Source organism: Kitasatospora sp. NBC_01560 (assembly GCF_045208415.1).
GTDB lineage: Bacteria > Actinomycetota > Actinomycetes > Streptomycetales > Streptomycetaceae > Kitasatospora.
Genome location: NZ_CP109364.1, coordinates 1777132 through 1834258, shown reverse-complemented (window position 1 = coordinate 1834258; position 57127 = coordinate 1777132). Strand labels below are relative to the sequence as shown.

Below are 57127 nucleotides of genomic sequence, written 5' to 3'. Positions count from 1 at the left end.
AGGCGGTGGCGGATCCGGAGGCGGCGGTGGCGGCGGCGCTCCGGGCGGTGCTGAAGCTGTAGCGCCGGCGGCCGCAGCCGCGGAGGAAGCGGGTGCGGCCGCCGGAACGGACGCGGGACGGGCCCGCCGGGTGAACCGGCGGGCCCGTCCCGTTGTCGTTCGGGGTCGTGCCAGGGGTGCTGCGGGGGTCAGTGACCGCCCGCGTCGACGACCTCGATGTCTTCGATGTTCCGCTCGATCGCCTCGGCCGGCAGGGCCACCCGGATCGCCCAGTAGTAGACGGCGACGGCGAACACGGCGACCGCGCCCATGTCCCACCACATCGGGATGTTGCCCCGGCCGTCGCCGAAGCCGCCCTGCCACGAGATCAGGCCGAGACCCACCAGGTAGACCGGCAGCCACTGCGCGGCCCGCCAGTCCAGACGGGGCGCGTTCGGCAGGCCCTTGCGGATCGCGTACGCGGCGTAGCTGCCGAGCAGGCCGTAGCCGAGGATGATCGCGAGGCCCAGCCGGGACAGGGTGTGCCAGCCGGACCAGTAGATGATCAGGCTCGCGACGACGAACGCGACCGGGGAGATCACGCCGCCGAGGGGCAGCCGGTAGGAGCGCTCGCGGTCGGGCAGCCGGCGGCGCAGCGCGCCGAAGGCCAGCGGGGCGCCCGCGTACATCAGCACGCTGGCGGAGGTGATGAAGCCGACCAGCTCCTGCCAGCTGGGGAAGGGCAGGAAGCAGATCACGCCGGTGACGAAGGAGAGCCCCAGGCCGAACCACGGCACGCCGCGCTTGTCGAGCTGCTCGAACTTCTGCGGCGCGTAGCCGTTCTTGCTCAGGCCGTAGGAGATGCGCGAGGTGGAGGTGGTGTAGATCAGGCCGGTGCCGCCGGGGGAGACGATGGCGTCGAAGTACAGCACGTAGGCGAGCCAGCCGAGGCCGACCAGGGTGGCCAGACCGGCGAACGGGCCCTCGATGCCGGGGAAGTCGAGCTTGTCCCAGCCGTTGAGGAAGGCGCTGCCGGGCAGGGCGCCGATGAAGACGACCTGGAGCAGGACGTAGATCAGGGTGCCGATGGCCACCGACCCGAGCACGGCGCGGGGGATGTCGCGCTTCGGGTTGCGGCTCTCGCCGGAGATCTGGATGGCCTGCTCGAAGCCGAGCAGCGCGAAGATGATGCCGCTGGAGCTGATCGCCGCGAGCACGCCCTTGATGCCGAACGGGGCGAAGCCGTGCGAGGTGAAGTTCGAGCCGTGGAAGTTGGTCAGCGCCAGCACGAAGATCGTCAGCAGCGGGATGAAGATCTTCAGCCAGGTGGCGACCGAGTTGGTGTGGGCCAGCACCCGCACACCGAGGAAGTTGACCGCGACGAAGACGCCCATCAGCAGCACGGCGACGATGAAGCCGCTGGTGGTGAGCGTGCCGTTGTCGTTGAGGAAGCTCTTCGCGAACTCCCAGTGGCCCGCGTAGCCGATCATGGCCTCGACCTCGATCGGTGCCACCGTCGCGGCCTGCAGCCAGGAGAACCAGCCGAAGGACATGCCGGCCAGGCCGCCGAAGGCGTAGTGCGGGTACCGCGCGGTGCCACCGGCGACCGGGAAGAGCCCGCCGAGCTCGGCGTGCACCAGGGCGAGGAGCACGATCGCGACGGCGCCGATGCCCCAGGAGATGAGTGCGGCCGGTCCGGCCACCATGACGGCGTTCTTGGCGCCGAACAGCCAGCCGGAGCCGATGATCGAGCCGACCGAGGCCCAGAGGAGGCCGATCAGGCCGACCTCGCGACGGAGGGAGCGGTGGGTGGTGCTACCGGTCTCGGTGCCGGAACTCGGCGGAGAGAGCTGGTTGAGGGATGCCATGCGAAATCTCTCTGTGGTGTGGGGGCCCCGGCAGCCGGAGCGCGGAGAGTTGCCACACAGTAGGCGTATTCATAGGCCTCTGCACAGATTTCATTACTGAATGTTTACCTACTTTGCGGCACATCCTCGCAGGTAGGGGGCATTCAGTTCATACGTGTGTTACATAACTGGTGAGTAGGTTCAGCATTTGAGCGGCAATTGAGCTTGGCCCCGCGGTCCGGCAATATTGACGACGCATAGGGTTATACAAATAGTGATCGCCGCATAGTGATGCCACCCCGAACGGGTGAGGCCCTCTCCCCCGGGGGTGGTTCGTCCGCTACGGTATGCGCCACACCGCGGCACAACGTCGTGTCCGCGCGCTCTTACCCCCTCGAAGGTGCGCGCAGATGAAACTCACTCCCCACGAGCAGGAGCGCCTGCTCATCCACGTGGCCGCCGACGTGGCCCGCTCCCGGCGGGCCCGGGGGCTACGGCTCAACCACCCCGAAGCGGTCGCCCTGATCACCTCGCACGTCCTCGAAGGCGCGCGGGACGGCCGGACCGTCGCCGAGCTGATGGCGTCCGGCCGCACGGTGCTCACCCGGGACGACGTCATGACGGGCATCCCCGAGATGATCCCCGACGTCCAGGTCGAGGCGACCTTCCCCGACGGCACCAAGCTGGTCACCGTCCACGGGCCGATCCGGTGAACGCCGCCGACGAGGTGACGCCGGGTCAGATCCTGCTCGGCAGCGGCCTGATCGAGCTGAACCAGGGGCTCGCCGTCACCCGGCTGACGGTGCTCAACGCCGCCGACCGGCCGGTCCAGATCGGCTCCCACTACCACTTCGCCGAGGCCAATCCCGGGCTGGAGTTCGACCGGACGGCCGCCCGCGGCCTGCGGCTCAACATCCCGGCCGGCACCGCCGTCCGCTTCGAGCCCGGCATCCCGGCGGAGGTCGAACTCGTCCCGCTCACCGGCCGCCGCGAAGTGGCGGGCCTGCGCGGGGAGACGGCGGGGGCCCTCGATGGCTGAGCCCGTCGCAGCCCCGCCGGCCGGGCGCCCCCGTGGCGGCCGGCCCGCCCTGCTGCTCACCCGGGAGCGCTACGCCGACCTGTACGGACCGACCACCGGCGACCGGATCCGCCTCGGTGACACCAACCTGCTGATCGAGATCGAGGAGGACCGCAGCCGCGGCGGCGACGAAGCCGTCTTCGGCGGCGGCAAGGTGATCCGCGAGTCCATGGGCCAGGCCCGGACCAGCCGTGCCGAGGGCGCCCCGGACACCGTCATCACCGGCGCCGTGGTGCTCGACCACTGGGGCGTCGTCAAGGCCGACATCGGCATCCGGGACGGCCGGATCACCGCCCTCGGCAAGGCCGGCAACCCCGAGACCATGGACGGTGTCCACCCCGGCCTGGTGATCGGCCCCGAGACCGAGGTGATCTCCGGCAACGGGCGGATCGTCACCGCCGGAGCCGTCGACGCGCACGTCCACTTCATCTGCCCGCAACTGGCCGACGAGGCACTGGCCTCCGGCGTCACCACCCTGGTCGGCGGCGGCACCGGGCCCGCCGAGGGCACCCGGGCCACCACGATCACCCCCGGCGCCTGGCACCTCGGCCGGATGTTCGCGGCGATGGACGACCTGCCGGTCAACGTCGGGCTGCTCGGCAAGGGCAACACCGTCAACGAGACCTCGATGCACGACCAGCTGCGGGCCGGCGCGCTCGGCTTCAAGATCCACGAGGACTGGGGCGCCACCCCGGCCGCGATCGACGCCTGCCTGCGGGTCTGCGACCGCACCGGGGCCCAACTCGCCATCCACACCGACACCCTGAACGAGGCCGGGTTCGTCGGCGACACCCTCGCCGCCATCGCCGGCCGCGGCATCCACGCCTACCACACCGAGGGCGCCGGCGGCGGCCACGCACCCGACATCATCACCGTGGTGAGCGAGGCCAACGTGCTGCCCAGCTCCACCAATCCGACCAGGCCGCACACCGTCAACACCATCGACGAGCACCTCGACATGCTGATGGTCTGTCACCACCTCAGCCCGCACGTGCCGGAGGACCTCGCCTTCGCCGAGTCCCGGATCCGGCCGTCCACCATCGCCGCCGAGGACGTCCTGCACGACCTCGGCGCGATCTCCATCATCAGCTCCGACTCCCAGGCGATGGGCCGGATCGGCGAGGTGGTGCTGCGCACCTGGCAGACCGCCCACGTGATGAAGGCCAGGCGCGGTGCACTGCCCGGCGACGGCCGCGCCGACAACCACCGGGCCCGCCGCTACGTCGCCAAGTACACCATCAACCCGGCCGTCGCCCAGGGCCTGGACGGCGAGATCGGCTCCGTCGAGCCGGGCAAGCTCGCCGACCTGGTGCTCTGGTCGCCCGCCTTCTTCGGGGTCAAGCCCGATCTGGTGGTCAAGGGCGGCCAGATCGCCCGCGCCCAGATCGGCGACGCCAACGCCTCCATCCCCACGCCCCAACCGATGCTGCCCCGGCCGATGTTCGGTGCCGTCGGGCGCTCCGCGGCGGCCAACTCGGTCAACTTCACCGCGCCGGCGGCGATCGAGCACGGCCTGCCCGAGCGGCTGGCCGAACAGCTCGGCGTGGCGAAGGAGTTCACCGCGATCCGGAACACCCGCGGCGTCAGCAAGGACCAGATGGTCAACAACAGTGCCCGCCCGGACGTCCGGGTCGATCCGGACACCTTCACCGTCACCGTCGACGGCGAGCTCATCACCCCCGCACCGGCCACCGAACTGCCGCTCGCCCAGCGGTACTTCCTCTTCTGATGTCGGTGGCGGCACTGCTGCTGCTCGCCGACGGGCGGTTCCCCGCCGGCGGGCACGCGCACTCCGGCGGGGCCGAGGCCGCCGTCCGGGCCGGCCGGGTGCACGACACCGCGAGCATGGCGGCCTTCCTCACCGGACGGCTGCACACCACCGGCCTGGTCACCGCCGCCCTGGCCGCGGCCGCCGCCGCCGGGCAGGACCACGACCTGCTCGACGCCGCCGCCGACGCCCGCACCCCCGCACCCGCCCTGCGCGTCACCAGCCGCCGGCTCGGCCGGCAGCTGCTCCGGGCCGCCCGCGCCGCCTGGCCGCACCCCGGCCTCGACCGGCTCGCCGCCGCCCACCCGCGCGGCGCGCACCAGCCCGTGGTGCTCGGCACCACCGCGCTGGCCGCCGGGCTCACCCCCGGCCAGGCCGCGGCCGCCGCCGCGTACGAGAGCGTCAACGGACCGGCCGCCGCGTGCGTCCGGCTGCTCGGACTCGACCCGTACGAGGTCACCGCCGCGCTCGCCCGCCTCGCGCCGCACCTCGACGCCGTGGCCGGCGAGGCTACCGAGGCCGCCGCCCTGGGCGACCCGGACGCGCTGCCCGCCGCCTCCGCCCCCCTGCTCGACGTCTACGCCGAGCAGCACCGCTCCTGGAAGGTCCGCCTCTTTGCATCGTGACCACGTCGACCCGCTCGACGCCCCCGCCCGCCACACCTACGCCCCGGCCGCCACCGCCACCGGGCACCGCCGCGCCCTGCGGATCGGCCTCGGCGGCCCGGTCGGCTCCGGCAAGACCGCCACCGTCGCCGCGCTCTGCCGCCTCCTCCGCGAGGAGCTCTCGCTCGCCGTCGTCACCAACGACATCTACACCACCGAGGACGCCGAGTTCCTGCTCCGCAACGCCGTCCTGCCGCCCGAGCGGATCACCGCCGTCGAGACCGGCTGCTGCCCGCACACCGCGATCCGCGACGACATCTCCGCCAACCTGGAGGCCGTCGAGGACTTGGAGGAGGCGGCCGGCCCGCTCGACCTGGTGCTGGTCGAGTCCGGCGGCGACAACCTGACCGCCACCTTCAGCCGCGGCCTGGTCGACCACCAGATCTTCGTCATCGACGTCTCCGGCGGCGACAAGATCCCGCGCAAGGGCGGCCCCGGCGTCTCCACCTCCGACCTCCTGGTGATCAACAAGACCGACCTGGCCCCGCTGGTCGGCGCCGACCTCGGCGTGATGGCCCGCGACGCCGCCGCCCAGCGCGGCGAACTGCCCACCGTGTTCTGCTCGCTGACCTCCACGGACGGCGTCGCGCCGGTCGCCGCCTGGGTCCGCGAACGGCTCACCGCCTGGCGCGCCGCCCGGTGACGACCGCCCCGACGGCGCGGGCCCGGATCCTCGCCGCGCCGGACGGGCGGGGCGCCACCGCGCTGCCCGTCCTCACCGGGGCCGGGCCGCTCGCGCCCCGCCGCACCCGGGACACCGACGGCGGCGCCCACGTCGTGCTGGTCGGCTCGATGGCCGCCCCGCTCGGCGGCGACCGGCTGGCACTCGCCGTCGAGGTCGCCGACGGCGCCGCGCTCACCGTCACCAGCGCCGCCGCCACCATCAGCCTGCCCGGCCCCGGGCCGGCCCGCTACGAGCTCGACCTGACGGTGGGGGAGGGCGCCCGGCTCGACTGGCGGCCCGAACCGGTCGTCGCCGCGAGCGGCAGCCACCTCGTCCTGCACACCCGGATCACCCTCGCCCCGGGCGCCCGGCTGCGCCACCGCGAGGAGCTGGTCCTCGGCCGCCACCACGACTGGGCCCGCGGCGCCGGCCCCGGCCGGCTCACCTCCCGCCTCACCGTCCGCCGCGGCGGCCGGCTCCTGCTCGACCAGCAGACCGACCTCGGCCCCGGCGCCCCCGGCTGGGACGGCCCCGCCGTCCTCGGCGGCCACCGCGCCGCCGGCCAGCTCCTCACCGTCGGCCACCCACCGCCCGCGCCACCCGCGGACGGTGACGCGGCCCTGCTCGCCCTGGCCGACCCGGCGGCCCTGCTGCTCACCGCCGTCGCCCCCGACGCGCTCGCCCTGCGCCGCACGCTGCTGGGCGCCGCGGGCGGGCCGGGCCGCGGGGGCGGGCGTGGCGGACCGGAGGAGCCGTGATCACCGGCCCTAGCCTGGGGCGATGACCGACCGCAAGCCCGGGCCGCCCCGCCAGGGCCGCTACCGCCCGCTCTCCCCGCTGCGCGAGCACCTGCGGGAGTCGTTCTGGTTCGCCCCGCTGCTCACCTGTGCGGCCGCCGTCGTGCTGGCCTCGGTCACCGCGTGGCTGGACGAGGCCGCCGTATCGGCCACCGTCGCCGAGACCGGCTCCGCCGACGAGCTGATGCGGTTCACCGGCGCCGCCAAGAGCGTGGTCTCGACCGTCAGTTCGGCGATGCTGACATTCATCGCGGTGGTCTTCTCGATCTCCCTGGTCGCCCTCCAGATGGCGGCCAGCCAGTTCTCCCCGCGCGTGCTGCGGCTCTACGTGCGCAGCCGGCTGACCAAGGCCACCTTCTCGGTCTGCCTGGCCACCTTCCTCTTCGCGCTGCTCGTCCAGCTCAGCTACGACGACTCCACCGACCCGGCGAAGGTCACCTCGGTGCCGGTCTTCTCCGGCCTGTTCGCCGTCCTGCTGGTGCTGCTCAGCCTGGGGCTGTTCGTGCTCTACGTGCAGTCCACGATGCGGCTGCTGCGCGTCCCGCACGTCATCGACCGGGTGGCCGGCGAGTCGGTCGCGGTGATCCTCCAGTACCGGCTGACGCCGCCCGAACCGCAGCCGCCGGCCGTCCCCGCGGACGCGCCCACCCTGCTGCACGAGGGTCGCTCCGGAGCGCTGCGCGACGTCAACATCGGCCGGCTGGTGCGGATCGCCCGCAAGCACGACGCGGTGCTCCACCTCGTGCCACGGATCGGCGACTTCGTCACCCCCGGTACCCCGATCGTCCGGGTGGCCGGGGCCCGCCCGCCGCGGCCGCGCCGGATCGCGGCCGCGTTCAACGTCGGCGTCGAGCGCACCATGCACCAGGACCTGAGCTTCGGGTTCCGACAGCTGGTCGACATCGCGATCCGCGCGCTCTCGCCGGCCGTCAACGACCCGACCACCGCCGTCCAGGCGATCGACCGGATCCACCAGCTGCTCGCGATGCTCGTCCACGAGAGCTTCGGGGACCTCTGCTTCCGCGACCGCGACGGCGCCGTCCGGCTGGTCGAGCCGGTGCCGGACTGGCAGTGCGTGGTGGACCTCGCGTTCACCGAGATCCGGCTCTGCGGCGCCGGTCACCCCCAGGTGACGCGGCGCCTGGCCGCCGCGCTGGACGACCTGCTGCGGATCTGCCCGGAGGGCCGGCGGGGTCAACTCCTGGAGCAGCGGGAGCTGCTGGACCGGGCGGTGGCCGAGCAGCTGGCCGACCCCGAGGTGCGCGCCTTCGCCCTGCTGCCGGACCGCCAGGGCATCGGCTGACGGCAGATCGGCTGACGGCAGGCCCGGACGCGCGGGGCGCCCGGGCCGCCCGGCCCGTCGGCTCAGCGCCCGGTCTCAGCGCGCCACGAGGTCCGACGGGTCGGTGTTCGCGCCGCAGAGCAGCACGGCGATCCGCTCGCCGTCCACCTGCTCCAGCGCCGCGAGCGAGGTGGCGGCCGCGTGCTCGACGGCGATCCGGCGCTCGTCCCAGAGCGCCTGCCGGGCCCGGACGATGGCGTCGTCCGGCACCAGTACGGTGTGCACGCCCTCCTGGCGGGCCGCGTGCACGGCGAGCGCCGTGGCCCGGCGGGCGCCCAGCGAGTCCGCCGCGACCGACGCCACCGCGACGTCCACCGGGGCGCCCGCCGCCACGGCCGCGTGCAGGGCCTTGCTGCCGTCCGGCTCGACGGCCACCACCCGCACACCGTGCTCGCGTGCGGCGGCCGCCACTCCCGCGAACAGCCCGCCGCCGCCCACCGACAGCACCACCGTGTCCAGCCCCGGCAGCCGGTCGCGGATCTCCTCCAGCACCGTCCCCGCCCCGGCCGCGATCAGCGGGTGGTCGTAGGCGTGCGAGGCCAGGGCGCCGCTGGCCGCGGCGAACTCCTCGCACGCGGCCAGCGCCTCGGCGTACTCGCGGCCCGCCAGCCGGACGTCGGCGCCGTAGGAGCGCAGGCGCGCGACCTTCACCGCCGGGGCCGTGTCCGGCAGGAACACCGTCGCCCGCACCCCGAGCCCGCCCGCCGCCCAGGCACAGGCCAGGCCGGCGTTCCCGCCCGAGGCGATGGTGACGCCGGCCTCCGGCAGGGTGCCCGCCCCGGCGTGCGCGAGCAGGAAGTTCTGTGCGCCCCGGGCCTTGAAGCTGCCGGTGTGCTGGAGGTACTCCAGGGCCAGCCAGACCCGCCCGCGCTCGTCCCCCGGCGCCACCACCACGGGCCGCACCCGCCCCGCGATCCGCTCCCGGGCGGCCTGCACCTCGGCGTACGTCAGGTGGTCCACGCTGCTCTCCTCCGCACCGGCGGCGAAGGACGATCTCCGCCGCGTCGCTGCCGACGGTACGTGGTCGGACGGACGAAGTGAAGATCACGACGGGGCTGCTCTGTCTGCTGCCGCTCGCCGTCGCCGAGGGCGGTGTGCTGCCCGCCGACGGCGATCCGGTGCCGACGGCGGCCGCCCTGCTGTTCCTCGGGACCGTCCCGACCCTGTTCGCCTACCGCTGGTACTTCGCGGGCCTGGCCACCGTGCCGGGGGCGACGGCCGCCGTGCTCGTCCTGCTCGAACCGGCCACGGCGGCGGTGCTCGCCACCGCCTGCTTCGGCGAGCCGCTCACCCCGGCGCTGCTGGCCGGCTCCGCCCTGCTGCTGACCGCCATCGCCGCGCTGACCCGCGAGACCGGCTGAGCAAGGCCGCCCGTACCCGCCCGTACCCGCCGCCGGGACGCGGGCGGGTGCGGGCGGCCGGCGGCGGCCTACGACACCGGCCGCAGGAGCGGTGGCCCCGGTCGGAGCGCCCGCAGCACCAGATCGACCTGGACGTGCGCGGCGCCCGCGCGGAGCAGGGCGGTGGAGATGGCGCGCAACTCCTCGGGGCCGGTGCAGGCGAGCCGGAGTTCGAGGTCGGCCCCGCCGGCCAGGGTGAGCCCGCTCTGCACCGCGGGGTGCTCGGCGGCCAGCCGGTGGAAGTCCAGCGGGACGGGGCCGAAGCCGACCCGGGCGAGGGCGTGCAGCGGCCTGGCCGGTTCGGGGCCGGGCTCGCCGGCGCCCGGGAGCAGGTGGAGGGCGGTCACCGGGGCTGGAGCTGGGCCGCCGGGGCGGGGGAGCCGGCGGTGACCGGCGGTGCGACCAGGCGCGGGTCCAGGACGAGGGTGTCCACGCCGAGCGGTGCGGTGAGTGCCCGCAGCGCGGGTTCGCCGAGCTCGGTGAACGCCTGGTCCGGCCCGAGCAGCGCGGTGAGCGCCTCGGCGGTGGCGAAGCCGACCGCGCAGCGGCGGCCGTCGCGGAGTCGGAAGAGGCGGAGTGCGGTGCTGCGTCCGGTGACGGTGACCGGGACGTGCCAGACGACGCGGGCCATGCGGGTGCTCCCGAGTGGAGGTGGGGCCTGCCGGAACTGCTCCTCCGACGCTAGGGCGGTTCCCCGCCGCCGGGCACCGTCCTGACGCGGTGTTGACCGAATGCGGTGCTGCGTTGACGAACTCCTGACGGTGTCGGGCCTGGCGCGCACCGCAAGACTCCGCAACCTTCCTCATCCTTCCGTATTCATCCCTTTCGGTGAAGTCTTCATGGTAGTTTGCGTAACGACGAAGAACTTGGCGAGAGGTGGCAGCCGGTGCCGCAGTACTACTCGGTGGAGCAGGTGGCCGAACTGCTCGGTCTGCACGTCCGGACCGTCCGCGGCTATGTCCGCGACGGCCGGCTCCCGGCGGCCAGGATCGGCAAGCAGTACCGGATCGCCGCCGCGGATCTCGCGGCCTTCACCGGAGCCCCGGCCGCTCCGGAGCCGCCCGCGGCCCCGGAACGCCACACCGAGGCCTCCACGATCGTCCAGGTCGACGGCATCGGGACGCGGGAGGCCGCCCGGCTCGCCAACACCGTGATGGCCGCGATCGCCGGCCCGCGGGAGGGCGGCGAGCCGCTCAGGGTGCAGACCGTCCACCACGAGGAGCGGTCGGTGCTCAAGGTGATCATCCTCGGCGGGCTCGCCGACACGGCCGAGCTGCTCGTCATCATCAACGCGCTGATCAGGGAGAACAGTCATGACTGAGCACGGCGAGCACACCCCCGCCGTCCTGCGCCTGCCCGCCGGCGGCCCGCCGGTGCGCGACGAGCGGGACGCCGTCCTCCTCCTCGGCGAGGCGTTCGCCCGGGACACCGCCTGGGTGCTCGCCCCGGTGGAGCGCTTCGAGGACGACTTCTTCCGGCTGCGCACCCGGGTGGCGGGCGAGATCGTGCAGAAGTTCGTCACCTACCGCGTCGGCCTGGCCGTCGTCGGCGACATCTCCCGGCACACCGCCGCCAGCGAGGCCCTGCAGGCCTTCGTCCGGGAGAGCAACCGCGGCAACCAGCTCTGGTTCCTGGCCGACGAGGCGGAGTTCGACGCCCGCCTGGCGGCCCGCCCCGCCCGGTCGTAGCGCTCCCCACTTGCCCCGGGCCCGGCCCGGGACCACGGTGGACGTGACCGCCGCGCTCCCGGGCCGGGCCCGGGCGCACGATCCGGGGCGGGGGGTGGTGGAGCGAAGGGCCGATCACGAGATATCTTGACGTCAAGACGTTGGAGACGTGAAGCGGAGTACCGATGACTGACTCGACCATCATCTATACGCACACCGACGAGGCGCCGGCCCTGGCAACGTACTCGTTCCTGCCCGTGGTCCAGGCCTACGCCTCGACGGCCGGCGTGCAGGTGGAGACGCGCGACATCTCCCTGGCCGGGCGGATCATCGCCAGCTTCCCGGAGCGTCTGGAGGAGGGCCAGCGGATCGAGGACGCCCTCGCCGAGCTCGGCGAGCTCGCCAAGACCCCGGGCGCCAACATCATCAAGCTGCCGAACATCTCGGCCTCCATCCCGCAGCTCAAGGCGGCCGTCGCCGAGCTGCAGGCGCAGGGCTACGCGCTGCCGGACTACCCGGACGACCCGCAGACCGACGAGGACAAGGACGTCCGCGCCCGGTACGACAAGGTCAAGGGCAGCGCCGTCAACCCCGTCCTGCGTGAGGGCAACTCGGACCGCCGCGCCCCCGCGTCGGTCAAGAACTACGCCAAGACGCACCCGCACCGCATGGGCGCCTGGACGGCCGACTCCAAGACCAACGTCGCCACCATGGGCCAGAACGACTTCCGTTCCACCGAGAAGTCGACCGTCGTCGCCGCCGACGGCTCGCTCCGCATCGAGCTGACCGCCGAGGACGGCAGCACCACCGTGCTGCGCGAGTCGGTACCGGTGCTGGCCGGCGAGGTCGTCGACGCCTCCGTGCTGCGCGTCGCCGCGCTGCGCGAGTTCCTGGCCGCCCAGGTGGCCCGCGCGAAGGCCGAGGGCGTGCTGTTCTCGGTGCACCTCAAGGCCACCATGATGAAGGTCTCCGACCCGATCGTCTTCGGTCACGTCGTCCGCGCCTTCTTCCCGAACACCTTCGCCAAGTACGGCGAGGTGCTCGTCGCCGCCGGCCTGAACCCGAACAACGGCCTCGGCGGCATCCTGGCCGGCCTCGACAAGCTGGAGAACGGCGCCGAGATCAAGGCCTCGTTCGAGGCCGAGCTGGCCGACGGCCCGGCGCTGGCCATGGTCGACTCCGACAAGGGCATCACCAACCTGCACGTGCCGTCCGACGTCATCGTCGACGCCTCGATGCCGGCCATGATCCGCACCTCCGGCCACATGTGGGGCCCGGACGGCAAGGAGGCCGACACCCTGGCCGTCCTGCCGGACAGCAGCTACTCCGGCGTGTACCAGGCCGTCCTCGACGACTGCCGCGCCAACGGCGCCCTCGACCCGGCCACCATCGGCTCGGTGCCGAACGTCGGCCTGATGGCGCAGGCGGCCGAGGAGTACGGCAGCCACGACAAGACCTTCGAGATCCCGGCCGCCGGCACCGTCCGCCTGGTCGACACCGAGGGCAACGTCGTCCTGGAGCAGGCCGTCCAGGCGGGCGACATCTTCCGCGCCTGCCAGACCAAGGACGTGCCGATCCGCGACTGGGTCAAGCTGGCCGTCACCCGCGCCCGCGCCACCGGCAGCCCGGCCGTCTTCTGGCTGGACGAGACCCGCGCCCACGACGCCGTCCTGATCGAGAAGGTCAAGGCGTACCTGCCGGAGCACGACACCACCGGCCTGCAGATCGAGATCAAGGCCCCGGTCGAGGCCACCGCGTTCTCGCTGGAGCGCATCCGCCGCGGCGAGGACACCATCTCGGTGACCGGCAACGTGCTGCGCGACTACCTGACCGACCTCTTCCCGATCCTGGAGCTGGGCACCAGCGCCAAGATGCTGTCGGTCGTCCCGCTGATCAACGGCGGCGGCCTGTTCGAGACCGGCGCCGGCGGCTCCGCCCCGAAGCACGTCCAGCAGCTGGTCAAGGAGAACTACCTGCGCTGGGACAGCCTGGGCGAGTTCTTCGCGCTGGCCGCCAGCTTCGAGCACCTGGCCGCCACCACCGGCAACGCCCGCGCCCAGGTGCTGGCCGACACGCTGGACCGCGCCACCGGCACCTTCCTCAACGAGGACAAGTCGCCGAGCCGCCGCCTCGGCGGGATCGACAACCGCGGCAGCCACTTCTACCTGGCCATGTACTGGGCCCAGGAGCTGGCCGGGCAGACCGCCGACGCCGAGCTCGCCCAGGCGTTCGCCGGCCTGGCCGCCTCGCTGAGCGAGCAGGAGCAGACCATCGTGGACGAGCTCATCGCCGTCCAGGGCTCGCCGGTCGACCTCGGTGGCTACTACCAGCCCGACCCGGCCAAGGCCGCGGCCGTGATGCGCCCGTCGAAGACCCTGAACGACGCGCTGGCCAACCTCGGCTGATCATGGCCGGGCCGTTTCCCCCGCCGGGCCCCCGTGGCCCGGCGGAGGGCCGGCGCGAAGAGCCCCCCGATCCCGAGTTCGCGGACCGGGGGGCTCTCGCGTGTCGGGGCCGCGGCGGCCCGGGGCCACCGGTCAGCGGTGCCAGCCGACGACGGCGCCGGCCGTCGCGAGCAGCAGGACGGCCGCGCCGTTCACCCGCGGGTAGAGCAGGGCGGTCGCGACCACCTCGCGCAGCACCGCGCTCGGCCAGTAGTAGGCGGCGGTCGGCGCGCCGACCACCTGCCCGGGCACACCGGCCCGGCGGGTGGTGATCGCGGAGCGGAGCACGTGGAAGCTGCTGGTGACCACCGTGCAGTGGTAGCCGGGGTGCTCGCGCTCCATCAGCTCGCGGCTGAACGCGAGGTTCTCGGTGGTGCTGGTGGCCTTCTCCTCCAGCAGGATCCGCTCCCGCGGGCAGCCCCGGGCGACCAGGTGGTCGGCCATCGCCGCCGCCTCGGTACAGCTCTCGTCCGGCCCCTTGCCACCCGTCACCAGGATCAGCGGGGCGCGGCCGGCGGCCTCCTCGGCCCGGTACAGGGCCAGCGCGCGGTCGAGCCGGGAGGCCAGCAGCGGCGGTACCTCGCAGCCGTTCAGCCCGGCGCCCAGCACGACCACGAAGTCGGCCCCCGGGCGCAGGGCCAGCCGTCGGTAGAGCAGCGTGTAGCCGAGGAAGCAGAGCAGCAGGAACACGCCGTAGGCGCCGAGCAGCACGCCGGCGCCGGCGGCCGCGCGCAGGGCCCGCACGCTCAGCCAGGTGGCCGACAGCAGGAGCGCCAGCAGGGCGAGCAGGGCCGCGCCGGTGAGCAGGGCGAGCAGGGTGGCCGGGCGAGTGCCCTCCCGGCGGACCATGGTGATGCCGTTGGCCACCAGCAGCGCCGCCGCGACGAGCCCGCTCGACCAGACCGCGGCGGCCACGACCGCGGTGACGGCGCTCCCGGCCGGCGCGGAGAAGTGCCCGACGGCGCTCACCGTGCCGACCGCCACGCAGACGCCGGCCAGCCCGAGCAGCACGCCGTTGCCGAAGCGTCTCGGTTCCTGGATCCGGGAGAGCAGCACCACGGCGAGCAGGGCGGCCATCAGAAGGGCTTGCATGTACCGGATGGTAAGCAGACGACGCCGCCCGCCGGGTGATGCTCCCCGGTGGGCGGCGTCGTGCGGTGGGTGTCGGGCGCGGTGCGCCGGGCGCCGGGCACCGGGCGGCGGGCCTCAGCCCTCGTGTTCCGGGCGGGCCCGCCGGGGGAGCAGGAAGGCGACCAGGAACGCGAGCGCCAGCAGGCCGGCCGTGAGGCCGAACGTCCAGCCGGCGGCGTGCCGGAACCCGTCGGAGCCGGCCCAGCCGAAGAACGCCGTGCCCAGCAGCGCGACGCCGATCGAGCCGCCCAGCTGCTGCTGGGCGTTGAGCACGCCGGAGGCCGAGCCGGTCTCCGACTCCTCCACCCCGGCCAGGGCGATGTCGAAGAACGGCGCCATGATCAGGCCGAGGCCGAAGCCGGTGAGCGCCAGGCCGGGGACGAGCGTCCAGCTGGTCAGTGCGTCGGCCCAGTGCTCCACCGAGGCCTGGAGCGCGAGCACGCCGAGGGCGGCGACGACCATGCCGGCGTGCAGGACGCGGCGGCCGTACTTGGGGCCGAGGAAGCCGCCGGAGAGGATCGCGCCGGCCACGATGCCGAGCGAGAGCGGGATCATGCTGAGGCCGGAGTGCAGCGCCGTCCAGCCGAGGCCGAGCTGGAGGTAGAGGGTGAAGGTCAGCATCAGGCCGGAGAGCGCGGCGAAGAACACCAGCCCGGTCGCGAGGGCGGAGGTGAAGGCCCGCTTGCCGAAGAGCGAGGGCTCGATCAGCGGGGTGCCGCCGCGGCGCAGCACCCGGCGCTGCTGGAGGACGAAGAGCCGGAGCACCGGCAGCGAGGCGGCCATCGCGAGGTAGGTCCAGAGCGGCCAGCCGAGCTCGCGACCCTGCACCAGCGGGTAGACCAGCAGCAGCACGGCGGCGCTGAGCAGCAGCACGCCGACCGGGTCGAGCCGGCCGGCGCCGGCGGTACGGGCGGTGCGGTCGGTGGGCAGCACCTTCAGCCCGGTGAGCACCGCGAGCAGGCCGAGCGGCAGGTTGATCAGGAAGACCATCCGCCAGCCGGTGCCGAACCAGTCGGCGTCCGTGAGGTACCCGCCCAGGGTCGGCCCGAGGACGGAGGAGAGCCCGAGCACCGGGCCGAACAGGCCGAAGGCGGCGCCGATCTCCTTCGGCGGGAACATCGACTTGATCAGGCCGAGCCCCTGCGGGATCAGCAGCGCGGCGAAGAGGCCCTGGACGGTGCGGGCGGCGATCAGGGTGCCGGAGCCGGCCGAGGCGGCGCAGAGCACCGAGGCGAGCGTGAAGCCGGCCGCGCCGGCGACGAAGAGGCGCTTGCGGCCGAGGAGGTCGCCGAGCCGGGCGCCGGTGATCAGCAGGACGGCGAAGGCGAGCGTGTACGAGGCGGAGATCCACTGGATCTGTGCGTCGGTGCCGCCGAAGTCGCTCCGGATGGCGGGGGAGGCGACGCCGACGATGGTGGTGTCGAGCAGGTCCATCACCTCGGCGGCCAGGATGACGGCGAGCGCGGCCCAGCGCAGCCGGTAGCCGGTCGGTTCGGGTGCGGTGGCGGGTGCGGTGTCGGGTCCGGCCGTGGTGGCGGTCGGCGGTGGGGCGGTCCGGTTGGTCATGGGTGGGGTCTCCGTACGGTCGGAGTGGGCGAACGGCGTTCGCCTGGACGAACACTGTTTTCTTTAACGAACAGTGTTCTCCCATGGAACGGTGTTCGTGTCAAGTAGTGTGGGTCCCGTCGCCGACCGCCGAAGGAGCCCCCATGACCAGTGCCGCCCCACGTCCGAGCTGGTCGGCGCACTGGCAGGAGAAGGAGGGCGGCGCGCCCAGGCGCCGGCCGCTGAGCCGCGAGCGGATCGTCGAGGCGGCGCTGCGGATCGTCGACGCCGAGGGCATGGACGCGCTGAGCATGCGCCGGGTCGGCCAGGAGCTCGGCACCGGCGCGGCCAGCCTCTACGCGCACGTCGGCAGCAAGGAGGAGCTGGTCGAGCTCGTCCTCGACCTGGCCTACTCCGAGATCGAGCTGGAGCAGCCCGACGAGGCCGACTGGCAGGAGCAGATCAAGCGGCTGATGCGCCGCTCCCGGGACGTCCTGCTCGGCCACCGCGACCTGGCCAGGGCCGCCGTGGTGGCGAACGTGCCGACCACCCCGCACGCCATGGACGTCGCGGAGGCCATGCTCGGCATCCTGCGGGCGGGGGGGCTCGACGAGCAGACCGCCGCGTACGGGGTCGACCTGCTCGGGCTGTACACCACGGCGACCACCTTCGAGGTGTCCACCCGCGGTGGCGGGAACTCCCAGGAGTACACCGACCGGGTACGGGACTACTTCGGTACGATCCCGGCCGACCGGTACCCGATGATCACCTCGATGGCGGGCGCGCTGACCCGCAACGTCGGGGACGAGCGCTTCGACTTCGGCCTGGACATCCTGGTGGCCGGCCTCGCCCGGCAGGTCGGCGCGGGCGGGCCGGCGGCCGCCTGAGCCTTCCAGGTCCGGTCCGGCCGGGACCGGGGTGGCCCGGCCGGCTCCGGGAACGACGGAACCCCCGCCCGGTCGGGCAGGGGCTCCGTGCTGCGGCTGTCCGGCCGCCGGGCCGGCCGGGGCTCAGCCGGCGTCGGCCGCCGGGGCCGGGGTAGGGGCAGGTGTCGGGCGCCGGCCGCGCTTGTCCAGCGAGGCCAGGTATGCGTTGTACGCCGCCAGCTCGGCGTCGCCGCTGCGCTCCTCGGCGCGGTCCCGGCGGCGGGACACCCGCTGCTCGGAGCGCATCCACTGGTAGACCAGCGCGATCAGCACGATCGCGGTCGGGATCTCGCCGAACGCCCAGGTGATGCCGCCGGCCAGTTTCTGGTCGTCCAGCAGTTTCGTCCCGGGCGGTGCCGTCTCCTCGGTGAAGGTCGTCACCAGCGGGTGGCTGGCCATCATGACCGCGACGCCGAAGAAGGCGTGGAACGGCATCCCCATGAACAGCTCGATGATCCGCATGACGTGGCCGGGCCGGTGCGGGCCCGGGTCGACGCCCATGATCGGCCAGAAGAACGCCAGCCCGGCGGCCAGGAAGTGCACCATCATGAAGATGTGGCCGAGCCGGTACTGCATGAGGAAGTCGAACAGCGAGGTGAAGTAGACCCCGTACAGGCTCGCGATGAACAGCGGGATGGTGAAGCCCGGGTGCGAGATCACCTTCACGTAGGTGCTGTGCAGCAGGGCCACCAGCAGCTCGCGCGGCCCGCGCGGGCGGCCCTTGCCGGCCGGGCGCAGCGCCCGCAGGGCCAGCGTGATCGGCGCGCCGAGCAGCAGCAGGATCGGCGAGAGCATGGAGAGCACCATGTGCTGCATCATGTGCGCACTGAACAGCACCATGCCGTAGTCGTTCAGCCCGGTGCAGGTGACCAGGATCACCGAACCGGTGCCCGCCACCCAGCCGACGGTCCGCCCGATCGGCCAGCGGTCGCCGCGCCGGTACAGCCTCACGACGCCCGCGCCGTACAGCGCGAGGGCGGCCAGGCTGCCGATCAGGAACACCCAGTCGGGGGACCAGGTCATGACGTTGGAGAGGGAGAACGGTCCCAGTTCCGTCATTCCGCCGTGGTGGTGCATGCCTGACATTCCGTCGCCCATCGGCGGGTCCTGCTTTCCCTCTGCGCGGCCCCTGGGTGGGTCCGGTTCGCCCGTTTTGCTTCGGGCAACAGCCTAGGCGGGCCTTACCCCGGCGCTTCCCCCGCCCCCTCGGCCGGGGCGTGTCCGGCCGTCGCGCCGGGTGCCGGGCGCGGTGCGGGCCCCGGCTCGTTCGCGGGCGGCCCACCGTCCGGCCGCGGTCCGACCGCGGTCCGACCGGCGATGGCCGCCGGAGGTCAGCTTTGGCGATCCCAGGCGATTCGGCTTGATGGGCATGTTATGTATCGGCTAGTATCCCGCTATCACCTATGAATCGAAGGAAGATGAGCGTCATGGCCGAGGGTACTCGGGTTGTCGTCGGAATCAGCGGATCACTGGCCAACCTGGCCGCCCTGCACCGCGCGGTCGAGGAGGCCCTCCTCCGCGACGCGGTGCTCGTCCCGGTGATCGCCTGGACCCCGGTCGGCGGTGAGCCGGCCTACCGCGCGCACCCGTGCCCCCAGCTGGCCGAGCTCTGGGCCCGGGCGGCCCACGACCGGCTCGACGCGGCGTTCGAGCAGGCCTTCGGCGGGTACCCCGCCGGCCTCCGGGTCACGCCGATGGTGCTGCGGGCCGACGCCGGACGGGCCCTGGTGGCCGTCGCCGACCGGCCGGACGACCTGCTGGTGGTGGGCGCCGGGCGGCGCGGGCGGCTGCCGCGGATCCTGCGGCCCTCGGTGACCAGGCACTGCCAGGCGCACGCCGTCTGCACGGTGGTGACCGTGCCGCCCTCCGAGCTGCTGAAGGACCTCCGGCGCGCGGACTGGAACGCCGACGCGCTGGCCCTCGTCGCGGCCTGACGACCGGCTCCCCGTTGTCCGGGGAGCCGGGGCGGTGCCCGGCGGGTGGGGCCCGGAACGGTCCGGACCCCACCCGCACGGACGGGGGCTACCGGCGCAGCGGACCCTCGCAGGTGTATTCCGCGGAGCCGGCCTTGCCGGTGGGCCAGACGTCGACCTTGCCGAACCAGCAGTTCATGTCGGCGAGGTTGTCGGCCGCGGCGCCGCCGCGGGCGAGCAGGTAGTAGTCGACGGTGCCGGCCATGTCCTTGCGCACCTGGCCGGCGTCGGCGGTGTTGGTGAGGTTGGCGGTGATCCGCCCCGTGCAGGTGAACCGCATCTTGTTGTTCCAGTCGCCGTTGTCCTTGCACACCGGGGTGTTCTGGGTCGCGGCGGCGAAGGCGGCCTGCACCTCGGTGGCCCAGGCGTAGTCCAGCGACCCGTTGGGGGTGTAGCTGGTCGCCGGGACGTAGAGCGAGTCGGCGAGCGGGATCTCCGCGTCGAGGAAGGCCGTGTACTCGCGCTGGAGGGCGGCGTCCCGGCCGAGGCGGTCGCGCCAGGCGTCGTACCCGGCCCGGTCGTCGGCGCGCAGCAGCCGGTACATCTCGGCCAGCTGGTCGGGGTGCTTCTCGCCGAGCAGGTTGAAGAACGTCGCCGCGTACGGGTAGGCGCGGAAGCCCTGGTTCTCCCAGGTGGCGTGGAGGACCTGGTCCACGGTCAGCCGGGGGGTGCCGGCCTGGTCGTCCCAGCCGACCTGGCGGACCATGTACTTGCGGGCCTTGACGCCGTCCTTGCTGGTGGAGCCGGCGAAGTACTCGGCGGTGCCCTCGTTCATGGCGAAGGTCGCGGCGCCGGGCCAACGGGTGGTGTAGCCGGACTCGGGGATCGCCCAGCGGGCGTTCAGGTAGTGGGTGTACTCGTGGCGGAACAGCTCCTCCAGGCTGAAGTAGGACTCCGCGGTGGTGCGCTGGTAGGTGTAGAAGGTGGACTGCTCCTCGATGAACATGCCGCCGTTGTTGACGTCGCCGATCCCGAAGAACAGGGACTGGAAGGCCTGGTAGTTGGCCTTGGTGTCGTACAGCTGGACGGTCAGGGTGGGGTGGGTGTCGTCGGCGAGCGGCTGGTCGGTGCCGAGGACGCGGAAGAACTGGGCCTTGACCTGCTTGGTGGCGTAGTACAGCTGGTCGGCGGTGGCCTTGTCGAGGGCGGTCCGCACGACGAGCGAGCCGTTGTCGTACGTGTAGGTGTTGGGGAAGACCTCGCGGATCAGGTCGGCCCGGCAGGCGCCGTACTGGCCACAGAGGCCGAGGTCGTTGACCGGGCCGGCGAGGTTGGCCCACGGGCGGCTCATCCGGCCGAAGACGGCGGCGGCCTGCTGGATGGCCGGGCCGAGGTCCCTGGTCAGCTCGGCCTTGAGGGCGCCGATCGAGGCGAAGCGCCCGTACTCCAGCATCGCGTCGGCGGCGGCCCACTCGCTCGTGGTGCCCTTGAGGTGGGTGTAGCCGGCGTAGGCCCGGAAGGCCGCGCGGTAGTCGGCGTCGGCGGCGACGGCGGCGCGGAAGAGCCCCTGCGGGTCCTCGCCGACGTTGCCGATGCCCTGGAAGTTGATCTGGAGGGCGCCCTGGACGGCCCAGTTCCAGCCCCGGTCGCCGATGACCGGACTGCCGGGGGCGAACGACCGGAGGACCTGCTTGACCAGGGGGAGGCGTGCCACCCGCAGGCCGGGTGCGGTGCTGGTCTGGAGCAGCTCGCCCATGGTGTCGCCGTTGGTGGTGGTCGGCTCGAACACCCGGGAGTTGGCGGTGTAGGCGCGGATGGCCCGGTCGACGGCGGCGACGCTGTTCGCGTCGGAGATGTCGATCTCGCTGTGCGAGAAGTCGAACAGGACGGCGACGTGCAGGAAGTACCAGAGCTCCTGCTGGTTCAGGTTGTTGGCGCTGTCGAAGCGCGGTGCGAGGGCGGTGATCCGGTCGGCGACCGCCTGGATGTGGGCGGGCGTCATCACCTTGGCGGTTTGAACGTTCCAATTGACCAGCAGCGGGCGCAGGCAGTCCTGGTAGGTGTGGCCGCGGTCGCTGAGGAAGTCGGCGAGCGCCGCCGGGCCGAGGGCGGTGAACGCCTCGGGGGTGCAGGCCGTGGGCTGGTCGGCGACGGCCGCGAGCCCCGCGCCGGCCGGGTCACCGGGCTGGGCGCCGGTGGTCGGCTGGAGCGCGGCCGCGCCGGGCCAGCCCTGCGGGCCGGCCGAGGACGCCCCGCCGGGCGCGGCCCGGTGCGCGGCCTGGTCGGTGCCGGCGGGGGCGAGGCCGGCCGAGGCACCGGCGGCCGCGGTGACGGGTGCGGCGGTGACGGATGCCGAAGGCGCGGCGGCCTGGGCGCTCTGGACGAGCGGCACCGCGAGGGCGGCGGTCAGGGCGGCGGCGAGCAGGGTGTTGCGGACGGACGGTGTGGGGGTCAAGACGGACCTTCCGGTGGGTGTGTGGGGGTGTGGGGTGTGCGGCGGCTGCCGGGGGTGGGGAGGCGGCAGACGACCGGGCATGCGGACCGGAGCGAGGGATCGCCCCGGTCGGACCGACGCGGGGTTCGGGGCCCGGTCGGACGGCGCGCGCGGGTGGCGCGCGGCTCCGCGGTGCGCGGCCGGGGCGGGGAGGGGGCCACGGCGGGCGCGGGAGCGGAGGTGGTGTGCGGGAGGTGCTGCGCGGAGGCGGTGCGCGGGAGGAGGCCCGGCGGTGCCGTTACCGGCGCAGCGGCCCCTCGCAGGTGTAGTCGCTGGTGCCGGCGCGGCCGCCGGTCCAGATGTCGACCTTGCCGAAGAAGCAGTTCATGTCGTTCAGGTTGTTGGCACCGGCGACGTTCTTGGTCCGGGTCAGGATGAAGTAGTCGACGGTGCCGGACATGTCCTTGAACACCTGGTCGGGGTTGCCGGCGTCGGCGAGGTTGGCGGTGATCCGGCCGGTGCAGGTGAACCGCATCGGCTTGTTGTCCCAGTCGCCGTTGTCCTTGCACACCGGGGTGTTCTGGGTGGCGGCGGCGATGGCGTCCCGGACCTCGGTGGGCCAGGCGAAGTCCAGCGACCCGTTGGGGGTGAAGGTCGTGGACGGCACGTAGAGGCTGTCGGCCTCGCGGATCCGGGCGTCGAGGAAGGCGTCGTACTCGGCCTGCAGCGCGGTGTCGGCGCCCAGGCGGGTGCGCCAGGCGTTGTAGCCGGCCGGGTCGTCGGCCCGCTGGAGGTCGTACATCTCGCGGACCAGCGTGGGGTGCGCCCCCCAGAGGAACTCGAAGAAGGTGCCGGCGTAGTTGTAGAAGTGGAACGCCGGGGTGGAGTCGTAGGAGGCGTGCAGCAGCTGGTCGACGGTCAGCCGCGGGATGCCCTTGGCCTCGTCGGCGGCGAGCTTGCGGACGAGGGACTTGCGGACCAGGATCCCCTGGTCCCGGGTGGCACCGTCGAAGAACTCGGCGGTGCCCTCGTCCATCGCGGTGGTCATGCTGTCGGCGTACCAGCGCGGGTCGTTGAAGTAGCCGGGGGTCGCCCAGCGGCCGTTCAGGTAGTGGACGTACTCGTGGCGGAACAGCTCCTCCAGCGTGAGCTGGGAGTCCTGCGGCACCCGGCGCTGGTAGGTGTAGAAGGTGGCGCCGCGCTCGATGTACATGCCGCCGTTGGCGGTCGAGTAGCCGGTCAGGACGGGCTGGTAGACCTCGTAGTCGGCGCGCGAGGCGTAGAGGTGGATGTGCAGCGTGGCGTTGGTGTCCCCGGCCAGCGGCTTGTCGGTGCCGAGTACGCGGAAGAACTGGCTCTTGACCTGCTGGCCCGCGTAGTACATCTGGTCGACGGTGGCCTTGTCGAGGGCGGTGCGGACTTCGATCGCGCCGTTGTCGTAGCGGTAGGTGTTCGGGAAGAGCCGGTCCTCCAACTGGCTGATGCAGACGCCGTACTGCTCGCACACGCCGAAGTAGGCGGCCCAGCCGATGAGCTTGGTCCACGGGTCGGAGTACTCACCGAAGGTGGTCCTGGCGGTGTCCAGCAGCGGGCCGAGATCGGCCACGACGGCGTCGCGCAGGGCGGGTATCTGGCCGAAGCGGCCGTACTCGGCCATCGCGTCGCGGGCGGCCCAGGCGGTGGTGGTGCCCTTGAGGTGGCCGTAGGAGGCGAAAGCCCGGAAGGCGGCGCGGTACTGGGGGTCGGCGGCGACGGCCGTCAGGAACGCCTGGTCCTGGTTGCGGATGCCGAGGTAGTTGAGGTTCAGCGCCTGGAGGACGGCCTTGCTCCACTGGGCGCTGCCGGCGACGCTCGTGCCCGGGGCGAGGGCGCCCAGGATCCGGCGGGCGAGGTCGAGGTTCTGCGCGCGCAGCCCGTCGCTGCCGGCGGTGATGGCCGCCTCGCGCAGGATCGCCGCGGCGGCGTCGGTGGGATCGAAGGCGTGCGGGTTGGCGCTGTACGCCGTGATCGCGCGCTGGACCGAGGCGAGCGTCGCGGCATCGGTGATGTCGATCTCGCCGTGGCCGAAGTCGTGGAAGACGGTCGCGTGCAGGAACGTCCACAGCTCGTAGAGGTGCGAGCCGCCGCTGCCGTCGTCGGTGGCGGACAGCCCGGTGATCCGGTCGGCGACGGCCCGCACGTGCGCGTCGTCCATGCTGGTGGCGAAGCGCGCGTCCCACGTCCAGAGGAACGCCTTGAGGCAGCCGTCGGCGGTGACCGCCGGGTCGGTGAGGAAGGCGACCAGCTGGTCCGGGCCCAGCCCGGTCATGCCGTCGACGGTGCACGGCACGCCGGCCGCCGTGGCGGCGGCGGGCAACCCGGCGGTTTCGGAGGCGATCTGATCGGCCGTCGGCGCGGGTGCTCCGGCCCGGTCGGCCAGCAGGCCGGGGATCAGGGAGTCGCCCAGCGAGCCGCCGCCGGGTGCCGGGGCGGCTCCGCCCGGCCGGGCGACGGCGTCGCCGAGGTGGGCGGCCTCGTCGTAGGCGGTCCGCTCCGGGGCGTCCGCCGTGGCGGTGGGGGCCGGGGTGGCGGCCGGGGCCGCCGCAGGGGCGGCGGGCGTGTGGGCGTACGCGCTCTGCAGGGCGGGCAGCGTGAGGCCGGCCGCCAGGACGGCGGCGAGCAGGACTCTGCGCGTGGCAGGGGGAGTGGACACCGGTGCTCCTGAGGGGAGGAAGTGGGCGGTGCGGGGTTGCGCCGGTTGCTGCTGGGCCCGGTGCCGGTGGGCGCCGGGTTCACGGCGCCGGTTCACGGCCGTGGGTGCGGGGCCGCGCCGGATCGGGGCAGGGGTGGGTGCCGTCGGTGGGTCGGGAGCCACCTGTGGGGGGGTGGAGCCCGGTCCTGCGGTTCATGTGAGATGTAACATAGTAATGTGAAATTGCATTCACAAGAGGATCGAGGGCTTGTTCTTCTTTCGTGATGATCAAGCCCGCCCGGGGCCGGTGTGACGGGGGTTGTGAGCGCCGGTGCGGGGCCGCCCCGGCCGACGACATCGATGTAGACCGAACGCCCGCGCGCGGCTATGGTGGGGCTGGGTCTGCGCCGCGAGCGGTGCCGGTGCCGCGCGTCGCGTGCGCGTGGCCCCCGGGCGCCTCCGTGCCCGGTGCACGGCAGCGTGGCATGCGTCGGTGGTGGCCGTTGCCCCGGCCGGAGGTGGTGTGGCCCTCCCCAGCGATTGGATGCGGCGTGTACGACCGGAGGAAGGGCTCGTCGAGTCCCTTCGAGCAGACCGTCTTCCTGCTGTCGGAGGCGGGCAGGGCGGCCGACTCGCTGCTGGCGAGGCGCCTGGAGGACCGCGGGATGAGCCCGGTCCACCTGACGGTCCTGTCGACGCTGGCCCGGCTGGGCCCGCACGCCCGGCTCGATCTCGCCGCCCGGCTCCAGGTGCCCGCGGCCGACGCCACCCGCACCCTCGACGACCTGCAGTCGGCCGGTCTGGTGCAGTCCCTCTTCGTCCAGGTCGGCGGCCGGCACGAGGTGGTGACGCTCACCTCGGCCGGGGAGACGGCGCTGGAGCTGCTGCACGGCGAGGCGGCCGCCGCGCAGCACGACCTGCTGGCGTCCTTGACGAGGGGTGAGCGCACCCAGCTGAACTCCCTGCTGCGACGCGTCTGCGCGACTGCGGCCCGGGTCGCCGGGGCGGGCCGGGACCCGCAGCAGACCGCCTCCTAGGGCTGGTCCGAGCGGCGGTCACGGCCCCGGCCGGGGCGACCGGATGCGGCCGGGCCGGGCATGCGCCGGTCGCCCCGGGGAGCGCCACTTCGGCGCTGGCGCCGGTGTCGCGGAGCCGGATGCGGTGGCGTGCGCCGTTCGGGTCAGGCGGCCCGGGCGGCGGCGAGCGGGGTGAGGGCGGCGTACTCCAGGGGGGCCGAGGGGTCGATCGACAGGTCCATCGGTGCGGGTTCGGCGCCGGACCGGACGAGCAGGTCGCCGATGGCGGCGACCATCGCGCCGTTGTCGGTGCACAGGCGCAGGGCCGGGACGCGCAGGGTGATGCCGGCGGCGGCGCAGCGCTGTTCGGTGAGGGCGCGGATGCGGGAGTTGGCGGCGACGCCGCCGACCACGACCAGGGTGGAGATGCCGTGGTCGGTGCAGGCGCGGACGGCCTTGCGGGTCAGGGTGTCGGCGATCGCCTCCTGGAGGGCGGCGGCCGCATCGGGGACGTGCGGTTCGCCGCCGGCGGCGCGCTGCGCCTCGACCCAGCGGGCGGCGGCGGTCTTGAGGCCGGAGAAGGAGAAGGCGTACGGGGGGTCGTTCGGTCCGCTCAGCGGGCGGGGGAGCCGGACGGCCGCCGGGTTGCCGTCGCGGGCGGCGAGGTCGATGGCGGGGCCGCCGGGGTAGGGCAGGCGCAGGACCCGGGCGACCTTGTCGAAGCACTCGCCGGCCGCGTCGTCGAGGGTGTCGCCGAGGTGGACGATCGGGTCGCGGGCGAGGTCGCGGACGAGCAGCAGGGAGGTGTGCCCGCCGGAGACGATGAGGACGATGCTCGGGTTCGGGAGCGGGCCGCCGTCGAGCGTCGCGGCGGCGACGTGGCCGGCGAGGTGGTGGACGCCGTGGAGGGGGACGCCGAGGGAGAAGGCGTAGCCCTTCGCGGCGGCCACGCCGACCTGGAGCGCGCCGGACAGGCCGGGGCCGGTGGTGACGGCGACGGCCCCGATGTCGGAGAGCGTCAGCCCGGCCCGGTCGAGGGCCTCGCCGACCACCGGGACCATGGCGTGCACGTGCGCACGGGCGGCGATCTCGGGCACCACGCCGCCGTAGCGGGCGTGTTCGTCCATGGACGATGCCACCGCGTGGCCCAGCAGCACGCCGTTGCGCACCAGCCCGGCCCCGGTCTCGTCGCAGGACGACTCGATCCCGAGTACCACCGGCGATCCCGTCATGAGCCCGCTCCTTCTTGCTCTGAATCCGCAATTGCGAACTATAAGCAATAAGGATAGGCGAGTGCCCCTTCCGGGGGAGTCGTCGGACCCGCGGTCCGCCGGTGGCTCCGGGCGGCCTCAGGGCCGGGGGACGAGGGTGTTCTCGTTGGTGCGGCCGGCTTCGTGGTCCTCGACGTTGCGGACGGTGGCGTCGATGATCTGGCCGACGGCGGTGCGGGTGAAGTAGGCCTGGTGGGAGGTGACCAGGACTTGGGGGAAGGTGACGAGCCGGGCGAGGGTGTCGTCGCTGATTCCTTCGACGGAGCGGTCGTAGAAGAAGACGCCGGTCTCCTCCTCGTAGACGTCGAGGCCGACGCCGGAGAGCCGCCCGGCGCGCAGGGTCTCGACCAGGGCGGCGGTGTCGACGAGGCCGCCGCGGCTGGAGTTGACGAGGATCGCGTCGTCCTTCATGCGGGCCAGGGCGGCGGCGTCGATGAGGTGGTGGGTGGCGGGGAGCAGCGGGACGTGCAGGCTGATCAGGTCGGACCGGGTCAGGAGCTCGTCCAGGTCCGTGTATTTCATGCCGAGTTCGGTGCAGGCCGGATTGGGGGCGAGGTCCCACCCGAGGAGTTCGGTGCCGAAGCCGTGGGCGATCCGGGCGAAGCACTCGCCGATCTTGCCGGTGCCGATGACGCCGACGGTCATGCCGTGGATGTCACGGCCGAGCAGCCCGTCGAGGCGGAAGTCGAACTCGCGGCTGCGGCTCGCGGCCCGGGTCAGCCGGCGGTTCACGGCGAGCGCCAGGCCCCACGCGTGCTCGGCGACGGCGTACGGGCTGTAGAAGGAGACTCTGGCGACGGTGAGGCCGAGCTCGGCGGCGGCCTCCAGGTCGATGTTGTTGAAGCCGGTGGAGCGTTGGGCGATCAGCTCGGTGCCGCCCGCCGCGAGGAGCGTGAGCGTGCCGGCGTCGAGGACGTCGTTGACGCTGCTGCTGACGACGGGGTAGCCGGTGGCCAGCGGGGCCGTGTCGTGGTTGAGGAACACCGCCAGGCTGCGAAGGACGTGCCGCTCGGCGAAGGCCTTCTCCAGCAGGGGCCGTTCATCTTGTTGGACGCCGTAGGCGAGGATCTCCATCCCCTCACGCTACCGAGCGGTCCGCGGCGGGCGGGGTACGGCGTGCCGGGGGCCTGCGCACTTCGGCCACGGGGGCCGGGGGCGGCCGGACGGAGGCCGTCGCATCGCGCCATCCTGCCCGGGTGAGGCCGGTCACCGCCGGTGGGTCGGGGACGGAGGATCTTCGGCGCGGGATCTGCACAGCGTGAAGATCCATTTCGTTCTGACGATCTTTCAGTGGAGAAACGGGAGATCTTCCCGAAGCGTCCGAGGTGTGGTCGACCGACCGGTGGCTGGATTCCGACGCATCCGTACGTACCCCCGCCGATCGGCTGTTCTCTAGGTCAGTCAGCCCTGGAAGCATCGAAACAGCGAGAGTGATCATGAAATCCCCTCGCATTAACGTTTCTGCAAGCCTTTCTGAACGGCACCCCAACATCAGCCGGGGTGCTCAAGGGGGTACCACCATGTCCGAAGTCACCCATGCCTCGGAGCTGACCCGGCGCCGGATGCTCCAGGGAGCCGCCGTCGCGCTGACCGCGGCGGCCGGCACCGTCGTCCTCGGCGTCGCCGGTCCGACCACCAAGTCGGCGACGGCCGCCGACCCGGGCGCGTCCGACACCTTCGACGAGGTCTTCCAGGGCCGCCGCATCCAGGGCCACCCGGTCACCGACGGCAGCAGCCACCACCACGGCGGCGCCGGCTACTCGGTGCGGATCGACGGCGACGAGCTGCACATGATGCGCAACGCCGACGGCACCTGGATCAGCGTCGTCAACCACTACCAGACCTTCACCACGCCGCGCGCGCTCGCCCGCGCCGCCGTCACCGAGTTGCAGGGCGCCACCCTCGTGCCGATCACGACCGCCTGAGCACCACCTCCGAACACCCTTACCCGGCAGACCACTTCACACCCAAGGGGGGACTCATGGCAGTCCGCAAGAACCAGGCGACCCTGACGGCCCAGGAGAAGCGCGCCTTCGTCAACGCCGTGCTCGAACTCAAGCGCAGCGGTGGCTACGACTCGTTCGTCTCGACCCACAACACCTTCATCGTCAGCGACACCGACAACGGCGAGCGGGTCGGTCACCGCTCGCCGTCCTTCCTGCCCTGGCACCGTCGCTTCCTGCTGCAGTTCGAGGAGGCGCTCCAGGCGATCGACCCCACCGTCAACCTCCCGTACTGGGACTGGACGGCGGACCGCACCACCGGCGCCTCGATCTGGGGGGCCGACTTCCTGGGCGGCAACGGCCGCAGCAGTGACGGCCAGGTGACCACCGGGCCGTTCGCCTACTCCGCGGGCAACTGGACGCTGAGCGTGCGGCCCGACAGCCGCAACTTCCTGCGGCGCCAGCTCGGCAGCGCCGTCGCCCAGCTGCCGACCCGCGCCGAGGCCACCGGCGTGCTCGCCATCGGCACGTACGACGCGGCGCCGTGGAACAGCCAGTCGGACGGCTTCCGCAACAACCTGGAGGGCTGGCGCGGGGTCAACCTGCACAACCGGGTGCACGTCTGGGTCGGCGGCCACATGACCACCGGCATGTCGCCCAACGACCCGGTGTTCTGGCTGCACCACTGCTTCATCGACAAGCTCTGGTCGGAGTGGCAGAAGGCCCACCCGTCGGCCGGCTACCTGCCGACCGCCGGTACGGCGAACGTGGTCGACCTCAACGAGACCATGAAGCCGTGGAACAACGTCACCCCGGCGGACATGCTCGACCACAGCGCCCGCTACACCTACGACACCGGGTTCTGAGCCGGCCGCCGGCCCGCCCCGGCAGCCGGCCCCGGACGCCCCGACCGGCCGCCGGCCCGGAACGGCAGCCGGCCCCCGAGCGGTGCTCGGGGGCCGGCTGCCGGGGCGGGGGCGGTCAGAGGACCGTCTCCGCCTCCAGGTAGCGCTCCTGGGGCACGGTCTTCAGCTCGGCGACGGCCTCGGCGAGCGGCACCAGGTTGATGCTGGTGCCCTGCAGTGCGGTGATGTGGCCGAAGGCGCCCTTGTGGACGGCCTCCACGGCGTGCCAGCCGAACCGGGTGGCGAGCACCCGGTCGTACGCGGTCGGGGTCCCGCCGCGCTGGGTGTGGCCGAGGATCACCGGGCGGGCCTCCTTGCCGAGCCGGTGCTCCAGCTCGCTGGAGAGCTGGGTCGCGATCCCGGTGAACCGCTCGTGGCCGTAGATGTCCTTGGTGCCCTCCTCCCAGTGCATGGTGCCGGCCTCGGGCTTGGCGCCCTCGGCGCAGACCACGATCGCGAACTTCTTCTGCCGGTCGAAGCGTTCGCGGACCACGGCGGTGAGCTTGTCGATGTGGAACGGGCGCTCCGGGACGACGATCGCGTGGGCACCGGCGGCCATGCCCGCGTTGAGCGCGATCCAGCCGGTGTGGCGGCCCATGACCTCGACCACCATGACGCGCTGGTGGGACTCCGCGGTGGTCTTCAGCCGGTCCAGCGCCTCGGTGGCGACCGAGACGGCGGTGTCGAAGCCGAAGGTGACGTCGGTGGCGGCGATGTCGTTGTCGATCGTCTTCGGCACGCCGACGATCGGCAGTCCGGCGTCGCTCATCAGCTTGGCGGCCTTGAGGGTGCCCTCGCCGCCGATCGGGATCACCGCGTCCAGGCCGAGGTCCGCGCAGTACCGCTTGGCGCGTTCGACGCCGTCGCGCAGGTGGCTCGGCTGGACCCGGGAGGAGCCGAGGATCGTGCCGCCCTGGGCGAGGATGCCGCTCACCGAATCCAGGGTCAGGGGGCGGTGCACGCCCTCCAGGAAACCGCGCCAGCCGTCCTCGAACCCGATGATCTCGTCGCCGTGGTCGACCACCCCCCGGTGGACCACGGAGCGGATCACCGCGTTCAGGCCGGGGCAGTCACCGCCGCTGGTCAGCACTCCAATACGCATTGCTTTGCAACTCCCGAGCAGAACCGAGGAACGGCCGGACTACAGGCTGGGACGACGAACCGCCACCGTAGCGAGCCAGTTCCTCACCGTGATGGCGAGGAGATGGCCGTGGGGTGAAGGGCCGGCCGATCCGGACAGAACGTCCGAAACCGGCCGGAGAGTCGAGCATACGGCTCCTGCGTCCGGCCGGGCAGGAGCCGACGCGGGAGCGGCGCCGTCGGCGCCCCCGCGCGGAATTGCAGCCTGCTGCCGAGGAGGGTGTGCAGCCGGCAGCCCCATTGTCGTACGTCCGGGCCGGTCCGTGGACCGGGTGACCGCGATGCGGGCACCCGGCCGGGGCGGACGGGCCCGGGGGCGTACTACGCGGGGCGCGAAGTGGCCGCGATGCGCTCGGCGCGCAGCGCGTCGTACCAGGTGGTGTCGGCCGGCGGCAGGGCGTTCACGTCCAGCGCCAGCTTGATCAGCATGTCCGCCACGGCGGGGTTGCGGGCCATCACGGGCCCGTGCAGGTAGGTGCCGAAGACGGTGTCCCGCCAGGCGCCCTCGGTGCCGTCCCCGGTGCCGTTGCCCCGGCCGACGGTGACGTTGGCCAGCGGCTGGACGCCCTGGCCGAGGTGGGTGACGCCCTGGTGGTTCTCGAAACCGGTCAGCGGCGGCAGGCCCAGGCGCGGGTCGACGTCGGCGAGCACGTCGCCGACGCAGCGGGCGCCCTCGCCGCGGGTGGTCCAGACGTCGAGCAGGCCGAGGCCCGGCTCGCGCTCGCCGAGGTCGTTGACGAACTCGTGGCCCAGGATCTGGTAGCCGGCGCAGACGGCGAAGATGATCGCGCCGTTCTCGGCGGCCCGGACGAGCCCGGAGTCGCCGCGCAGCCGCTCGGCGGCGAGCCGCTGCGGGCGGTCCTCGCCGCCGCCGATCAGGTAGATGTCCCCGCTGGTGGGCACCGCCTGGTCGGAGCGGACGTCGATCCGGGTCACGTTGAGGTGGCGCTGGCGGGCCCGGCGCTCCACGACCAGGGCGTTGCCCCGGTCGCCGTAGGTGCTCAGCAGGTCCGGGTACACCCAGACCACGCGCAGGCTGCTCTCACTCATCCTCGAAGGCCTTCCGTCACGCTCATTCGATGGGGCTGCTGGACCGGCATCAGCCGGCCACGACCTTCCGCAGCTGCTGGAAGGCGGTGTAGTTGGCGATCGCCTCGATCCGGCCGGGCGGGGCCATCCGGACGGCCTGCTCCAGCGAGTCCACGACGTGGAACTGCAGACCGGCGACCTCCAGGCGGACGGCGAGGTCCAGCTTGCGCTGGCCCATCACGAACACCGGGTGCCCGGCGAGGCGCTCGTAGTCGACGTCCCAGAGCCACGAGGTGTCGGTGCCGTCCGCGTCGAGCGCGTTGACGGAGAGGATGACCGGGGCCGGCGGGCCGTCGATCAGCGAGAAGGTCTCCAGCCAGCCGGCCGGGTTCTTGGCCAGCAGGAGCCGGATGTCGCGGCCCTGGTACTGGACGACGTCGTAACGGCCGGCCACGGCCGTCACCGACTGCATCCGCTCCAGCGCGACCTGCGGCGAGACGCCGAAGACGGCCGCGACCGCGGCGGAGCTGGTGGCGTTGGCGAGGTTGGCCCGGCCGGGCAGCTGGAGCTGGATCGGCCAGGCGCCGCGCTGCGGGTCGATCACGTGGGTGCCCTGGAGCGCCCAGTGCGGGTTGGGGCGCCGGAAGCCGCAGTCCTGGCAGAACCAGTCGTCGCCGGGGCGCTGCATGACGCCGCCGCAGGCGGGGCAGGACCAGGCGTCCTCCTTCCACGCCTGCCCGGCGGCCACCCAGACCACCTTCTTGCAGGAGGAGGCGGCCCAGGTCACCAGCGGGTCGTCGGCGTTGGCGATGACCACGGCCTCGGTGTCCTGGAGGCCCTCGCGCCACTTCTCGGCCATCATCCGGGTCTCGGCGGCGCGGTCGAGCTGGTCGCGCGAGAGGTTGAGCAGGGCGATCGCCTTGGGGTGGGTGTCGCGGGCGACCCCGGCCAGGTACTTCTCGTCCACCTCGATGACGCCGAAGCGGGCGTCCGAGCCGCCGGCCAGGGCGGAGGTGATGCCGGCCGGCATGTTGGCGCCCAGGGCGTTGGAGACCACCGGGCCGGCGGCGCGCAGCGCCTCGGCGATCAGCCGGGTGGTCGTGGTCTTCCCGTTGGTGGCGCTGACCAGCACGACGTCCAGGTGGTCGGCGAGGGTGGCGAGCAGATCGGGGTCGAGCTTGAGGGCGATCTTGCCGCCGATCACCGAGCCGCTGCCTCGGCCCGCCTTCTGGGAGAGGGCGGCGGCCACCTTGCCGGCCGTGACCGCGATCTTGGCGCGGGCGGGCAGCGAGGCGTCGCGTGCGCCTGTGGGCTCCGATTCGGTGCCTGCCATGCTCAGTGGTTCCTCCTTGCTGCGGCACCGCCCGGGGCCCGATAACGGGCCGTTGGGCGGCGGGGACGGGGCCAGCCTACCGACTCCGCCGCCCGGGTCGGTGCTCCGGACCCCGCGCCGCCTGCCGCGACGGGCCCGGCGGCCCGGCCGGCCGGGCGCTGACGGCCCGTCGGGGCAGGCGGTGTACGGACGGGCTTCTCACCGTCCGGGACGCCCTGGTGGGGCCGTGCGGTTCCCCGCGGGCGGCCACGGCGACGGGCCGGACGGCGGGGATCGCCGTCCGGCCCGCGGGGCGCCGTGAGGATGTGGTGAAGAAACGATCACCTGCCCGGCCGGGAGGGCCACGGGACCGGCAGCTCCTCGGCCGCCTCGGCGAGGTGCGCGGTGATCACCAGGGTGCCCTCGTCGACCTGGTAGTCCAGCGGCGCGGCCAGCTTGCGCATGGTGGCGATCAGCCCGGTGTTGGAGGACTGCGTGACGGCGTACACCGTCTCCACCCCGGCCTCCAGGGCCAGCGCCGACATCCGCCGCATGAGGTCCAGCCCCAGCCCGCGGCGCTGCCAGGCGTCCTCGACCAGCACCGCCACCTCGGCGCTGCCGTCGTCCCACATCAGGTGCCCGAGGGCGACGATCCGCCCGTCCGCGGCCTCCACCGCCAGGGCCTGGCCGTGCCGGGCGTCCAGCAGGTGGTCCAGGTAGCGGTCGGCGTCCGGGACCGGGCCGTGGTAGCGCTTGCGCAGCGTCTCGGGGGAGCAGCGCCGGTGCATGGCCAGCGCCGCGGCCTTGTCACCGGCGTCGGCGCGCCGGACGGTCAGGTCGGCGCCGGCGGGCAGGGTCAGCCGGGCCGACACGTCCGGCACCCGGGGGCCGAGCAGGGTGTCCAGCTCGACCAGCGCCTGGGCCCGGGCGAACTCGGTCGGGGTGAACGGCAGCTGCGGCCGGGTGAGCTCGATCAGGTCGCCGGACGGCACCGGCAGCCGCATCACGTGCCCGTCCACCCCGGCGCCGCCGCGCTTCGCCGCGCCCGGGTACTGGCGGATGGTGCACTGCCCGAACAGCTGGCGCAGGGCGATCGGCAGCTCGGCCGCGTCCAGCGCGGTGCGGGTCGCCAGCGCCAGCACGTGGGTGGGCACGTCGACCAGGTCGTGCGCGTCCGCGGGGGCGGTCCAGATGTCGTGCCCGCCGGCCCCCGCCACCAGCGCGGTCAGCCCGGCCCGGGTGAGCGACTGCGGCGCGCGGACGAAGAACTCGTCCACGGCGCCCTCCGGCAGCGGGTGCGACTGCATCGAGACGATGTTCACCTGCTGCCCGGCGAAGGCCGTGCAGACCCGGGCCAGGCTGCCGGGGGAGTCCTGCACCGTGGTGCGGACCCGCCAGAGCACCGTCCGCTCGAAGTCGTGCAGCGGCCCCCGCAGTGGCTCGGGTGCGGCGGCCGCCGGCTCGTCCGGGGGCGCGGGCGCGTCCGGGGCCGGTGGCCCGTGCAGCTGGTGGCGGTGCGACCACCAGCTGTGGAAGACCGCCGTGCCCACCAGGGCCACCGCGGAGGAGGCGAGCACGACCGGGCCCTCCGGGCCGTGCACCACGACCTTGGCCACCAGGTCGGCCGCGGTCACCGAGAGGAAGACCGCGGCGAGCTCCACGGTGTCGCGGCGCCAGCGGTGGGTGCGGGCACCGCGCCGCTGGGCACGGGAGGGGGTCGGCGCCGGGGTCGAGGTCGGTTCGGTCGTCGTCAGCTGCTCCGTGTGCTCCATGACATCAATCTGCCGCCCGGGTGTTTCGCGATCACGAATCCTCCGTGACCTGTCGGTTAATGTCTCCGGGCCCCGGTTACCGCGCGTCGACGGGCGGGCCGGCGAGCTCCCGCGCGGCGGCCTTCACCTCGGTGAGCAGGAGGGCGAGGTCGGCCTCGGTGGTGGCGGCGTTGAGCAGGCAGGCGCGGAGCACCTCGTGGCCGGCCAGCCGGGCGCCGGTGACGAAGACCCGGCCGCGGCGCTGGACGGCCACCGGGAGCTCGCGGTTGACGGCGTCGATCGCGGCCCCGGTGGCCCCGGCGGCGCGGTGACGGAAGGCCACGATCGAGGTCTGCACCTCGGCCATCAGCTCCAACTCGTCGTCGGCCTCGACGAGTTCGCCGAGCCGGCGGGCGAGGGCGGTGCACCGGGCGATGTCCTGCGCGAGGCCGTCGCGGCCGCGGTGGGCGATGGTCGCCCAGACCTTGAGGGCGCGGAACGGGCGAGTCTGCTCGGTGCCGTACTCGGAGAACCAGCCGAGCGAGCCGGCCGCCTCGTCGCGCAGGTAGGAGGGGACGAGGCTGAAGGTGGAGCGCAGCTCCTCGGAGTCGCGGACCAGCGCGCAGCCGCAGTCCACCGGGACGCCGAGCCACTTGTGCGGGTCGAGGGCGAGCGAGTCGGCCCGGGCCATCCCCGTGTAGCGGTGCGCGATCGCCGGGTCCAGCACGCCGAAGGCGCCGTACGCGCCGTCCACGTGCAGCCAGAGCCGCTGCTCGGCGCAGAGGTCGGCGATCGGGTCGAAGTCGTCGACCGCGCCGGTGCCCACCGTGCCGGCCGAGGCGACGACCAGGAACGGCAGCAGGCCGGCGGCCCGGTCGCGCTCGATCGCGGCACGCAGCTCGGCGACGTCCAGCAGGCCGTCCGGGCCGGTGGCGACGGTGCGCAGGTGCCGGCTGCCGAGGCCGAGCAGCTCGGCGGCCTTGCGGACGCAGGAGTGGGTCTCGCCGGTGACGTAGCCGACCAGCGGCGGCATGCCCGCGAGGCCGTCCTCGCGGACGTCCCACCCGGCGGCGCGGGCGGCGCGGCCCCGGGCGGCGGCCAGGCAGACGATGGTCGCCATCGAGGTGCCGGAGGTGAGCAGCCCGCCGCCGGCCGGGTGCGGGAACCCCACCAGCTCGGCGATCCAGCGGACCACCGCCCGTTCGAGGTGGACGTCGGCGTGGTCGCCCCCGGCCGAGCTGGGGTTCATCGCGGCGGCGGTCAGGGTGGCGAGCACGCCGGCCGGGGCCGGGGCGGAGTTCACCCAGCCGAAGAACCGCGGGCTGCCGTTGCCCATCGGGTACGGCAGGACGTCCTTCTCGACGGCGGCGAGCAGCTCGGCGAGCGGGCGGCCGGCCGCGGGCAGCGGCGCGTCCAGGAGGGTCGAGCGGGCGGCGTCGTCCATCGGCTGCCAGACCGGGCGGTCGGCCAGGCCGGCCAGGTGGTCGGCGGCGAGGTCGGCGGCGGTGTGCGCGGCGGCGCGGAAGTCCTCGGAGGTCACGGCGGGCTCCAGGTGGTGGTGCGGGGCCTGGTGGCGCGGCGTCCTCGGCGCACCCGATCACCGCGATCCTACGGAAAGGGGCCCGCGCCGTGCGGCGCGGGCCCCTCCGGAGCGGTGGGCGGATCAGTCCAGCGAGGCGGAGAGCCCGCCGGCCGAGCGGCAGTAGCCCTGCATCTCCTTGTTGGTGATCTTGGCGCAGAGCCGGCCCGCGGCCCCGCCGTCCGTGTAGTTCACCGTGTAGTAGCTGACCAGGCCCTCGGCGCAGGCCTTGCGCTGCCAGCCGTCGACGGCGGTGGCGCACTGCTGGGCGGCCCAGTCCTCGCGGTCGAGGTTGTACTTCATGGTCCGCGAGCCGACGCCCCGGCTGCAGTCGACCGAGCCGCCGGAGGCCTTGCCGTTGAGGCACCACTTCAGGGCGTCGGCGTAGACCTCGGGGTGGTTCGGGTAGTCGTGCGAGGAGAGGTAGAAGGTCGGCGCGTAGAAGAAGCAGGCGGACTGGAACAGCGCCGGCTGGTCCTTGCACGGGTACAGCGGGTCCTGGGCGAGCTTGTCGGCGGGCAGGTTCGCCTTCGCCGTCTCGTCCTCCTCGTCCGGGCCGAAGAGCTGCATGAAGAGGCCCTCGGAGCAGCGGATCCGGTTCTGGTCGGTGGTGAACTTGTTGCACAGGTCGCGGGCCTTGGCGACGTCCTGCTTGGCGACGAACATCGTGCCGTGGCCGACGCCGTGGATGCACGGCCCGGTGTTCTTGGGCGCGCAGAGCTTCAGCAGGTCCACCTCGGGCTGGGTGGAGGCGTTGAGCATCTCCTCGACCGCGCCGTGCAGGTAGCCGGCCGCGCAGGTCTCGTGCGGGAACGAGATGACCTTCTGGAAGTCGGCGTTGAACCGCTTCACGGCCGCGTGCCCGAGCTCGTGCGCGATCGGGTGGCAGAACCGGACGGTGTACGGCTGGGCCTTGGTGATCCTGTCGAGGTCGGCCAGGGCGACGCCGGGGTCGGTGGCCTCCATCTCGGACATCAGCTTGTTCCGCAGCGTCGAGCGGGTCCAGACCGCCGGGTCGCCGGTCGGGGTGGCCGTCGTGCCGGCGGTCTGCGCGCCGGCCGGCGGCGCCCCCGCCGACCCGGGCGCGGCGGTGGCGGCGACCGGCGCGGCGGTACCGGGCGTCCAGTCGGTGACGGCCACCGACCCGAGGCCCAGGATTCCCAGCAGGAAGGCGGTGAGGATCGCGAATACTCGCGGTTGCATGACGGAGATCCCCCGGCGGATCGGAACGGACGGGTCGCTCCCCATCCTGACGGCACGTGGGTGGGAATCCGTGTTTTCGGCCGCCATTCGGGAGGTGTCGGCGACGCTACCGCACGCCGTAACCGCTCAACGAGCCGGGATGGCCGGGCGTCACCGTCCGGACGGTGCAGCGGCACCCGGTCGTGCCGCTGCGCCGTCCGACGTACTGACGCTCGGGGCCCGCCGCCGGGTTCAGCTGCTCCGGCGGCGGGCCCGGACCGGTCGCACCGGTCAGAGCTCCAGCGAGACCTGGTACTCCGTCAGCCAGGTGTTGAGGTCGAGGACGAGGTCGGCGGCGAGCCGGACGGACTGCGGGTCGGTGTCCGGCGCCAGCGCGTCGGTGAGTGCCCGGCGGTCGAGCAGTGCGAGGACGGGGGAGTGGGGGTCGGCGGCGAGCGCGGCCAGTTCGGCCCGCAGCAGCGCCGGGTAGCGCGGGTCCTGGACGACGGGGTACGGCGCTTTCACCCGGTCGGCGATCTCGGCGGGCAGGACGTCCCGGACGGCGGCGCGCAGCAGGCTCTTCTCCCGGCCGTCGAAGCTCTTCATCGCCCACGGGGTGTTGAAGACGTACTGGACGAGCCGGTGGTCGCAGAACGGCACCCGCACCTCCAGGCCGTTGGCCATGCTCATCCGGTCCTTGCGGTCCAGCAGGATGCGGACGAAGCGGGTCAGGTTGAGGTACGAGATCTCCCGCATCCGCCGCTCCAGCGGGTCGGCGTCCGGCAGGTGGGGGACTTCGGCGAGTGCCTCGCGGTAGCTGGCCCGCCGGTACCCGGGCACGTCGAGCTTGGCGAGCAGCCCGCGGTCGAGCAGCAGCTCGCGCGGCCCGGCGCCGGCGCCGGCGAGCTGCGTCACCGCGCCCGCCCACGGGAAGTCCTCGGCGGCGACCAGCCGTGGGTCGTGGAACCACCGGTACCCGCCGAACAGCTCGTCCGCGGACTCGCCGGACAGCGCCACCGTGGAGTGCTCGCGGACCCCGCGGAAGAGCAGCATCAGCGAGATGTCCATGTCGCCGAAGCCGCCCGGGGCGTCCCGGGCGCGCAGCGCGGCGACGCGTTCCGCCGGGTCGGTGAGGGCGGCGCTCCCCAGCTCGACGACGCTGTGCTCGGCGCCGACGTGGCCGGCCAGCAGCCGGGCGTACGGGCCGTCCGGGGTGGAACGCACCTCGTCGGCCCGGAAGTGCTCGTCCTGGCCGGCGAAGCCGACCGCGAAGGAGCGCACCGGGCCGGCACCGGCGGCGCGCAGGGCCCGGGCCGCCAGCGCGGTGACGGCGCTGGAGTCGAGGCCGCCGGAGAGCAGCGAGCAGAGCGGGACGTCCGACTCCAGCTGGCGGTGGACGATGTCGTCGAGCAGGGCCCGGACGGTGGTCACCGTGCTGCCCAGGTCGTGGGGGTGCGTGCGGGCCTCCAGCGCCCAGTACCGGTGGACGGTGAGGCCCCCGCGGTGCACCCGCACCAGGTGGCCCGGCTGCACCTCGGCGATGCCGCGGTACACCGTCCGGCCGGGGGACTTGGTGACGGCGAGCATCTCGCGCAGGCCGTCCAGGTCGGTCACCGGCCGGACGGCGGGGTGGGCGAGGACGGCCTTCGCCTCGGAGCCGAAGACCACGCCGTGCGCCGTCCGGTGGTAGTGCAGCGGTTTGACGCCCATCCGGTCGCGGACCAGCAGCAGCTCCTCGCTGCGGGCGTCCCAGACCGCGAACGCGAACATGCCGTTCAGCCGCTCGGCCAGGCCGGCGCCCCACTCCAGGTAGGCGTGCAGCACCACCTCGGTGTCGCTGCGGGTGCGGAACCGGTGGCCGGCCGCGGCGAGCTCGGCCCGCAGTTCGCGGTGGTTGTACACCTCGCCGCTGTAGCTGAGGGCGGCCAGCAGCCGGCCGTCGTGCTCGACGGTCATCGGCTGGGCGCCGCCCTCCGGGTCGATCACGGCGAGGCGGCGGTGGCCGAGCGCGGCGTGCCGCTCCAGGTGGATCCCGCCGGCGTCCGGGCCGCGGCAGAGCTGGGTGGCGGTCATCGCGTCGAGCACGGGGCGTTCGGTGGTGAGGTCGCGGTCGAAGGCGACCCATCCGGTGATCCCACACATCAGCAAGCCTCCGGTTCTTCCGATCCGTATCTCCGATGCGTATGCGGACCAACACGCTACGTGGCGGCGCCCGGGCGCTACAAGGGCGTGTCGGCGAGGTGGCGCGCCCCCGTCCGCGCCGGGTGGCGCGGCCCGCCGGGGCGTCCGGCGGCGTTCGTTGCGCCAAAAGTCTCAAGATCTGCCCGAATTCGGGCAAGATCTTTGGCTTCCTCGCCGAGCCCGCCCTAGAGTCCTCAATCGTGTCCAGCTCACCCGGCTCCTCGCACCCTCACGAAGACCTGCTCGCCCACCTCACCCGGACCAGCCCGCTCGGGCCCCGGGAGGCGGCGCGGGTGGTGGCGGAGGTGCTGGCGTACTTCTCCGAGACGACCGAGGAGTACGTCCGCCGCCGCCACGGCGAGCTGCAGGCACGCGGCCTGACCAACGAGCGGATCTTCACCCGGCTCGCGGAGGAACTGCCCGCCCGGCGGGTGGCGGCCCCCGAACTCTCGGCCCGGCAGCTGCGCCGGATCGTCTACGGCTGAGAGCCCCACGGCCGAGCGCCGCCCCCACCGTCTTACGAAGGAGTCCACCCAGATGTGCGGAATCGTGGCCTACATCGGCCCCAAGGACGCGACCCCCTTCCTGCTGGAGGGCCTGGCCCGCCTGGAGTACCGCGGCTACGACTCGGCCGGCGTGGCCGTCACCGGCCGCACCGGCGGCCTGAAGGTCCGCAAGGTCAAGGGCCGGGTCGCCGACCTCGCCGCCGCCGTCCCGGCCCGGTTCAAGGGCACCACCGGCATCGGCCACACCCGCTGGGCCACCCACGGCGTGCCGAGCGACGCCAACGCCCACCCGCACCTGGACAACGCGGAGAGGATCGCCGTCGTCCACAACGGCATCATCGAGAATGCCGACGAGCTGCGCGCCCGGCTGGCCGAGGACGGCGCCGTCTTCCGCTCCGAGACCGACACCGAGGTGCTCGCCCACCTGATCGCCGCCCACACCAAGGAGGGCGTGGAGCTGGAGGAGGCCGTGCGCGCCGCGCTCGGCAAGGTGGTCGGCACCTACGGCATCGCCGTGCTCGACGCCGAGCAGCCCGACCGGATCGTGGCCGCCCGCAACGGCAGCCCGATCGTGCTCGGCATCGGTGAGAAGGAGATGTTCGTCGCCTCCGACGTCTCCGCCCTCGTCCGCTACACCCGCCAGGTCGTCCACCTGGAGGACGGCGAGCTGGCGACCGTCCGCGCCGACGGCTTCCGCACCTTCACCGAGGACGCCCGCACCACCCACCGCCAGCCGTCCACCGTGGACTGGGAGATCGACTCCTACGACACCGGCGGCTACGAGCACTTCCTGCTCAAGGAGATCCACGAGCAGCCCGGCTCGGTCGAGCGCACCCTCAGCGGCCGGCTCGACGAGCGGTTCTCCACCGCCCACCTCGGCGGCCTCAACCTGGACGCCCGCGAGCTCCGCGAGATCCGCCGGGTCAAGATCCTCGGCTGCGGCTCCGCCTACTACGCCGGCGAGATGGGCGCGCAGCTCATCGAGGAGCTCTCCCGCATCCCCGCGCACAGCGAGCCCGCCTCCGAGTTCCGCTACCGCAACCCGGTCATCGAGGCGGACACCCTCTACATCGCGGTCAGCCAGTCCGGCGAGACCTACGACACCCTCGCCGCCGTCCAGGAGATCAAGCGCAAGGGCGGCCGCGTCCTCGGCGTCGTCAACACCGTCGGCAGCGCCATCGCCCGCGAATGCGACGGCGGCATCTACCTGCACGCCGGGCCGGAGATCTCCGTCGCCTCCACCAAGGCGTTCACCTCCACGGTCATCGCCTTCGCGCTGCTCGCCCTGCACTTCGGCCGGATCCACGACCTCTCGCCCGCCGACGGCCGCCGCATCGTCGCCGGCCTGCGGGCCCTGCCGGACCAGATCCGGGAGATCCTCGCGCAGAGCGACGGCATCGCCGAACTCGCCGCCGAGTACGCGAAGTCCGAGGGCATGATGTTCATCGGGCGGGTCCGCGGCTACCCCGTGGCCCGCGAGGGTGCGCAGAAGCTCAAGGAGATCTCCTACGTCCACGCCGAGGCCTACCCGGCCAGCGAGTTGAAGCACGGCCCGCTCGCGCTGATCAGCCCCGAACTGCCGACCGTCGCCCTGGTGCCGGACGACGAGCTGCTGGACAAGAACCTCACCACGCTCGGCGAGATCAAGGCCCGCTCCGGCCGGGTGGTGGCCATCGCGCACCGCCGCCCCGAGGCCAAGCTCGCCGACCACTGCATCCTCGTCCCGAAGAACGAGCCCGAGCTCGACCCGCTGCTGCTCAACATCCCGCTTCAGCTGCTCGCCTACCACGCCGCGGTGGCGCTCGGCCGCGACGTGGACAAGCCGCGCAACCTGGCCAAGAGCGTGACGGTCGAGTAGACCGGCCGCCTGCCGCGCCGGCGAGCCCGCACCGCGGGCGGACCGGCGCGGTCCCGTGCGCGCAGCGGCCACCGCCGGGCCGGGCTCTCCGTTAGGCTGGGCCCATGCCGAAACCGGATCCGCTGCTCACCGGAATCACCGCGATGGTGGAGTCGACGGGCAGCAATCAGATGCCGATCACCGTCGTCGTTCCCGGAGCCGTCATCACCGGCCGACTCGCCACCGAGGCCGTCTGGCGGGAACGCGTCGCCGAGGTCCTGGAGGCCTCCGAGCACCTCAAGCCGTTCGCGCCGCTCTTCGCCGACGCCGCGGCGGCCCCGGCCTCCGGGGCGGGCCAGGCGAGCCACCTGCACCTGCACCTGGCGAAGATCCTCCAGGGGGACTTCGGCCTCCCGCACACCGGCGGGATGTACCGGATCGCGATCGAGGACGTCAGCAGCTGGACCCTCGGGGACCTCGGCTACTCCGACCAGTGACGCGGAGCCGGTGGCCGTGAGCCGTTGTTCGTTGAGCGGCTGTCCGTCGAGTTGCCGGTCGTGAGCAGCGGGCGCCGAGTCGCCGGCCGTCAGCCCCTGGCGAGGACACCGGTGACCGCCGGCCGGAGAGGCACGTCGCCCCCGGCCGGCGGTCACCGGTGTCCCGCCGTTCCCGGCCCGGTCACTGCGCCCGGTGCACCACCTCACCGCCGACCACCGCGAGGTCGACCCGGGCGTCCAGGAACGCCTTCGGCTCCAGCTCGAAGAGGTCGTCCGAGAGCAGGACGAGGTCGCCCAGCTTGCCCGGGGTGAGCGAACCGAGCCGGTCGTCCAGGAAGTTGGCGCGGGCGCTGCCCAGCGTGTACCCGCGCAGCGCGGTGGCCAGCGACACCGTCTCGGCGGGCATCCACGGCTCGCCGCCGTCCAGGCCGCGGCGGGTGACGGCCGTGTAGAGGCCGACCAGCGGGTCCATCTCGGCGACGTTCCAGTCACTGGAGAAGGCCAGCACCGCGCCCGCCTCCTCCAGGCTGCGCATCGGCCAGGCCTTGGACCAGCGGCCCTCCCCGACGGCCTCCGCCCAGTCCTTGCCGGGCCCGGCGATGTCGGGCGAGCAGTGCCGGGGCTGCATGCAGGCGACCACGCCCAGCTCGGCGAAGCGCGGCACGTCGGCCGGGTCGAGGCACTCGACGTGGACCACCTGGTGGCGGGCGTCGCGCGGGCCGTTGACCCGGCGGGCGTGCTCGACGGCGTCCAGCACCGTTCTGATGCCGCGGTCGCCGGTGGCGTGCACGAAGGCCTGGAAGCCGGCCGCGTCGAGGCGGGCCAGCACCTCGGCGAACTCCTCGGCCGGGTAGAAGGTCTCGCCGCGGTGGCTGTGGTGCCCGGCGTAGGGCTCCAGCAGCGCGGCGGTGTGCGGCTCCACGACGTCGTCGATGTACAGCTTCAGCGGGCCGACCCGGAACCGGTCGGTGTCGTACCGGCGGGCCGCCGCCGCGAACTCGGCGAGCTCCGCGTCGGTCGTGCCGCGCGGGTGGAAGAGTGCGGCGACCAGGCGGGACCGGAGCCGGCCCTCGGCGATCGCCCGCTCGAACAGGGCCAGGTCGTCCAGCGAGTTCTGCGGCTCGACGATGGTGGTGATGCCGTAGCGGGCGGCGAGGTCGAGGCTGGCCGCGAGCCGGCCGTACTGCCGGTCGGGGGAGGCCCAGGGGACGCCGGCCGCCCGCAGTGCCCGGTGGCCGTCGCGGGAGAGGCCGCGGACGGCGAAGTCGGTGAGGAAGCCGGTGGGCTCGCCGGTGGCCTCGTCCTTCCGGACGGTGCCGAAGGCGAGCTCGCGGGTGTCCGCGGTGATGCCGAGGCGGCGCAGGGCCGCGGTGTTCAGCCAGGCGGTGTGCACGTCGTAGCTGAGCACGAAGGCGGGCCGGTCGCCGGTGTACGGGTCGAGGTCGGCGGCGGTGGGCATCCGGCCGTCGGGGACGGCGGTGTAGTCGAAGGCCTCGCCCTCGATCCAGTCGGCGTCCGGGTTGCGGCGCAGCCACTCGGTGATCCGGCGGCCGATCTCGGGCAGGGAGCCGGCGCCGGCCAGCTGCACGCAGGCCGCGTCGGAGCCGAGCCGGACGTGGTTGTGGCTGTCCACGAACCCGGGCAGCAGCAGCCGGCCGCGGGCGTCGACCACCTCGGTGCCGGGGCCGGCCAGTTCGCGCCAGTCGTCGCCGTCGCCGACCCAGGCGATCCGCCCGTCCCGGACGGCGACCGCCTCGGCGCGGGGGCGGCTGTCGTCGACGGTGTGGACGTGGGCGTTGTGGACGATCAGCTCGGCGGGGCGGTTCACGAGTTCTCCCGGACGGGGGCGGCGGGGGTGGTGGTGGTGGTGGTGGTGGCGGTGGGGGCGGCCCCGAAGGCGGCGGCGCCCGGGGCGGTGCTCCAGCCGGTGTCCCGGTCGTCGTTCCGGTCGCTGCCCGGGGCGTCGTGCGGGCCGTCGTGCGGGTCGGTGCGCGGGTCGGTGCCCGGGTCGTTGCTCTGGTCGGCGGGGAGGCTGAGCACCCAGTGGGTGGCGCTGCGCGGGCGCAGGTAGAGCACCCAGTACAGGAGGCCGACCACCACCACGGCGAGCGTGATCAGCAAGTCCCGCCCGGTCTGCTGGGTGAGCGTGTAGCCGAGGACGACGGTGGTCAGAACGGGGGCGGCCGGCCAGAGCGGCATCCGCCAGGCGTCGACCAGCCGGTGCCGGCCGCGCCGGGCGGCCAGGGCGGCGACGCCGAGCAGCAGGTAGATCACCGCGACGACCACGCCGGTGAAGCCGAGCAGGGCGTCGATCGGCACGGTCAGCGCGAGGACGGCGCCGGGCAGGCCGATCGCGAGGGTGGCCACCCAGGGCGAGCCCCAGCGCGGGTGCAGGGTGCCGAGGGCGCGGTTCACCGGGTCGGGCCAGGTCCGGTCGCGGGCCGAGGCGTACAGCACCCGGCCGTTCTGGATCACCATCACGATCACGGCGTTGAGGATGGCCGCGGCGATGCAGAGGCTGACGAAGGTCCCGACGCCGGTGCCGGCCCAGTCGTCCACGATGGCCACGAGGTCCCCCGTGGCGAGCTGGTCCGGGGAGCTGACGCCCAGGCAGATCGCGATCACCGGGAGGGTGATCACGACGACTCCGGCCAGCAGCGACCAGAGCACCGTCTGGGCGACCGAGCGCCGGGGGTCGCGCAGGTCCTCGGAGAGGTAGACGGCGGTGCCGAACCCGTTGTAGGTGAAGATCGCCACGGCCAGGCCGGAGACCAGCAGCCCCGCGGTGAACGGGCTGGTGCCGCCCTGGCCGTCCGGGACGACCGCGTGCACCAGGGTCGAGACCGGCTGGTGGACGTGGGTCAGACCGAGCACGGTGACGACGCCGGCGGCCAGCACCTCCAGGCCGAGGAAGGTGCCGGTGATCAGCGCGTTGGACTTGATGTCCAGCACGCCCACCGCGACGGCGAGCAGCATCACCGCGCCGCCGGCCACGGCCGGGTCCAGCGAGAGCACCGAACCGAGGTAGCCGGCGGTGCCGAGGGCGATGATCGGCGGGATCACCAGCAGCGACACGATCGAGATCACGAAGACCAGCCAGCCGACCGGCCGGCCTAGGACCCGGCCGACGATCGAGTACTCGCCGCCGGCGCTGGGCACCAGGGTGCCGAGCTCGGCGTAGCACAGGCCCACCCCGAGCGACAGCACGGCGGCCACCAGCAGGCTGATCACGGCGCCGCTGCCCTGCGACTGGAGCAGCGGGGGCACGACGATGAACAGCGACGAGGCGGGCGTGACGCAGGACAGGGTCAGCAGGACCCCGCCGAACACGCCCAGGGACCGAGGCAGCGCCGCGACCTGCGGCGGAGGGGGAGGAGAAGACGCCATCGGGGGGACCGGACTCTCTCGCGGGGGAAGGGGTGTGCGGCCATTGAAGGCGGGCGAAAAGAACGCGTCAAGAGAGTCACGGCATCGTTTCGCCGGTGAATGGTCATCAGCACGGCGATTCATCTGTTCAGGTGGTCTTGGGCGACCGGATCGCCTACCTGATGGGCAGATCGTAGGTGTAGGACTCCTTCACGATCTCCAGGTGTACCCAGGATTCCGAGCGGGCCACCCCCGGCAGCCCCCGCACCGCCTCCAGGCCGGCCAGCAGCGCGGACCGGTCCGGCGCGTCCAGGCCGCACACCACGTCGAACCGCCCGTAGCCCGTCGCCACGTAGTTCACCCCCGGCAGCGCCGCCGCGGCGTCCGCCACCGACCGGACCGGGCCGCGCACCCCCAGGCCCACCCCGGCCGCCTCCCGGACGCCCAGCGCGCGGGACTCCACCAGCCCCGTGACATGGACGGCGCCGCCGTCCAGCAGCCGCAGCACCCGGGCCCGGGTGGCCGGCTGGGACAGGCCGATCGCCTCCGCGAGCACCGCGAAACTGGCCCGTCCGTCGAGCTGGAGCAGGCCGATCAGCCGCCGGTCCGCCGCGTCCAGCTCGGGCGGCGGGCCGGGCCGGCCCCCCGCCACCTCGGGCGAGTAGGCGTCCCGGACCAGCTCCGCGCAGCGGAACACCTCCAGGCCGCGCACCCCCGGCACCGCCCGCAGCGCCGTGAACTCGCGCTCCAGGGCCGCATCGTCGGGGACCCGTAGCTCGGCGAGCACGCTCTGCGCCCCGGCCGTGCAGGAGACGAAGCTGGCCGCCCGGCGCCGGGCCGCCAGCGCCGCCACCGGGCCACTCGGGCCGGCCACGTCCATCGACACGTGCGCCACCGCCGTGATCCCGGCGGCGGCGGGCGGCACGATGCCGACGATCCGCACCTCGCCGCGCTGCAGCAGCCGCTGCACCCGGGCCCGGGCCGCCTCGCGCGAGATGCCGAGCAGCTCGGACAGCCGTTGGTAGCTGACCCGCCCGTCGTGCTGCAGTTCGCGGACGAGGGCGGCGTCGGTGGCATCGAGCAACGGGGGCTCCTGGGGCTCCTGGGGGCGAGGTGGGGAGTCCCGGCAATCTACCGTCCGGCATCCGGCGGTGGGGTGGGGCGGGGTGGCGACGGGGGCGACGGGGGACGGCGGCTGCGGCCGGCGTCGGGCCCCGGGCCGGGCCGGCCGGTGCGCGGGGGGCCGGTGCGCGGGCGGCCGGTCAGGTGGCGGGGTGCCCGGGGCCGGCCCGGAAGGCGATCATGGCGATGTCGTCCCGGGCGTCCGGCACCTCGGCGAGCAGGTGGTCGCAGAGGGCCGGCAGCGACAGGGTGCGGGCCCGGTCGGCACTGGCCGCCAGCCGGGCCAGGCCGGTGGCCAGGTTCTCGCCGGGGACTTCGATGAGGCCGTCGGTGTAGAGCAGCACGGTGTCCCCCGGGGCGATCCGGGTGCGGTGGGTACGGCGCGGCTCCGCGGGGGCGACGCAGAGCGGGACGTCGGCCTCGTCGGTGTCGAGGAACCGGGGCGGGCCCTCGGCCGGCAGCAGCAGCGGCGGCGGGTGCCCGGCGTTCGACCAGGCCGCCTGCCAGCTGCCGTCGTCCGTGCCGTCCGTGTCGTCCGTGCCGTCCGTGCCGTCGGTGCTGCCGTCCCCGGGGCCGTCCGGGTCGCCCGCGTCGTCCGCGCCCCGGCCGGTGCGGGCGAGGTGCAGGTGGACGGCGGTCGCGAAGGTGGCGACGCCCAGCCCGTCGGCGGCGGTGTCCAGCCCGGTGAGGGCGTCCGCGGGCGTGTGCAGGTGGGTGCGGTTGTAGGCGATCGAGCGCAGCATGCTGCGCAGCTGGCCCATGGTGGTCGCGGCGGTGAGGTCGTGGCCGGCCACGTCGCCGATGGTCAGGGCGAGCGACCCGTCGGGCAGCACGAACGCGTCGAACCAGTCGCCGCCGACCTCGGCGGCGCGGTTGCCGGGCTGGTAGCGGGCGGCGAGCACGGCGCCCGGCACCTCGGGCGGGGCGGTGAGCAGGGCCCGCTGGAGGACGAGGGCGGCGTGCCGGGTGCGCTGGAGTTCGAGGGTCTGGCGCAGCGGCAGCTGGGCGCGCTGGAGGACCTCCTGGAGCAGCTCGATGTCCGCCCGGCCCGGTGGCGGGCTGTCGCCGCAGCCGGCGGCCGCGGCCAGGGCGACGGCTGCGCCGTCGAGGACGATCGGCAGCAGGGTCAGGCTGGTGGCGCCGGCCCGGGCCAGCCAGCGGGAGGACTCCTCCGGGACGAGCCCGGGCGGGACGTGGCCGGCCGGGAAGGTCAGCAGGGCGGCCGACTGCTCGGCCACCGCCCGCCGGGCCTCGGGCCCGAGCAGGAAGGTCTGCTGGCGCAGCGGCGGCAGCGGGGGCAGGCCGAGGCGGGCGGTGGAGGCGATCCGGATGCCGCGCAGCTCGTCCGGCTGGGACGCGTGCTCCCGGCCGGACAGGACGAACACCGTGCAGGCGTCGGTGAGTTCGGGCACCACCAGGTCGGCGACGGCGGCAAAGGCGTCCTCCGGGCGGGTGGCCTCGGTGACGGCGACGGCCCGGGCGAGCATGCGCTCGCGCATCCGGTTGCGCCAGCGGTCCTCGATGTCGGAGGTGGCGCCGATCCACTCCACCAGCCGGCCGTCGCGGACGATCGGCACGGCGCGAGTGGCGACGTGCCGGTAGTCGCCGGAGACGGTCCGGACCCGGAAGGTGTGCTCGAACATCGCCGGCTCGCCGGCCGCCGCCTCGGCCCAGCGCCGGACGAGCCCGTCCCGGTCCCGGGGGTGGATCAGCTCGAACCAGGTCTCGTCCATGGTGTCCCGCCAGGGGTACCCGGTCAGCTCCTCCCAGCCCGGGACGAGTTCGGCCATCGTGCCGTCCGCGCGGGTGAGCCAGACCAGCTGGGAGACGGCCGACATCAGCGCCTCGTAGCGCTGGAGGGCCTGGAGGCGGTCGGCCGACAGCCGCTCGGCCCGCTGCACGGAGTGCACCTCGGCGGTGGTGTCGATCGCGCTCACCAGGACGCCGGGGCCGAACCGGGAGGAGACCGGCGAGCAGCTGTAGATGAAGTGCCGGTGGTCCTCCGGGTCGTCCTCGGAGGTCTCCACGGTGCGTGGGGTGGTGACCTGGCGGGCCGTCCGGTCGGCGCCCACCAGGTCGAGGGTCTCGAAGAACCGCTCCACCCCGGGCTCGGTGAACACCTCCCGGACGGGCAGTCCGACCGGCCGCGGACCGAACAGGCTGCGGAAGGCGTCGTTGCAGTACACCAGCCGGTGCTCCGGGCCGGCGGTGAGGGCGATCGCCGCGATGGCTCGGTCGAAGACCTCCGGAGTCAGCTGAGGCTCGGGCACCTGTGTCGTCCCCTTCGGCGGTGCAGGGCGGCGACGGCGGGTCCAGCGCCGCGGCCGCTCGGTGAGCGACGGCCGCGAGGCGAGCAGCGCTGATCGCCGGCGGCCGTCCCCCCGCACGGTACCGGCGGACCGGGTGCGTGCGGGGAGCAGAGCCGCTCCGCCGGCCGACGTGTCGCGCCGGGCCGGCGGAGCGGGGCCGCCGGTCCGGCGGGGCTGCGGCGGGGCTGCGGCGGGTCGGGGGCGGGACCGGCGGCCGTGGAGGGTCGGGCCGGCGGCGGGTCGGGGGTCAGGCGGTGGGGGTGCGCGCGGCCGTGGCGGCGCGGACGGCCGCCGCGGCGAGCCGGTGGTTCTCCGCGGCGCCGCCGCCCTCGCCGAAGGCGAACCGGCGGCGGGTGTAGCTGTAGGCGATGCCGCTGCGCGGGTCGGCGAAGGACTGGGCACCCACCGCGCCGCTGTGGCCGAAGGCGTCCGGGCCGAGGAAGGGGTAACGGGAGCTCTGGGCCTCGAAGCCGAGACCGAAGTGGTCCTGCTCGCCGGTCACCAGGTCGGTGCCACGGGTCCGGACGGTGCCGAACTCGGCGATCGTCCCCGGGGTGAGCAACGGGGGCCGGCCGTCCAGCCCGGCGGCCGCCGCCGCGTACAGCCCGGCCAGCCCGCGGGCGTTGCCGACGCCGCCGCTGGAGGCCGGACCGAGCGCCCGCACCGCGCGGGAGCCGGCGTACTCGACCAGGTCGGTGGGCGGGGTGGCGTTCAGGTTGAAGGCGATCCCGGTGAGGCTGTCCGGCGCCGGCGCGCCCGCCGCCGCCACGGCCTCCTGCTCCACGGTGAGCAGCGCGGGCAGCACCGGCAGGTAACGCGGCTCCAGCTCCGCGGGCAGCCCGAGGTGGAAGTCGAGCCCGTACGGCGCCCGGACCAGCTCCTCGTACAGCTCCTGGATCGAGCGGCCGGTGCGGCGGCGGACCACCTCACCGGTGAGCGCGCCGATCACGAACGCGTGGTAGCCGTAGCCCGCCCCGGGCTCCCAGTACGGCTTCTGCACGGCCAGCCGGGCGGCCAGCCGCCGGTCGTCGGCCAGCTCCTCGACGGTGAAGCCGCCGTCCACGCCGATCAGCCCGGCGCGGTGCTCCAGCACCTGCCGCAGGGTGATCCCGCCCTTGCCCTCGGCCGCGAACTCGGGCCAGGAGCGGGCCACTTGCTCGTCGAGGTCGAGCACGCCGCGCTGCACCAGTAGGGCGACCACCAGGTGTGCGGCGCCCTTGGCGGAGGAGTACAGGGCGAACAGTGAATCGCCGGAGACCCCCTCGCCGGCCCAGAGGTCCACCACCCGGAGCCCGTCGAGGTGCACGGCGAGCTGGGCGCCGCCGCTCTCCGGCTCGGCCGCCACGACGGCGGCGAACTCCGCCCGTACCTCCTCGAACCCGGGCGCGACGCTCCCCCGGACGGTGACACTGCTCGCCATGACTCCCCCTCGGCACCGGACCTGGTCAGGCCTTGATCACCGGCCTGCCGAGGCGTCAACCACCGGCAGGCCGGGTGCATTCCGGATAGGGGCGCCCGGCCATCGGCCGAGCGCCCCCGGTCGCGGTCGGCGGTCGGCGGTCGGCGTCGGGCCGGCCGCCGGCGGGCCCGACGTCAGTCGGCGGTGTGCCGCGCGGTGAGGGCGTTGAGCAGGGCGGCGCCGCGCTCGGCGTCGTCGACGCTGACGGCGAAGTCGGCGCCCCGGTGCGGGTGGACGACCAGGCAGTCGCCGCCGCGGAGCATCACCGTGGTGCCGAGGCCGTTGAGGCGGTAGCCCCAGCCGCCGACCTGGGCCGGGGTGCGCTGTTCGGCCCGGGCCGACTCGATCGCCTCGACCGGCCAGCGGCGGACCGGCCAGCCGGCCGGACCGAAGGCGACCTCCAGGCCCTTCGGCGTCACCAGCGTCTGGACGGAGGAGCAGGCGAACGCGGCGAGCGAGACGACCGCGAGCGGGGCGAGCACCGGCCACGGCGTGCCGATCAGGCCGGCGACGGCGGCGACGGTGGCGCCGAGGGAGGCCAGGCCGAACACGGCGGCGGTCAGCTGGAGCCAGGGGTTGACGGTGCGCGAGAGCCAGGCGAAGCGCTCACCGGCGGGGATGTCGAGGCGCGGGCCGCCGTCGGGCGCCGGGCCCGGCCCGTCGGCCCGGCCGCCCGCCCCGGCGCCGCCGCGGTGGGCGGCGAGCCGGCCGAGGAGGCCGGCCAGCAGCGACGCCACGAGGACGAGGACGACCTCGGGGCCGATCGCGGCGGCCTCCGTCCAGGTGGTCCGGTCCAGGTTGGCGTGCACGATGGACGCCTGGGCGCCGGTCAGCAGGACGCCTCCGGCGATCAGCCCCGCGGCGTACCAGGACCGGGGCGCCGGTCCGGTCCGGCGCGCGGTCAGGGCGAGCGCCAGCACCAGGGCGGCCCAGATCCCGGCCGGGACGAGCGGCACCGCCCAGAACGGCAGCGAGCCGTCCGGGCGTCCGCCGGCGCCCCAGTGGGTGGCGACGCGGTCCGGCAGCCGGCCGGCCGCCACCAGCGGCAGCGCGACCAGCGTCGCGGCGACCCCTGTCGTCCAGGCGGCCGCGCTCCACCGCGCCCCACGTATCCCGGTTCCCCCGCCGTTCACGGCAGCCTCCTGATCAGTTCGACGAGATCGGTCCTGCTGTAGCCCAGCCGTGCCGCCTCGGCGACCAACGCCGCCGCCTGGACGAGCAGTTCGGCTCGCTGGTCGGCGGCCGTGGCCACCGTCACCCCGCGGCCGCGGCGGAACTCCAGCACTCCTTCGTCCCGCAGCGCGCGCAGGCCGCGCAGGACGGTGTTGGTGTTGACGCCCAGGGCCCGGGAGAGCTCCCGGGCGGGCGGCAGTCGGTCGCCCGGCGCGCACTCGCCCTCGGCGATGGCGCGCCGGATGGCACCCGCGACCTGCTCGTGCAGGGGGCGGCTGTCGGTGAGATCCAGCTTCAGCAGCATGATGCTATCGACAGTAGCACCATCGAGCGCGCATGCCACCGGTGCCGGCGCACCCCGGGCCTCCGGCGCCCCGGCGGGCCGGGAACGCCGCGCGGCCGGGCACGCCCCGGGGTGGTGCGGGGTGTGCCCGGCCGCGTCGGCGTCGGGTCGGGTGGTGCCGCGTCAGTAGTCGACGCTGGGGGCGGCCGCGGTGGGGCCGAGGTCGGGCAGGTCGCGGAGCTCCACCGCCTCGCCGTGGGTGTCGAGTTCGAGGACGATCAGCTCGTTGGTGCCCGGGCGCCAGAGCGGGGCCGGGGCGTACAGGGTGCGCTGCGGGCCCTGCCGGGTGTGGCGGCCGAGCAGGAAGCCGTTCAGCCAGAGCAGGCCGCGGCCCCAGCCGGGAAGGGCCACGAAGGCGTCGGCGGGGGCGTCGAGTTCGGCCTCGAAGCGGTGGAAGACCGGATCGCCGTCGACCGCCCCGACGCCGTCGGAGAAGGCGAGCGCAGCGAGGTCGGCGAGCGGCAGCGGCCGCAACTCCCAGCCGAACAGGCGCTGGTGGCCGTGCGCGACGCCGCGCACGACGCCCTTCCGGTCGTTCTCCAGCAGCGGCCCGTAGTTCACCCGGCCGAGCGCCTCGACCAGGATGTCGAGCGTCACCCCGGCCGGCCCGGTCGCCAGCGGCAGTGTCCCGCCCGGGGAGTTGCGGTCCAGCACGCCGAGCGGCACGCCGTCGGCGAAGACCTGGGCGCGGTCGCCGACGCCGTCGATCCGCAGCGGCAGCGCGGGCCGCGGGCCGGGGACGACCGTGCGGTAGTGGATCAGGCCGAGGGACTGGCCGACCCGCTCCATCGGCTCGGGGGCCGCCCGGTGCACCGGCGCGGAGAGGGCGTCCAGGGACGCGAGCAGGCGGGCCCGGCCGGTCGCCCGCTCGATCCGCTGCGGTGCGACCCGCGGCGGCTGCTCCGGCAGCTCGACCTCCGGCAGCGGCACGTACCGGCCGATGACCTCCCGGAACGCGTGGAACTTCGCGGTGAGTTCACCGGCCTCGCCGATCGGCGCGTCGTAGTCGTAGCTGGTGCCGGTCGGCTGGTGGCCGGCGTCCTCCGGATGGGCACCGGTGTGGTTGGCCCCGGCCCAGAGGCCGAAGTTGGTGCCGCCGTGGGCCATGTAGAGGTTGACGGAGGCGCCGGTGGCGAGCAGGTCGTCCAGGGCCCGGGCGGACTCCTCGGGATCCCGCACGTGGTGCGGCTCGCCCACGTGGTCGAACCAGCCGATCCAGAACTCCATCGCCGTCAGCGGGCCCTTGGGCTGGTGGCGCCGCAGCACCTCGAAGCGCTCGGCGGGCCGCGAGCCGAAGGTGGCGGTGGAGAGGTGACCGGGGACGGTGCCGCCCTGCTGCATGGTGTCCTCGGCACCGTCGGCGGTGAACAGCAGGCAGTCGACGCCCCGGGCGAGCAGGCCGTCGCGCAGGTGGGCGAGGTAGGCGGCGTCGTTGCCGTAACTGCCGTACTCGTTCTCCACCTGGACGGCCACCACCGGGCCGCCCCGGCTCGCCAGCAGCGGCAGGATCTCCGGCACCACCGCGTCGAACCAGCCGTCCACCTCGGCCAGGTAGGCCGGATCGGCGCTGCGCAGCCGCACTCCGTCGGTGGCGAGCAGCCGGGCCGGGAACCCGCCGAACTCCCATTCCGCACAGATGTACGGGCCGGGGCGCAGGATCACGTCGAGGCCGTTCGCCCGGGCCAGCGCGACGAACCGGCCGAGATCCCGCCAGCCGGTGAAGTCGACCTCGCCGGAGGGGAGTTCGTGGAAGTTCCAGGGGATGTAGGTGTCGACGGTGTTGGCGCCCATGGCGCGCAGGCGGCGCAGGCGGTCGTCCCAGAGGTCGGGGTGGATGCGGAAGTAGTGCACGGCGCCGGAGATGATCCGGTGCGGCGCGCCGTCGCGGCGGAATCCGTCGTCGTCGTAGTCGAGCATGGGGACCGGCTTTCAGGGGGAACGTGGCTGGCTGGTCGAGGAGTCGGGCTGCTCGGGCAGCCGCTCGCAGCGGTGGCGATCTCGCATTGTCCGTACCGGCAGGATAGGCGGGCGGACCGGGCCGGCGGCGGCGGCCGTGTCGGCGAGCCGGGCACCGCACGGGGCGCAAGCCTGCCGGGGCGGCGGTGCGCCGCGGGCAGGGGCCGGCCCGTTCGACCGGCCGCCGGGTACGTACTAGGCCGTCCGGTGGATGCCTTCGGGCAGGACGGGGTGGGCGAAGGGCAATCCCTCGGTGTAGCGGGCGAGTTCGTCGGCGGCTGCGGTGGCCATGCGGTGGAGTTCGGTGCCGAGGGAGCCGGCGATGTGGGGGGTGAGGAGGACGTTGGGCAGGTCGTAGAGGGGGGAGTCCGGGGGGAGGACGTCGGGGGTGGTGACGTCGAGGACGGCGTGGAGGCGGCCGGTGCGTGCTTCGTGGATGAGGGCGTTCTGGTCGAGGAGGGAGCCGCGGGCGGTGTTGACGAGGGTGGCGCCGTCGGGCATGAGGGCGAGGCGGCGGGCGTCGATGAGGTGGTGGGTTTCGGGGAGTTCGGGGGCGTGGATGCTCACCACGTCCGAGGCGGAGCAGAGTTCGTCGAGGGGGACGGCGCGGGCGCCGAGTGCGGTGGCCTCGTCGGCGGTGATGTAGGGGTCGTGCAGCAGCAGTTCGAGGTCGTACGGGCGGAGCAGTTCGAGGACGCGGCGGCCGATCCGGGAGGCGCCGACGATGCCGACGGTCTTGCGGTAGTTGCCGATGTTGTCGCCGGGGGTTCGGGGGGTGCGGGCTCGGCGGTAGTCCGCGCCGAGCTGGAGGATCCGCTTGTTGGCGAGGAGGACGGCGGCGACGGTGTACTCGGCGACGGGGAGGGCGTTGGCCCAGGCGGCGGAGCTGACGGTGATGCCGCGGTCCCAGCAGGCGTCGGTGATGTGGTGTTTGACGGAGCCGGCGGCGTGGATGACGGCGCGCAGTGCGGGTGCGGCGGCGAGTGTGGTGGCGTCCAGCGGGGGGCAGCCCCAGCAGCTGATGATGACTTCGGTGCGGGCGAGGGCGGCGGTGGCCTCGGGGGTGGTGAAGTCGTCGACGACCAGGGTGGGGTCGAGGTCCGCGAGGGCGGTGAGCCTGGCCATGGTCGCGGGGTCGATCAGCCGGGCGGGCATCGTGCGGTCCATGGCGAGGAGGGCCCTGGGGCGGCGCCCGGCTCCGGCGGTGGGCCGGGGGGCGGACGTGGTGGCGGGTGCGGCCGGCGGGTCGGGCGGCGGCAGGAGCGGGGTGGTGCGCACGGTGGTCATTTGACGCTTCCTGCGGTGAGGCCGGCTTTCCAGTGGCGTTGGAGGGTGATGAAGGCGGCGATGAGGGGGAGGACGGCGAGGAGGGAGCCGCTGACGACGAGGGGGTAGTACTCGGGGAAGGCGTGGGTCTGGGCGTTCCAGCTGTAGAGGCCGAGGCTGACGGGGAAGAGGTGGTTGTCGGAGAGCATGACCAGGGGGAGGAAGAAGTTGTTCCAGATGGCGGTGAACTGGAAGAGGAAGATGGTGACGAAGCCGGGGGTGAGCATGGGCAGGCCGATGGAGCGGAAGGTGCGCAGTTCGCCCGCGCCGTCGATGCGGGCGGCTTCGAGGATTTCGCCGGGGAGGTAGCCGGCGCTGAAGACGCGGGCGAGGTAGACGCCGAAGGGGTTGACGAGGGAGGGGAGGAAGACGGCCCAGAAGGTGTTGACGAGGTGGAGTCGGGAGGCGAGCAGGTACATGGGCAGGGCGAGTGCGGTGGTGGGGACGAGGACGCCGAGGAGCACGAGGGCGAAGAGTTTTTCCTTGCCGGGGAACGTGTGGACGTGGAAGGCGTAGCCGGCGCTGACGCAGACGAGGGCGCAGAGGAGGGCGCCTATGCCGGCGTAGAGGAGGGAGTTGAGGTACCAGCGGAAGTAGATGCCGTCGCCGGTGGTGGCGAGTTGGTGGAGGTTGTCGCCGAGGTGCCAGTTGGTGGGGGTGAGGGTGTTGCCGGCGAGGAGGTCGCCGGTGTTCTTGGCGGTGGCGGTGAGGAGCCAGCCGAGGGGGAGCAGGGTGTAGGTGGTGGCGAGGACGAGGGCGCCGTTGACGGCGGCCCGCGACAACGTCCACGGCCGACGGGGCGACGTCCGCGGGCCGGGCGCACCGCGGTGCTGCGCGCGGCGGGGGCGGCGTTCGGGGGCGAGGGTGGTCATGCCGGGGCCTCCGTCCGGCGGGCCGGGCGGGTGCGGGTGGCCCGGGTGATGAGGAAGGACAGTGCGGCGGCGGTCAGTGCGAGCAGCACCGACGCGGCGGCCGCCAGGCCGTAGTCGCCGCGTTCGAAGGCGGCGGTGTAGGCGTACATGTTGGGCGTCCAGGTGGAGACCACACCGGGCGAGACACCGTGCAGGATCATCGGTTCGGTGAACAGCTGGAGCGAGCCGATCACGGTGAACAGGGCGACCATCACGACGGACGCGCGGATCAGCGGGATCTTGACGCTGAGAGCGGTCCGCAGCGGCCCGGCGCCGTCCATCACGGCCGCTTCCAGCACCTCGCGCGGCACGGCCTGCAGCGCGGCGTAGAAGATCACCATGTTGTAGCCGGTCCACTCCCAGAGCGCGATGTTGACGACGGCCGGCAACGGGCTGCCGAGCGGTTCGGGGTGGGCGCCGGCCGCGTTCAGCACGTCGAGCACCGGGCTGATGCCGGGCGTGTACAGGTACATCCAGACCAGGGCGGCGATGAGGCCGGGCACCGCGTGCGGCAGGAAGAGCGCGAGCTGGAAGAACCGGCGGGCCCGGGCCAGCGCGGAGTCCAGCAGCAGGGCGAGCAGCAGGGAGAACCCGAGCATCAGCGGGATGTAGAGCAGGCAGTACTCGGCGGTGGTCCGGAAGCCCGCCCGGAAGGCCTGGTCGCCGAGGGCGCGGGTGTAGTTGCCGAGCCCGGTGAAGACCGTCTCGGTGCCGCCGAAGCCCAGGCCCGAGCGGTGTTCGG

49 protein-coding genes (2 of these 49 running past the window's edge) are annotated in these 57127 nt (G+C 73.8%); 20 read left to right on the top strand and 29 right to left on the bottom strand.

Annotated elements, in window-relative coordinates; all coding sequences use genetic code 11:
• Positions 1-62, top strand: partial view of an FAD-dependent oxidoreductase gene (locus tag OH807_RS07515; protein WP_406195434.1) — the 3' portion only. 1564 nt of this gene lie to the left of the window's left edge; 62 of the gene's 1626 nt are visible here — the last part of the coding sequence; the start codon falls outside the window, past its left edge; it ends in the stop codon at positions 60-62.
• 126 nt (positions 63-188) lie between these two features.
• Here OH807_RS07515 and OH807_RS07510 read toward each other — a convergent pair whose 3' ends face one another.
• On the bottom strand, positions 189-1847 hold the full coding sequence (locus OH807_RS07510) for an APC family permease (protein WP_406195432.1): 1659 nt from the start codon (positions 1845-1847) through the stop codon (positions 189-191).
• Positions 1848-2236: 389 nt separating this feature from the next.
• Here OH807_RS07510 and OH807_RS07505 point away from each other — a divergent pair, with 389 nt between their 5' ends.
• From OH807_RS07505 to OH807_RS07475, 7 genes are read left to right on the top strand one after another with little or no spacing between them, the layout of a single operon-like run.
• Entirely contained in the window at positions 2237-2539 is a 303-nt protein-coding gene (locus OH807_RS07505) for an urease subunit gamma (RefSeq protein WP_406195430.1), read from the top strand.
• Between the two features lie 14 nt (positions 2540-2553).
• On the top strand, positions 2554-2865 hold the full coding sequence (locus OH807_RS07500) for an urease subunit beta (protein ID WP_406210780.1): 312 nt from the start codon (positions 2554-2556) through the stop codon (positions 2863-2865).
• Entirely contained in the window at positions 2858-4633 is a 1776-nt protein-coding gene (locus tag OH807_RS07495) for an urease subunit alpha (RefSeq protein WP_406195428.1), read from the top strand. The genes OH807_RS07500 and OH807_RS07495 overlap by 8 nt, the downstream gene beginning before the upstream one ends.
• Positions 4633-5298, top strand: a complete 666-nt coding sequence (locus tag OH807_RS07490; RefSeq protein WP_406195425.1) for an urease accessory protein UreF — start codon at positions 4633-4635, stop codon at positions 5296-5298. The genes OH807_RS07495 and OH807_RS07490 overlap by 1 nt, the downstream gene beginning before the upstream one ends.
• Positions 5288-5980 carry an urease accessory protein UreG gene (gene ureG / locus OH807_RS07485; protein ID WP_406195422.1) on the top strand — a complete coding sequence of 231 codons (693 nt, stop codon included), beginning with the start codon at positions 5288-5290 and terminating at the stop codon, positions 5978-5980. The genes OH807_RS07490 and ureG overlap by 11 nt, the downstream gene beginning before the upstream one ends.
• Positions 5977-6759: an urease accessory protein UreD gene (locus tag OH807_RS07480; RefSeq protein ID WP_406195419.1), complete on the top strand. Its 783-nt coding sequence runs from the start codon at positions 5977-5979 to the stop codon at positions 6757-6759. Before ureG ends, OH807_RS07480 begins: the two co-directional genes overlap by 4 nt.
• 22 nt (positions 6760-6781) lie before the next feature.
• Positions 6782-8101: a DUF2254 domain-containing protein gene (locus tag OH807_RS07475; RefSeq protein WP_406195417.1), complete on the top strand. Its 1320-nt coding sequence runs from the start codon at positions 6782-6784 to the stop codon at positions 8099-8101.
• A gap of 75 nt (positions 8102-8176) precedes the next feature.
• On the opposite strand, the gene OH807_RS07470 is transcribed toward OH807_RS07475, so the two are convergent.
• Positions 8177-9100, bottom strand: a complete 924-nt coding sequence (locus OH807_RS07470; RefSeq protein ID WP_406195415.1) for a serine/threonine dehydratase — start codon at positions 9098-9100, stop codon at positions 8177-8179.
• 77 nt (positions 9101-9177) lie between these two features.
• On the opposite strand from OH807_RS07470, the gene OH807_RS07465 reads away from it, so the two are divergent.
• Positions 9178-9501 (top strand): EamA family transporter, encoded by a 324-nt coding sequence (locus OH807_RS07465; protein ID WP_406195413.1) that lies wholly within the window; start codon positions 9178-9180, stop codon positions 9499-9501.
• Between the two features lie 68 nt (positions 9502-9569).
• Here OH807_RS07465 and OH807_RS07460 read toward each other — a convergent pair whose 3' ends face one another.
• Positions 9570-9887, bottom strand: a complete 318-nt coding sequence (locus OH807_RS07460) for a hypothetical protein (RefSeq protein WP_406195410.1) — start codon at positions 9885-9887, stop codon at positions 9570-9572.
• Positions 9884-10171 carry an SAV_915 family protein gene (locus OH807_RS07455; protein WP_406195408.1) on the bottom strand — a complete coding sequence of 96 codons (288 nt, stop codon included), beginning with the start codon at positions 10169-10171 and terminating at the stop codon, positions 9884-9886. The genes OH807_RS07460 and OH807_RS07455 overlap by 4 nt, the downstream gene beginning before the upstream one ends.
• 255 nt (positions 10172-10426) lie before the next feature.
• Here OH807_RS07455 and OH807_RS07450 point away from each other — a divergent pair, with 255 nt between their 5' ends.
• The 3 genes from OH807_RS07450 to OH807_RS07440 all read left to right on the top strand — a co-directional run bounded on the left by OH807_RS07450 (position 10427) and on the right by OH807_RS07440 (position 13612).
• Positions 10427-10861: a helix-turn-helix domain-containing protein gene (locus OH807_RS07450; RefSeq protein WP_406195405.1), complete on the top strand. Its 435-nt coding sequence runs from the start codon at positions 10427-10429 to the stop codon at positions 10859-10861.
• Positions 10854-11228, top strand: coding sequence for a DUF4180 domain-containing protein (locus tag OH807_RS07445; RefSeq protein ID WP_406195403.1), 375 nt, complete (start codon positions 10854-10856; stop codon positions 11226-11228). Before OH807_RS07450 ends, OH807_RS07445 begins: the two co-directional genes overlap by 8 nt.
• A 164-nt stretch (positions 11229-11392) precedes the next feature.
• Positions 11393-13612 (top strand): NADP-dependent isocitrate dehydrogenase, encoded by a 2220-nt coding sequence (locus OH807_RS07440; protein WP_406195400.1) that lies wholly within the window; start codon positions 11393-11395, stop codon positions 13610-13612.
• Between the two features lie 132 nt (positions 13613-13744).
• On the opposite strand, the gene OH807_RS07435 is transcribed toward OH807_RS07440, so the two are convergent.
• Both OH807_RS07435 and OH807_RS07430 read right to left on the bottom strand, forming a co-directional pair.
• A complete protein-coding gene (locus OH807_RS07435; RefSeq protein ID WP_406195398.1) occupies positions 13745-14743 on the bottom strand; it encodes a YdcF family protein in 999 nt (332 codons plus the stop codon).
• 114 nt (positions 14744-14857) lie between these two features.
• Positions 14858-16348, bottom strand: coding sequence for an MFS transporter (locus OH807_RS07430; protein ID WP_406195396.1), 1491 nt, complete (start codon positions 16346-16348; stop codon positions 14858-14860).
• A 143-nt stretch (positions 16349-16491) separates the two neighbouring features.
• On the opposite strand from OH807_RS07430, the gene OH807_RS07425 reads away from it, so the two are divergent.
• Positions 16492-17214, top strand: coding sequence for a TetR/AcrR family transcriptional regulator (locus OH807_RS07425; RefSeq protein WP_406195394.1), 723 nt, complete (start codon positions 16492-16494; stop codon positions 17212-17214).
• Between the two features lie 123 nt (positions 17215-17337).
• On the opposite strand, the gene OH807_RS07420 is transcribed toward OH807_RS07425, so the two are convergent.
• Positions 17338-18330 (bottom strand): cytochrome c oxidase assembly protein, encoded by a 993-nt coding sequence (locus OH807_RS07420; protein WP_406195391.1) that lies wholly within the window; start codon positions 18328-18330, stop codon positions 17338-17340.
• A 350-nt stretch (positions 18331-18680) separates the two neighbouring features.
• Here OH807_RS07420 and OH807_RS07415 point away from each other — a divergent pair, with 350 nt between their 5' ends.
• Complete coding sequence (locus tag OH807_RS07415; protein ID WP_406195388.1) at positions 18681-19187, top strand: universal stress protein; 507 nt, start codon at positions 18681-18683, stop codon at positions 19185-19187.
• 88 nt (positions 19188-19275) lie between these two features.
• On the opposite strand, the gene OH807_RS07410 is transcribed toward OH807_RS07415, so the two are convergent.
• Together OH807_RS07410 and OH807_RS07405 are read right to left on the bottom strand one after the other, a co-directional pair.
• A complete protein-coding gene (locus OH807_RS07410; RefSeq protein ID WP_406195386.1) occupies positions 19276-21621 on the bottom strand; it encodes a collagenase in 2346 nt (781 codons plus the stop codon).
• Positions 21622-21898: 277 nt separating this feature from the next.
• Positions 21899-24292: a collagenase gene (locus tag OH807_RS07405; RefSeq protein ID WP_406195384.1), complete on the bottom strand. Its 2394-nt coding sequence runs from the start codon at positions 24290-24292 to the stop codon at positions 21899-21901.
• Positions 24293-24822: 530 nt separating this feature from the next.
• Here OH807_RS07405 and OH807_RS07400 point away from each other — a divergent pair.
• On the top strand, positions 24823-25308 hold the full coding sequence (locus OH807_RS07400; protein WP_406195381.1) for a MarR family winged helix-turn-helix transcriptional regulator: 486 nt from the start codon (positions 24823-24825) through the stop codon (positions 25306-25308).
• A 143-nt stretch (positions 25309-25451) separates the two neighbouring features.
• Here OH807_RS07400 and tsaD read toward each other — a convergent pair whose 3' ends face one another.
• Together tsaD and OH807_RS07390 are read right to left on the bottom strand one after the other, a co-directional pair.
• Positions 25452-26519, bottom strand: coding sequence for a tRNA (adenosine(37)-N6)-threonylcarbamoyltransferase complex transferase subunit TsaD (tsaD, locus tag OH807_RS07395; RefSeq protein WP_406195378.1), 1068 nt, complete (start codon positions 26517-26519; stop codon positions 25452-25454).
• Positions 26520-26636: 117 nt separating this feature from the next.
• Positions 26637-27632, bottom strand: coding sequence for a 2-hydroxyacid dehydrogenase (locus OH807_RS07390; RefSeq protein ID WP_406195376.1), 996 nt, complete (start codon positions 27630-27632; stop codon positions 26637-26639).
• A gap of 446 nt (positions 27633-28078) precedes the next feature.
• Between OH807_RS07390 and OH807_RS07385 the strand changes: the two genes are divergently transcribed.
• On the top strand, positions 28079-28483 hold the full coding sequence (locus tag OH807_RS07385; RefSeq protein WP_406195374.1) for a tyrosinase cofactor: 405 nt from the start codon (positions 28079-28081) through the stop codon (positions 28481-28483).
• A 56-nt stretch (positions 28484-28539) separates the two neighbouring features.
• Complete coding sequence (locus OH807_RS07380) at positions 28540-29367, top strand: tyrosinase family protein (protein ID WP_406195373.1); 828 nt, start codon at positions 28540-28542, stop codon at positions 29365-29367.
• A gap of 115 nt (positions 29368-29482) precedes the next feature.
• On the opposite strand, the gene OH807_RS07375 is transcribed toward OH807_RS07380, so the two are convergent.
• The 7 genes from OH807_RS07375 to asnB all read right to left on the bottom strand — a co-directional run bounded on the left by OH807_RS07375 (position 29483) and on the right by asnB (position 39541).
• Positions 29483-30508, bottom strand: a complete 1026-nt coding sequence (locus tag OH807_RS07375; protein WP_406195370.1) for a 6-phosphofructokinase — start codon at positions 30506-30508, stop codon at positions 29483-29485.
• Positions 30509-30867: 359 nt separating this feature from the next.
• Positions 30868-31596, bottom strand: coding sequence for a type 1 glutamine amidotransferase (locus OH807_RS07370; protein WP_406195367.1), 729 nt, complete (start codon positions 31594-31596; stop codon positions 30868-30870).
• 49 nt (positions 31597-31645) lie between these two features.
• Positions 31646-32908, bottom strand: a complete 1263-nt coding sequence (locus OH807_RS07365; RefSeq protein ID WP_406195365.1) for a MurT ligase domain-containing protein — start codon at positions 32906-32908, stop codon at positions 31646-31648.
• A gap of 320 nt (positions 32909-33228) precedes the next feature.
• Positions 33229-34659: a GNAT family N-acetyltransferase gene (locus tag OH807_RS07360; protein ID WP_406195363.1), complete on the bottom strand. Its 1431-nt coding sequence runs from the start codon at positions 34657-34659 to the stop codon at positions 33229-33231.
• Between the two features lie 76 nt (positions 34660-34735).
• Entirely contained in the window at positions 34736-36178 is a 1443-nt protein-coding gene (locus OH807_RS07355; RefSeq protein WP_406195361.1) for a pyridoxal phosphate-dependent decarboxylase family protein, read from the bottom strand.
• A gap of 123 nt (positions 36179-36301) precedes the next feature.
• Positions 36302-37420: a hypothetical protein gene (locus OH807_RS07350; RefSeq protein ID WP_406195358.1), complete on the bottom strand. Its 1119-nt coding sequence runs from the start codon at positions 37418-37420 to the stop codon at positions 36302-36304.
• A 270-nt stretch (positions 37421-37690) separates the two neighbouring features.
• The gene (gene asnB, locus OH807_RS07345) at positions 37691-39541 is read right to left on the bottom strand and encodes an asparagine synthase (glutamine-hydrolyzing) (protein WP_406195356.1); all 1851 of its coding nucleotides are present in this window, start codon (positions 39539-39541) and stop codon (positions 37691-37693) included.
• Positions 39542-39780: 239 nt separating this feature from the next.
• Between asnB and OH807_RS07340 the strand changes: the two genes are divergently transcribed.
• The 3 genes from OH807_RS07340 (at position 39781) to OH807_RS07330 (ending at position 42420) form a co-directional block, all read left to right on the top strand.
• Positions 39781-40065 (top strand): hypothetical protein, encoded by a 285-nt coding sequence (locus OH807_RS07340; RefSeq protein WP_406195354.1) that lies wholly within the window; start codon positions 39781-39783, stop codon positions 40063-40065.
• A 52-nt stretch (positions 40066-40117) separates the two neighbouring features.
• The gene (glmS, locus tag OH807_RS07335) at positions 40118-41944 is read left to right on the top strand and encodes a glutamine--fructose-6-phosphate transaminase (isomerizing) (protein WP_406195351.1); all 1827 of its coding nucleotides are present in this window, start codon (positions 40118-40120) and stop codon (positions 41942-41944) included.
• A 104-nt stretch (positions 41945-42048) separates the two neighbouring features.
• Complete coding sequence (locus tag OH807_RS07330) at positions 42049-42420, top strand: hypothetical protein (protein ID WP_406195348.1); 372 nt, start codon at positions 42049-42051, stop codon at positions 42418-42420.
• A 181-nt stretch (positions 42421-42601) separates the two neighbouring features.
• On the opposite strand, the gene OH807_RS07325 is transcribed toward OH807_RS07330, so the two are convergent.
• From OH807_RS07325 to OH807_RS07275, 11 genes are all read right to left on the bottom strand, one after another.
• On the bottom strand, positions 42602-44248 hold the full coding sequence (locus tag OH807_RS07325) for an amidohydrolase (RefSeq protein ID WP_406195346.1): 1647 nt from the start codon (positions 44246-44248) through the stop codon (positions 42602-42604).
• Positions 44245-45807: an APC family permease gene (locus OH807_RS07320; protein WP_406195343.1), complete on the bottom strand. Its 1563-nt coding sequence runs from the start codon at positions 45805-45807 to the stop codon at positions 44245-44247. Before OH807_RS07320 ends, OH807_RS07325 begins: the two co-directional genes overlap by 4 nt.
• Before the next feature lie 154 nt (positions 45808-45961).
• The gene (locus tag OH807_RS07315) at positions 45962-46870 is read right to left on the bottom strand and encodes an Lrp/AsnC family transcriptional regulator (protein WP_406195341.1); all 909 of its coding nucleotides are present in this window, start codon (positions 46868-46870) and stop codon (positions 45962-45964) included.
• Positions 46871-47048: 178 nt separating this feature from the next.
• A complete protein-coding gene (locus OH807_RS07310) occupies positions 47049-49178 on the bottom strand; it encodes a SpoIIE family protein phosphatase (protein WP_406195339.1) in 2130 nt (709 codons plus the stop codon).
• A 286-nt stretch (positions 49179-49464) separates the two neighbouring features.
• Positions 49465-50637 (bottom strand): serine hydrolase domain-containing protein, encoded by a 1173-nt coding sequence (locus tag OH807_RS07305; protein WP_406195337.1) that lies wholly within the window; start codon positions 50635-50637, stop codon positions 49465-49467.
• A gap of 173 nt (positions 50638-50810) precedes the next feature.
• Entirely contained in the window at positions 50811-51809 is a 999-nt protein-coding gene (locus tag OH807_RS07300) for a DUF1648 domain-containing protein (RefSeq protein WP_406195335.1), read from the bottom strand.
• On the bottom strand, positions 51806-52153 hold the full coding sequence (locus OH807_RS07295) for a GntR family transcriptional regulator (RefSeq protein ID WP_406195333.1): 348 nt from the start codon (positions 52151-52153) through the stop codon (positions 51806-51808). Before OH807_RS07295 ends, OH807_RS07300 begins: the two co-directional genes overlap by 4 nt.
• A gap of 162 nt (positions 52154-52315) precedes the next feature.
• Positions 52316-54109: a glycoside hydrolase family 35 protein gene (locus OH807_RS07290; RefSeq protein WP_406195331.1), complete on the bottom strand. Its 1794-nt coding sequence runs from the start codon at positions 54107-54109 to the stop codon at positions 52316-52318.
• 234 nt (positions 54110-54343) lie between these two features.
• Positions 54344-55315, bottom strand: coding sequence for a hydroxyacid dehydrogenase (locus OH807_RS07285; protein WP_406210777.1), 972 nt, complete (start codon positions 55313-55315; stop codon positions 54344-54346).
• A gap of 116 nt (positions 55316-55431) precedes the next feature.
• A complete protein-coding gene (locus OH807_RS07280; protein WP_406195328.1) occupies positions 55432-56346 on the bottom strand; it encodes a carbohydrate ABC transporter permease in 915 nt (304 codons plus the stop codon).
• Positions 56343-57127 carry the 3' portion of a carbohydrate ABC transporter permease gene (locus OH807_RS07275; RefSeq protein ID WP_406195325.1) on the bottom strand. It continues 184 nt past the right edge of the window, so the window shows 785 of its 969 coding nt (coding positions 185-969); its start codon lies off the right edge, out of view; it ends in the stop codon at positions 56343-56345. Before OH807_RS07275 ends, OH807_RS07280 begins: the two co-directional genes overlap by 4 nt.

Bases quoted from the DNA above. Each gene is read 5' to 3' on its own strand.
- OH807_RS07425 (WP_406195394.1), top strand. From the start codon at position 16,492: ATGACCAGTGCCGCCCCACGTCCGAGCTGGTCGGCGCACTGGCAGGAG.
- OH807_RS07380 (WP_406195373.1), top strand. From the start codon at position 28,540: ATGGCAGTCCGCAAGAACCAGGCGACCCTGACGGCCCAGGAGAAGCGC.
- OH807_RS07435 (WP_406195398.1), bottom strand. From the start codon at position 14,743: ATGCAAGCCCTTCTGATGGCCGCCCTGCTCGCCGTGGTGCTGCTCTCC.
- glmS (WP_406195351.1), top strand. From the start codon at position 40,118: ATGTGCGGAATCGTGGCCTACATCGGCCCCAAGGACGCGACCCCCTTC.
- OH807_RS07385 (WP_406195374.1), top strand. From the start codon at position 28,079: ATGTCCGAAGTCACCCATGCCTCGGAGCTGACCCGGCGCCGGATGCTC.
- OH807_RS07415 (WP_406195388.1), top strand. From the start codon at position 18,681: ATGGCCGAGGGTACTCGGGTTGTCGTCGGAATCAGCGGATCACTGGCC.
- OH807_RS07360 (WP_406195363.1), bottom strand. From the start codon at position 34,659: ATGGAGCACACGGAGCAGCTGACGACGACCGAACCGACCTCGACCCCG.
- OH807_RS07375 (WP_406195370.1), bottom strand. From the start codon at position 30,508: ATGCGTATTGGAGTGCTGACCAGCGGCGGTGACTGCCCCGGCCTGAAC.
- OH807_RS07280 (WP_406195328.1), bottom strand. From the start codon at position 56,346: ATGACCACCCTCGCCCCCGAACGCCGCCCCCGCCGCGCGCAGCACCGC.
- OH807_RS07290 (WP_406195331.1), bottom strand. From the start codon at position 54,109: ATGCTCGACTACGACGACGACGGATTCCGCCGCGACGGCGCGCCGCAC.
- OH807_RS07430 (WP_406195396.1), bottom strand. From the start codon at position 16,348: ATGACCAACCGGACCGCCCCACCGCCGACCGCCACCACGGCCGGACCC.
- OH807_RS07295 (WP_406195333.1), bottom strand. From the start codon at position 52,153: ATGCTGCTGAAGCTGGATCTCACCGACAGCCGCCCCCTGCACGAGCAG.
- OH807_RS07445 (WP_406195403.1), top strand. From the start codon at position 10,854: ATGACTGAGCACGGCGAGCACACCCCCGCCGTCCTGCGCCTGCCCGCC.
- OH807_RS07390 (WP_406195376.1), bottom strand. From the start codon at position 27,632: ATGGAGATCCTCGCCTACGGCGTCCAACAAGATGAACGGCCCCTGCTG.
- OH807_RS07420 (WP_406195391.1), bottom strand. From the start codon at position 18,330: ATGCACCACCACGGCGGAATGACGGAACTGGGACCGTTCTCCCTCTCC.
- OH807_RS07475 (WP_406195417.1), top strand. From the start codon at position 6,782: ATGACCGACCGCAAGCCCGGGCCGCCCCGCCAGGGCCGCTACCGCCCG.
- OH807_RS07305 (WP_406195337.1), bottom strand. From the start codon at position 50,637: ATGGCGAGCAGTGTCACCGTCCGGGGGAGCGTCGCGCCCGGGTTCGAG.
- OH807_RS07320 (WP_406195343.1), bottom strand. From the start codon at position 45,807: ATGGCGTCTTCTCCTCCCCCTCCGCCGCAGGTCGCGGCGCTGCCTCGG.
- OH807_RS07330 (WP_406195348.1), top strand. From the start codon at position 42,049: ATGCCGAAACCGGATCCGCTGCTCACCGGAATCACCGCGATGGTGGAG.
- OH807_RS07510 (WP_406195432.1), bottom strand. From the start codon at position 1,847: ATGGCATCCCTCAACCAGCTCTCTCCGCCGAGTTCCGGCACCGAGACC.
- OH807_RS07370 (WP_406195367.1), bottom strand. From the start codon at position 31,596: ATGAGTGAGAGCAGCCTGCGCGTGGTCTGGGTGTACCCGGACCTGCTG.
- OH807_RS07365 (WP_406195365.1), bottom strand. From the start codon at position 32,908: ATGGCAGGCACCGAATCGGAGCCCACAGGCGCACGCGACGCCTCGCTG.
- OH807_RS07490 (WP_406195425.1), top strand. From the start codon at position 4,633: ATGTCGGTGGCGGCACTGCTGCTGCTCGCCGACGGGCGGTTCCCCGCC.
- OH807_RS07455 (WP_406195408.1), bottom strand. From the start codon at position 10,171: ATGGCCCGCGTCGTCTGGCACGTCCCGGTCACCGTCACCGGACGCAGC.
- OH807_RS07350 (WP_406195358.1), bottom strand. From the start codon at position 37,420: ATGCAACCGCGAGTATTCGCGATCCTCACCGCCTTCCTGCTGGGAATC.
- OH807_RS07440 (WP_406195400.1), top strand. From the start codon at position 11,393: ATGACTGACTCGACCATCATCTATACGCACACCGACGAGGCGCCGGCC.
- OH807_RS07505 (WP_406195430.1), top strand. From the start codon at position 2,237: ATGAAACTCACTCCCCACGAGCAGGAGCGCCTGCTCATCCACGTGGCC.
- tsaD (WP_406195378.1), bottom strand. From the start codon at position 26,519: ATGACGGGATCGCCGGTGGTACTCGGGATCGAGTCGTCCTGCGACGAG.
- OH807_RS07495 (WP_406195428.1), top strand. From the start codon at position 2,858: ATGGCTGAGCCCGTCGCAGCCCCGCCGGCCGGGCGCCCCCGTGGCGGC.
- asnB (WP_406195356.1), bottom strand. From the start codon at position 39,541: ATGTGTGGGATCACCGGATGGGTCGCCTTCGACCGCGACCTCACCACC.
- OH807_RS07285 (WP_406210777.1), bottom strand. From the start codon at position 55,315: ATGGACCGCACGATGCCCGCCCGGCTGATCGACCCCGCGACCATGGCC.